This window comes from Treponema ruminis (genome assembly GCF_014201975.1).
In the GTDB taxonomy this organism is placed as follows: Bacteria; Spirochaetota; Spirochaetia; order Treponematales; family Treponemataceae; genus Treponema_D; species Treponema_D ruminis.
Genome location: NZ_JACHFQ010000003.1, coordinates 1 through 57,671, shown reverse-complemented (window position 1 = coordinate 57,671; position 57,671 = coordinate 1). Strand labels below are relative to the sequence as shown.

Below are 57,671 nucleotides of genomic sequence, written 5' to 3'. Positions count from 1 at the left end.
AGGTCTCAGGGCTTTTATAAAGAATTCAACAGGCTCAAGGAAGTGAACGGTCATTCTCCAATGGAAGCTTTTGTCGGAAGCCTTTTGGGATTTTTCATCGGAATTGCCTTTTGTGTTTTATAAACCTGGTTATTGACTAATGAAGTTTGATTTAAAAAAGATTATTCCATTTGCGGTCGTTCTCACGGTATTTTTCACCCTGCTTAATTTTAGGAGCGTTCCTGTAAGTCAGTTCTGGAAGGGCTGGCGCATGCTTTACGTTTACAGCCAGGATTTGACCGAAAATGACATTCTCGCCGTCCTCGAAAAAAACGGCTGTTCATCTGTAATTTCATATGGAAATCAGCGTCTCCCGGTTTTTTCTCAGCTTGCTCCGGTTCAGGTTCAGTCTCCTGATTCATATCTTTACAGGCGGGCTGACTTTTTCATGGACAAAATGCACCGGGCCAAGGTTTTTTATATTCCAGAAAATCAATTGTCCCAGCTTGAAAGCGGAATCCGGGAACTTTCTGCCTTTCAGGGCACTTCTGCCGGCAGCGACGGTAAATCTTCCTTTCCCTGGCTGTCACCCTTAATTGCTCTTTTTTTCTTTGGCCTCTTGCTTTATTTTTCACGGAATAAAGTTCTTTTTGCCTGCGGAAGTCTTTTCTTCCTTATATTTGCCTTTTGCCGGCCTCTTTTTACGGTTTCAGCCGCTGTTTCCCTCTATCTTTTTGCCTTCTTTCTTTTCCACAGAATCTGGGGCCGCAAGAATTTTATCAAGACTACCTTGAATTCGCCCTTTATCCTGCTCATGGCTCTTTCTCCCGTTCTCGTGATGCTGATTTCTTCGCCGGTCAATTCAATTTTTTATATTGCCTCATTTCTGGCTTCCGCTGCGCTTGTTCAGATTTATCACCTGCGCGAAGACAATAAAAATGCCGCGTATTCTTTTCAGCCGGTCTATATTCGCTCTTCAAGGATGATTCCTCTTGTCGGTCGTCTCGGCATCCGTCTTCTCGGCGGTCTTTTGCTTTCATTGCTCTTGATTCTTCTTGCCTTTAAGCTTTCCGGCAACGTCTCTGATTTTTCCGCATCCGCTTCAATGCCGTCTCTTCCAGCTCCCGTAAATTCTTCTGACTCAGAACTGGTTCAAATGAAGGATTTCGTCAACTGGAGCTGGAACACGGTTACTTTTCCATACCGCAAAATCGGAGAAAAGGTCTCTGAGCTTCCAAACGAAGGTGATGCTGTTTTAATTACTGATTATCAGAACGTGGACGGTAAAATTCAGAGCGTAGAAAATCCGGCTTTTGTCTTCAACAGCGATTTCCGCGAATCAGTCTATAAGGCCGTCGACAGCCTCGATTATCCTGCCCTTGAAAAAATGATGCTTAAGCAGGGTAAAAATGCGAATTTCGGTTATGCAAAGGGAGCCTCGTCATCTTCTTCGGAACGATTTGGAATACTTTTGCTTTTGATTTTTATTGCAATTCCTTTTTCACTGGGAATCTATTATATTTTAGGAAGAAAACGCTATGGTCTCAGCATCTAATTTTATATCTGTAGATAAAAACATGATTTCCTCAGCTGTAAACGGCTTCTTGCCTAAAGTTGCCGTTATTCCTATTGCCGAAGATGATAGTGATATGGCTGAAATCCTTGTTCTTGAAGGAAGCAGGGTGAGGGAGGGTGATGTAATCGCAAAATCCCGCGGACTTTACATTCACTCATCAGTTCCGGGAATCGTCACTAAAATTGCCCAGACTCAGTACAGCAACGGAAAGCAGGGCCTGAGTGCTTTTGTCAATTTGGACGGCGCTTTTTCATTTCTCGGCAAAAAACTCATTCCCCAGGAATGGAAGTCATACGATGCGGCTACCCTCAATTATCTTATCCGCGAAGCTGGCGTCATCAATACATTTGCAAAGCCAACTCCCGTCTATACTCAGATAAAAGAAATTTATACGCCCAAAAGCAGCATTGCGGTTTTAAGGCTTTTCGACTCGGAGCCAAGCTGCATTACAGAGTCTTTCTTGTCAAAAAAATATCTTACAAATATTCTTGAGGGAGCTGCGATCCTTGCTCATGCATTCCGTGTTTCAAGCCTCGTCCTTGCATATTCCTCAACCGACGCTGACAATTTAAAAAGCGACATTGATTCGATCCTCAATTCAGAAAAAAAGGCCCGGATTTTTGATTCAGACCTCGAAGTTTTTGCAGTTGGAATTGATACCCGAAAATATCCGGCCGGAACAATGCACGACATCACAAGAAGCGTCAAAAAAACTTATAAAAGCGACTTTTTCTCAAAGCTGGGCAAAAAGGACCTCTTTTTTGACAGCGTAACGGCCCTAAACGTTTACAATGCAATCGTCCTCAGAAAGCCAGTCGTAAGCAATTTCGTTCATGTCACAGGGGACTGCCTCAATTCAGCAGCCCTGCTCAATGTGCGGATTGGTACTCCCCTGCGCAATATCGTTGAACAGTGCGGCGGCTTCAAGAGAAAACTTTCTAAAATCATCATAAACGGAATTGTTTCTGGAAGAGCCGTTTCCAGTCTTGATATTCCGGTCAGCCGCTGGGTAAAATCAATAGAATTTGTTCCGGTCGGCCAGATTCATACCCAGACAGCTGACAATTGCGTCCGCTGCGGAAACTGCCGTAAAATCTGTCCTGTTCACTTGTGGCCGGGCAATCTTTACAGGGTAGCCCACTTGCAGAGCCTTGAAACTGCCTGTGCCAGCGACAAGGATGCCTATAAGTCAGCCGTCCTTTGCACGGAATGCGGTTTGTGCAATGCTGTTTGTACGTCGCGTCTTCCGCTCAGTCAGACAATCTCAATTTTGAAGGATTCATACCATGAAGAATAAAGAAAGCTTGTATAAATCAATTTTTCTGGGGCCTTTCACTTATCTTCGTCCCTCGGTGCGGACTGAGGCCTATATTGTTCTTTCTCTCCTGCTTTGCCAGGTAGCCATGCTTTTTGTAACGAAAAGTTTTGACTCCCTTCTTATTCTTCTGGCTTCTCTTCTGGCATCTTATGCGGCAGAATTCCTCAATAAAAATCAGAATTACAAGAATCTTTTCGTGATTATTGCAAGTACAATCCGCGGCCTTGTAATTGGTCTTTTATTGCCCGCTAATTTTCCGCCCCTTGCAGTCTTTTTCATCGCTTTTTTCGTTTTGTTCATCAACAAGCATACACTCGGCGGATTTGCCAATTCATGGATTAATCCCGCTGCAATTACGGCCGCAATCTGCTGGATTATCGGCGTAAGATTTTTCCCAGCCATTGAGCTTCCGGGAACAGCTTTCCAGTCAAAGAACATTGCCCTTATTTTGATTCAGAACGGCACTTTCCCCCTCAATTCTTTTGACGTAACCGTTACCAATTTCTTGAACAGGCGGCTTTTCAGTCTCTTCGGCGTTTCAATTCCAGAAGGATATTTTTCACTTCTCTGGGATTCTCATGCAAGCATTCCGGCCTTCAGGTTCAATCTTCTGACCATAGTTTCTTCAATCATTCTCCTTGGAACAGACGTCCTCAATCCGATTATTCCGACTGTCTTTATTTTTACTTACGGAATTCTTGTTAAGGTTGCGGCTCCCTTCTTCTATGACGGAAGCATTTTCCAGGGAGACGTGATTCTTGCCCTGCTTTCGAGCGGAACCCTTTTCTGCACCTTCTTTTTGCTTCAGTGGCATGGAACGACGCCTTTTACAAACAGGGGAAAATTCCTCTACGGTCTTTTTGCCGGTATCCTGGCATTCTTCATCCTTGGAATCGGGCTTTCACCGGCGGGATTTGCCTTCATCATTCTTATTACAAACATTCTTTCCCTCTTCATTCAGAGCGTTGAGAATCACTTCCTGAAGGAGTTTACGAATTCTGTTCTCCTGCAGCAGGTAAAGGCAGTAAAGGAGGGTAACGATGCGTAAATTCCGGCTTGACAATGAAACAAAAAAAATACTTAAGCTTTTCTCGATTTTTTTCGGCATGATTTTCGGAATGTGCATGCTGCTGGTTTTGTTTACCCTGCTGGCAAGAAATTCCTGGAAGTCTGGGCTGGCACTTGAAGTTCAGAATGTCCTCGATTCATATCCTGAAGCCCAGTACACGGTCGGAAAGTATATCGAGCTTGATTCTACGCTTTCGACAAGCACTGCCGTCTATTCCCTGCTCAAAAAGGATGACCGCAAGAATCAAAAATATTACGGCATAATCGTCAGAATTCCTTCTATTCTGGGGCCTGTTCCTGCCGTTTTTGTTTACAATGAAAACACAGGCGTAAAATTTGCAGGCTATGCAGTGGACAACGGAAAGGCTTCCGACACGGTCGGCAAACAAATTTCAAACAGCGTGATGAATTATTGGGAAGACATGATTCCAAAAATCATCTCTAAAACTAATTCTAACTGAGGTAAAAATGTCTGAGCGCAAAAAAATATATTTTTACATAGCGACAAATCTCGCAATGCTGATTCCTGTTCCGGGAAGGTTTGCCTATGCAATAATCCTTATCCTTCTTTTCAATCTCCAGATGGCCGTCTCAACAATGATTTTCCATGCAATTCACCGCATGAATCTTTCAAATATGCGCAACGCCCTGCTTTCGCTTACAATCATTGCCCTCGGCATTTTGTACAAGCAGCTTCTTATAATTTTCTGCCCGATTGCGGCCCTCACTTTAAGCTATTGTATTTTCCTGCCTACATTGGCTTCGGTCATAATCGAATTTTTCTTCCTCAATTATGAGCAAGGAGTAAAGGCTCACATTGCTGCAACAATGAAAAAATCCTGCGTGATGTCACTTTTTTTACTTTTCTTTTTCTTTATCCGTGACATTTTAGGCTATGCCACAATCACTTTCCCGGGCTGGAAAAAGATTGTGGTAATTCAGCTGCCTTACAATCCTTCCGGAACTGGGGCCGGCGTTTTCCTTGCGACAATTCCTGGCAGTCTTTGCTTTATGGCACTTCTTTTGGCCCTCTACATTTTTGTTGCCAAAAAAATCAATATTTTCTTGAACTCTCCCGTAAAACAGGAGGTAAAGTAAATGCTTTCCCTGATAATTTATTATCTTCTTTCAGCTTCTGCCGTTCTTTTTTACGGAATCGGCCTCAATAAGTCAATTTCTCATTCTGACAATTTTTCTTCGTCTTCTTTGACCTGCGTAAAGTCTCTTTTTTCTGCCACTTCGACTACGGCCGTATCATTTCTTCTTGTAAACTGGCTTTTGGTTCCCGTTCAGCTCACGGAAATTTATCCTTTTATCGCGACTTTGCTTTTCATCCTTTTTTCGACTTTTATCGAAATCTTCATCGGAATCGGAATCCGTCAGTCGCCAGTTGATTTTTCAATTCCTCTTTTGAGCGTATTTTTGGGACTGAGCGAGGGCAATTCCTTGGGAGCTGCCGTCGTTATTTCTGGTCTCTGTATTATTTCCTTCTACTTTATGGTAATTATTTTCCACTGTGTAAGGCAGAGGGTAAGTTTTTATACCGTTGAAGGCGGACTCAAGACCTACTGCGTCCTTTTGGTTTGCCTTGCATTCATTATGATTGCCATCTGCGGCTTCAATGTCTCATGGTTTAATCTCTATCTTGATGGGGGAGCAAAATGATCCTTTCTTTATTTTTCCTTTTTCTGATGCTTCTTATCATCACGGCCGTTATTTTTTACATTTTCTGCTTCTTCATTCCTGCCCTGAGGGTCAAATACGAAGGAATTACAGATTCCCTTGCCTCAGAACTTCAGTTTTCTGATGAAGATATTTATGATTTCGTTAAGCCGGATTTTACAAAGAAGGCTGTTGTTGAAAAAATTACCCACACAGAAGATCAGAGGCGCATGATTTATAAGGGCGAAAAAAACTGCCGACTTTTCCATGATGCCTACAGTTCAGAGTACAAGAATCCAAAAATCTGCATAGGATTTGGTGACTGCGTAAAGGTTTGTCCACAGGAAGCCATTTCTATTCAGGATGGATGCGCAAAAATATCGGATATGTGCAACGGCTGCGGTAAATGCATTGATTTTTGTCCGGAAAACATCATTTCTCTGGTTGAATATGAAAAAAAATCCGAAGAATCCTTAACAAAAGGCTTTAAATTTTGGGCAGCATGTTATAGACTTATACTTAGGGTGCGGGGATAATATTTAAATATTAGCCATATGAAAATTTTAAATGTCTGTTTTTATGTAACTGGGGCCGCATCCGCCTTGTCTCAAAATGAAGAATTTGAGAAAAAGTACCAGGATTATTACAAAAATATTGTTTCTTTTTTACTTGAAAGGCAGAAGAGCCGTTTTTCCGTTTATCTTTCCGGTCCTTTAGTTTCATGGATTGACCGCGAACACTCTGAATTTACCCAGCTCCTTTCCAAGCTGACAAGCCGCAAGCAGGCCGAAGTTTTGGGCGGCGGCTATTATAATCCTGTTTTTCCCTTGCTTTTTCCCCAGGACAGAACGGGCCAAATCGATTTAATGACTAGTGAGCTCAGAAGTAGCATTGGAAAACGCCCACGCGGCATGACTGTTTTCAATTCAATCTGGGACAATTCCCTTATTCCCTGCATTCAGTCCTGCGGAATGGAATATGTGCTCCTTGACAGCTCCCTGATTCCCAAAGAAAAGCACTTTTACCTTCCATTAATTGTGACGGAGCAGGGCAAAAGCCTCAATGTTCTTTCTGTTAACCGCGAATTCATTCCGAATACCCTTATTGCTCCTCGTGAGTATCTGCGCAATCTCTTTGATACAGTCAATTACCTCACAAAAGACGACGCATATTCTTCCTTTACTGATGAACGCGTTGTCGCTATAAAAATTGATGAAAATCAATTCAAAAGGCTTTACGATACAAAGTGGCTGGACAAGTTGTTTTCTACCGCCGAAGAATTTTTTGCTGATTCAATAAAAATCACAATTCCATCAGAGTATCTTCACCGCGAGCAGACAAGAATTCCTTCCTATATTCCTGCAGGAATTCAGTCTGATGTTGCCAAATGGGCAAAAAAGGCCTATGAAGAGGTGAGTGTTTCCAATTCTTCTCAGCCTACGATTTTTGATTTCCTTCTCACTTACAAGCAGAACAAGGCCCTTTATAACCGGATGCTTTACATCTCCCTGCTCATAAATCAGTGCAAGGGGGACAAGGCCCGCAAAAAGATTGCCCGTGAAAAGCTTTGGATTGCCCAGAATGGCGAAGGCTATGTCTGCGACCCTGACGGTGTTTTTGCAAACAACGCAATGAGGCAGCACGCCTACCGGAACCTTACCGAGGCCGAAAAACTTGTCCGTGAGGCTGTAAAGGACGGATTTAAGGAATCTGTTTCAAATTATGACTACAACGGCGACGGCTTCAACGAGTATATCTGTGCCATGAAGCAGTACACGGCCTGCCTTTCACTAAAAGGGGCCCAGCTCACGGAACTTGACATAATCCACAACACAGGAAACTATGCCGACTCCCCAAGGCGAATCAAGCAGTTCGACAAATTCGAAGATAAATACCACCGCGGACTGTTTGTAGACCATCTTTTCTCAGTTGATGAATTTTCTGATTACAAAAAGGGCACCCCTACAGGCAGCGGAATCTTCTCCCAGACTTTATTCAGGCAGCTGGATTTTGACGCCCACCGCCACGAAATCAAGCTTTCAGGCTCAGGCAAATTCTCACCGATTCAGGCCTGCGTCACTCTGGTCAAAAAATATATAGCCAACTCAAACGGCTTTGCGATTCAGTATATTCTTAAAAATGAAAGTCCCTTTGACATTAAGGGAGTGTTTGTCACCGAGTCCAATTATGCCCAGACGGATTTTTCTTCGGTCAAGGCAAATTCCTACAAGGTTGAAGTCATTGCAAACGAAGAAAAAAGTGAAATTGATGCCAGGGATTCTGCCCGTTCTGCCAAAAAAGTCTCTTATGTTCAGATAACGGACACTTCAAACGATATTTCCTTTGTCTATGAGCCCAATGAAATGTGCGATATGGTCTGCATGCCAATTATTTTCCGCCGTCCGTCATCATCAAGCGATGCACCGACAATTTCCGGCAACGCATTCGTAGCCTCACTCTGCTGGAACGTAGAGCTTGAAGCCGGCAAGGAAATTGAAAAAACTATAAATTATTCGATTATCGTTCCAAAAAAGAACAGAAGAAAGAAGTCCTAAAGATAAAAGAAATCTGATAAATCCGCCGAATGGAGGCCTGGGCCTAAGCCTCAAGACCGCCCTGTGAAAGCTGCAGGTACATCTGATCTGCAAGGCCGAATCCCGCATTTTTCGTCATCATTGTTGCGTATTCGTCGTAGAGCATGTCCTCGTACATGTCTTTTGCGTAGTTTGACTGGGAATCTGCCTTCATGACTGTCTTTCTCATTGAAGAAAGCATCATTTTGACGACGTAAGATTCCATTTCAAGTGATTTTTCGTAGAGTTTTGAAGTGCGGTCGATTTCTTTTGGCTGAACGTGAGGATTTGCCTGATTTGCGGCTGCTCCCTGAGGAAGGGCATGCTTGTCGCTTTCTGCCATGAAGCTGCCAGAAAATCCTGAAGTCCAGTCACCGTTAATGCGGCCGTCATAAGAAACCTGTGAGGAAGAAAGATTTTTACCGACACCGGCGTTTTCATTCTTAGCGAGAGATTTTGCCTCGTTTACAAGAGCATCAAATTTTCCCTTTTCAGAAGAAATCTTTGCGCTGAGAGAAGCACCTTCGCCTTTAGTAATTGCTGAAATACCGCCGATTGTCATAAAAATCCCCTAATTCCTATCGTTTCAAGTTAACTGCTGTTGAAAGCATTGAGTCTGTTGTCTGGATTGCCTTTGAGTTGAACTCGTATGCGCGCTGAGCGACAATCATCTGAACCATTTCGTTTACAACAGAAACATTCGACATTTCGACGAACTTGTGCTTTGTAACGCCGAATCCCTCGAAGCCCGGTCGGCCTGCAATTGCCTCGCCTGAAGCGTTTGTGACTTTGTAAAGGTTGTCACCGACTGCCTCAAGACCTGCATTGTTAGGAAAGCGGTAAAGCTCAAGCTGGGCAACGTCAACAGGATCGTCCTGACCGAAAATCTTTACTGAAACGCGGCCTGTGTCATCGATTGCAAGAGTGTGGATGTCATATCCTTCCGGCATGATGACTTCCGGCTGAACGCGCAGTCCGTTTGAATTTACGAGCTGGCCGTTCATGTCGATTTTGAATGAGCCGTCGCGTGTATATGCGTAGCTTCCGTCGTACTGCATTACGCGGAAGAATCCGTCACCGACGACTGCAACATCAGTGTCAACGCCTGTAGCCTGAAGGGAGCCCTGTGTGAAGATGCGCTGTGTTGCCGCAACTTTAGTACCTGCACCCTGCTGGATTCCTACCGGGGTGACTGTATCTTCTGTTGCAGGTGTTCCTGCCAGCTTCACGTTCTGATAGATAAGATCTTCGAACTCAACACGCTGCTGTTTGAATCCAGTTGTGTTTACATTCGAGAGGTTGTTTGAAATCGTGTCGAGATTCTGCTGCTGACCGTTCATGCCTGTAGCTGCTGTCCAAAGACTTCTTACCATATTTTTACTCCATTGTTTGGCGTTGTACGCTTTTTTATCTGATACTTAATTATCGGAATTCAAAATAAAAATTTAATGGTGTTTTTTTTGAAATTGCATAAAATTCGATGAAACCTTTTTCCTTGCAATGGTTTTAATTATTTGGTAAAGTAACTGATAAAATTTTAGATTGGGGTTTTGTTCTCTTATGGAAGAAAATACACAAATTCAGGAAGAAGACGAAATTTCTTTGATTGATTTGTTTGCCGTGCTTCTCCATTATAAATGGATGATTATCATAATCTCTTTGCTGGCGGCTATTGGTTCTGTAATTTTTGCAGTTTTATCTATAAAAATGGACCCGGAAAAATCACCCCTGCCGAATGTTTATACTCCAAAGGCAGAAATGCTTATAAAAGAAAGTTCTTCTGGTGGCGGCGGTCTTTCTGCGGCCCTGTCATCTTCAGGTCTTGGCGGAATGGCCAGCCTTATGGGTGTGAGCGTTGGCGGTGGAGCTACAAATTCAAACCTTGCCAATTATCTTATTACTTCTGATGCCCTTCTTGATGCCGTTACTGATGAATTCAAACTTATCGAAAAATATAAAATTGAAGAGCATGTTCGTGCAAGCAGCCGTAAAGCCTTAAAGCAGGTCCTCAAGGCCAGCTCTGATACCGACAGCGGAGTCTTTACGGTTTCATTTACTGACATTGACCCGGTTTTTGCCCAGTCAGTCGTAAATTTCGTAGTGGACTGGATGAGCAAAAAATTTGATGAACTTGGCCTGGACAATAATAAAATCCAAAAGGAAAATCTCGAGCGAAATATCCAGTCAAGCTACAATGAAATCCTGCGTATTGAGCGTGAGGTTAAAAAACTTGGCGCCAGTGTAGGCTATGGAAGCAGCGCATGGGATATTCCTTCGATTACTACCGGTTCTGCAAAGCTGCAGCTTGAGCTTGATGCACAAAAGCAGGTTTATACCCAGTTAAAGACTCAGTACGAGCTTCTGAAGGTTCAGATGCAGAGCGAGACTCCTGTTTTCCAGATTCTTGCCCGTCCTGAAGTTCCTGACATGAAGTCTGGCCCAAGCCGGGGTAAACTCTGTATCATCATTACTTTTGCCGCTTTCTTTATGTCTGTCTTCCTGGCATTTGCCTTGAACGCATGGAAAAACATAAAAAATGACCCTGAGGCCGTTGAAAAACTTCAGCTTAAAAGAAAAAATAAATAGGTTAATAGAGATTTATGATGAAAATATTAAAGGCGATTTTTGTTTCTTTGTGGATGTCTGCATCTTTAAATGCGCTTTTTGCTCAAAGTCAGAATGTAACTGAAAGTATGGAAAAACAGACTGGTTCTGGAAAGGTTGCCAGTGATGTTACAAAACTCCCTGATGCGCAGCTTGCCATGTCGGTTTCATACTATCCTGTTACAGCCGGTGATGTTTATACACTTGCCTTTGCAATGGGGTCAGCTGCTGTCAAATACACGATTCCAGTTGATTCTACTTATAAAATTCGTGTAGCAAATATGGGTGTCATCAATTGTACAGGTCTTACATATTTGCAGTTGAAATCTCAGGTTGAGGCTCTTGTCCTTCGCAATTATCCGATGGGCGGTGTTCAGTTCGTTCTTTCTTCACCTTCGACTTTCTTGGTCAGCATTACAGGTGAGGTTAATTCCACGGTAGAGCGCAACGCATGGGCTTTGACAAGGCTTTCTACGTTTATAACAAGTAGTTTTACAGCATATTCTTCAAACCGTGCTATTACAATCGAAGGGGCGGATGGGAAAACGAATACCTATGATTTGTTCCTTGCAATGAGAAAAGGAGACTTGTCTCAGGATCCTTTTTTGCGTCCTGGCGATAAAATCATTATAAATCGTGCGAAAAGAGTCGTTAGCATAAATGGAGCTGTAGAGCGTCCTGGAACTTATGAGCTTTTGGACGGGGAGAACCTCAAGACACTTATAGAATTTTATGGAAACGGTCTTGCTCCTCTTGCTGATACGTCACGAATAGAATTGTACCGTTCTCTTACAGGTGAAAAAAACTCTGGACATAAATCTTATCTTAATGAGAAAAGCATCCTTGATGATTATGAATTGCTTTGTTATGACAGTGTATTGATTTCAAGCTATTCAGAATTGACTCCTGTTGTATTTCTTGAGGGTGCAGTAAATGTTCGTGGTAACAAGTCTGGTGATTTAGAAAAATCTCTTGATTCTTCACAACGCATTCCTGTTCCTTTTGTTGTTGGCGAAGATTATGCTTTTTTTGTCAGAAGAAACAGAGGTGTGTTTAATGCTGTTTCTGATTTGTCTGCGGCTTATATTATACGTGGTGGAGAGGTTATTCCTTTGAATCTTTCTCCTATGCTGTATGATTCTTCTTATAATGCCAACATGGAGATTAAACCTGATGATACGCTCGTAATTCCTTTTAAGCAGTACTTTATTTCTGTAGCAGGTGCTGTCTTAAAGCCTGGACGATATCCTTTTATTCCTGACCGAACATGGGAGTATTATATAGGTTTGGCTGGAGGTTTTAATGAAGACGTAAATTCTGGATCTGCTATCGTTATTCGTGATATAAACGGCAAAAAGCTTTCAAAGAATGACGTTATTACTCCGGAATGTACTATTACTGCAAAATCAAACAGCTTCTTATATTATTATGGTAAATATACGACTCCGTTTGCAACAACTTTGTCAATCGTGCTTTCTGCTTTGGCAATTATGACTTATGTAAAATAATTTTGCTTTTGCAATTTTTTCTTGACATCGGATTCTCATTTAATGAGAGCCCCGATGTTACAAATAAAAATCCCCGCCTTTCAAAGTGCACTAATGAAGGGCGGGGATTTTTATTTAATTTCAAATTATGGATTTATCAAGCTTCCTTGATAATTTATATTATTTGAAATCTTTTGGTCGTCTCTCTGTACGCTTGCATTTCTGACATTCAGCGTAGTTCTTGAGTCTGCCGTTTTCAAGCTTTGTTTTCATTTCAACTTCGCCACCACATGTGCAAGTGAATTTCTGTGTTGCAACTGTAGTACGAGAGTTCTTTGATGCACCAGCCATTACTAGCCTCCCTATAAGAATAATCGATTATTTTGTTATTTTATATAAAGTACGGAAGTATGTCAATAGAATAGAAATCTTTTATTTTGTCTTAAAATTTCCGCTTGCAATCTGTCAAAAGTAGTTTATAATAAAAGAATCTTTATAATATAGAGAGGTTTGCATGGACATCCAGGTACAGGATTTAATCGAAAAGATTAAAAAAGACGGTGTCGCAGCTGCCGAAAAATCTGCTTCCGAAGTAAAGGCTCAGGCTCAGGCTGAGGCTGAGAAAATCATCGCTAATGCGAAAGAAGAGGCAGAAAAAATAATCAAAGCAGCAAAAGATGAAACAGCGCGAATGGAGAAGGCTAGTGAGGACGCAATCCGTCAGGCAAGCCGAAACCTTGTGCTTTCATTCCGTGACAGCATCACAAAGGAGCTTTCAGCTCTTATCAACGCGGAGTCAGAAAAAGCATATTCTTCTGATTTGCTCGCAAAACTTATCCCAGAGGCAGTCAAGGCGTGGGTCTCAAAATCTGAGGCAAGCGAAGTTTCTGTTCTCCTCAACGAAAAAGATTTGAAGTCTCTCGAATCTAATCTTAACGCAGCTCTCAAAGCCGAAATTTCTAAAGGTCTCACGCTCAAGGTTGATAATTCAATCAATGCAGGTTTCCGTGTCGGAGTAAAGGACGGTGCTGCATTCTACGACTACTCAAGCGAGGCTGTTGCTGAACTTTTCAGTGCATATCTCAATCCAAGAGTTGCCGCAATCATGAAAGAGGCTGCAAAAGACTAACAGGGGGTGAATATGAGTAATCAATACTACCTTGTATCGCAGCTTCCCGGTTTTTCTGTAAGCGACGATAAAACGGTATTGCCAATTACTTATGAATATTATTACGACCTCTGTTCACGCTTTCTTAGCAAAAAGGAAATGAAGATTCTTGACGGACTTTCGCTTGAACCTCCTCTTGAAGATTCAAAAACCGGCTCTGCCTTTGTAGATGAATGGAATCACAAAGAAAAGAGTCTCCGTCTGGCCCTGGCTCAGATTCGTGCACTCCGCATGAAAAAGAAGTTCAGCGCCGGCAATGAGTCAATCGCCCCTGATGCAGTTCAGGCGGCTCGTACGGCAAGCGGTATGGACAGTCCTCTGGCTGCCGAACAGTACCTCAATCAGTACAGGCTCAGTGTTATAGAAAGTATGCGTCCAACAGACGGCTTTTCACTTGATGCCGTGTTCAGTTACGGTCTCAAGCTGCGCCTTGCTTCACGAATGAAAAAGTTCGACGAGGCTAAAGGTATGGCTTCTTACAAGAAGATTTACACAAGGATTCTTGAAGATCAATAATTTAATGGAGAATTAAATGACGGATACAAAAGGAAAGGTAGTCGGAGTTAATGGAAACATGGTTTCTGTCGAATTTGACGGAACAGTTTCTATGAACGAAGTTGCCTATGTTAAAGTAGAAGATTCTAGCCTGAAAAGCGAAGTTATCCGTATCCGCGGAAATGTAGCACAGCTTCAGGTCTACGAAATGACAAAAGGAATCAAGGCGGGGGATGTCGTTGAGTTCACTGGCGACCTTCTTTCTGCTGAGCTTGGACCAGGCCTTTTGGGTCAGGTTTACGACGGCTTGCAGAACCCTCTTCCTTTGCTTGCAGAAAAGGCAGGCTGGTTCCTTGAGAAGGGTATCTATGTTGACCCTCTCGACAAGGAAAAACAGTGGGAATTCACACCGACTGCAAAACCGGGTGACGTTCTCAAAGCGGGCGAATATGTTGGAACTGTTCCGGAAGGACCTTTCACACACAAAATCTTCGTTCCGTTCTATCTGCTCGGCTCATACACTGTAAAAGACATTGCGCCACAGGGCTCATACACACTCAAAGATACAATCGCAACTTTGACTGATGAAAAGGGCAACGACGTTAAGATCGGTCTTTCATTCAAATGGCCGGTTAAACGCGCAGTCAACTGCTATGCGGAGCGCCTTGCTCCAACTGAGACAATGGTCACAAAGGTTCGCCTTATCGACACATTCTTCCCGGTTGCACGCGGCGGTACATACTGTATTCCAGGACCATTCGGTGCTGGTAAAACCGTTTTGCAGCACACCACATCAAAATACGCTGACGTTGACATCGTAATCATCGCGGCTTGTGGTGAACGAGCTGGTGAGGTCGTTGAGACTTTGACTGAGTTCCCTGAACTCAAAGACCCGAAAACAGGCAAATCATTGATGGAGCGAACAATCATCATCTGTAACACTTCTTCAATGCCTGTAGCTTCACGAGAAGCTTCGGTTTATACATCAGTTACTTTGGCTGAATACTATCGTCAGATGGGCTTGAACGTCCTTCTTCTTGCTGACTCAACATCACGCTGGGCACAGGCTTTGCGAGAAATGTCAGGACGATTGGAAGAGATTCCGGGCGAGGAAGCATTCCCGGCTTACATGGAATCATACATCGCAGCATTCTACGAGCGTGCAGGTCAGGTTCGCCTTTCAGACGGAAGCAAAGGTTCTGTCACCATCGGCGGTACAGTATCTCCTGCGGGCGGTAACTTCGAGGAACCTGTTACTCAGGCAACCCTTAAAGTCGTCGGTGCATTCCACGGTCTTTCACGCGCACGTTCCGATGCTCGTAAATACCCTGCAATCGACCCGATTCAGTCATGGTCAAAATATCATGGCGTAATCCCTGAGAAAAAGGTCACATACTGCTTCAACATCCTCAAGAAGGGCGTTGACGTAGGCTCTATGATGAAGGTCGTCGGTGAGGAAGGTACTTCCCTCGATGATTACCTGGTCTACCTCAAGGAAGAAATGCTTGATGCCGTTTACTTCCAGCAGAACTCTTTCGACGCAATCGATGCAAACGCTACGGTTGAGCGACAGAAATATGATCTGGACAAGCTCATCAAGATTCTCGGTTCTGATTTCACGCTTTCTGACAAGGATGAGGCACGAACTTACTTCAACCAGCTCCGTCAGAAATTCATCGACTGGAACTACACTGAGTTTGAGGGCGATGACTTCAAGAAAATCGAAAAAGAAATCGATGATTTGTATGCTTCAAAATCAGGCAAGCTGACAGCCGAAGCAGAAAATCTTCTTAAAGCATAGGGGACGGTGAATAGATATGAATAAGGTATACAATAAAATCGAATCTATTACAGGTTCCGTAATTACAGTAAAAGCTGAGGGCGTTAAATACAACGAACTTGCAGAAATCACCACACGATTCGGTAAGTCTCTTGCCGAGGTCAACAAAATCGACGGTGACACAGTTTCATTGCAGGTTTTCGCAGGCGGCCGAGGTGTTTCAACCGGTGACCAGATCCGCTTCCTCGGAAACGAAATGCGCGTATCTTTCGGCGACGATTTGATGGGACGTATCTTCAACGGTTCTGGTGAGCCTCGCGATAACGGTCCGTCTCTTACTGAGAACATGAAGCCAATCGGCGGTCCTTCAGTAAACCCTTCAAAACGTATCCTTGCTGAGCGAATGATGCGTACGAACATTCCTATGATTGATATGTTCAACACGCTCGTCGTTTCTCAGAAGCTCCCGATTTTCTCTATTTCGGGTGAACCTTACAACCAGCTCCTTGCACGCATCGCCATGCAGGCAGAAGCTGACGTAATCGTTTTGGGCGGCATGGGTCTTAAATACGACGACTTCCTTTACTTCAAAAAGACTTTGGAAGACGGCGGTTCTTTGAGCAAGACTGTAATGTTCATTCATACAGCTGCTGACCCAACAGTAGAATGTATCAAGATCCCTGATATGTCACTGGCTGTAGCGGAGCAGTTCGCTTTGCAGAACAAGGACGTTCTCGTTCTTCTTACAGACATGACTTCTTATGCAGACGCAATGAAGGAAATCGCCATCACTCAGGAGCAGGTTCCTTCAAACCGTGGTTACCCTGGTGACTTGTACTCACAGCTGGCTGCCCGCTACGAAAAGGCAGTTGACTTCAAGGGAAGCGGTTCTGTAACAGTTCTTGCCGTCACGACAATGCCTGGCGACGACGTTACTCACCCGGTTCCAGATAACACCGGTTACATCACTGAAGGTCAGTATTATCTTAAGGGCGGTCGTATCGAGCCTTTCGGTTCTCTTTCTCGATTGAAGCAGAACGTAAACGGCAAGACACGAAAAGACCACCGTGCCCTCATGGATGCTATGATTCGTCTTTATTCTTCTTACAAAGACACTCTCGAAAAGAAGTCAATGGGCTTCATGATGAGTAAGTGGGACGAAAAGCTCCTTAAATACGGTGAAATGTTCGAGAAGGAAATGATGGACTTGTCAGTCAACATTTCCCTCGAAGGTGCTCTTGACTTGGGCTGGAAGATTCTTGCCGACTGTTTCGACAAGGATGAGACAGGTATCAAGTCTGAGTTGATTGGTGAATTCTGGCCAAACAAATAGTTTTGCAGGACTTTAATTTCAGGAGCTGTTAATGGCAAAAATTAAGCTGACTAAAAATGAACAGAAAGCTCAGAAAGACGCGCTGAAAATGTACCAGCGTTATCTTCCTACGCTTACGCTCAAAAAGCAGCAGCTTCAGTCTGAAATCAGAACTATCGAGCAGAAGGCAAACGAAGTCCGAGCCCAGAGAGTCGCGCTTGAAAAGGAATTTCAGGTGTGGATTTCTGTATTCGGTGAAGAAGAAGCCTTCAAGCCCGGCATGGTTACTGTCCGCAACATAAAGAAGGGAGTCGGCAATATCGCCGGCGTTACGATTCCTGTGTATGAGGGAGCCGAATTCGGCCGCGGTGACTACGATCTGTACGAAACACCGCTCTGGATTGACCTGGCTGCTGACCGCATGGAAAAGGCACTTTCTTTGGATTTGGAAGCCAGTGTTCTTGATGAGCAGGTAAGGCTGCTTTCTCAGGAACTGCGCACTACAAGCCAGCGCGTGAATCTTTTTGAAAAGGTCAAGATTCCTGAGGCAAAGGCAAACATTAAGAAGATTTCGGTTTATCTGGGCGACCAGCAGGTTAGTGCGGTTGTAATTTCTAAGGTCTCTAAAAAGAAGATTGACCAGCGAAATGCCGCCGCTGCAGCTGCCAAGAAGGCTGAAGAAGCAAAGGGGGCTGAAAAATGATAGTCCCAATGAAAAAAATCTCCCTTGTCGTTCTTGAAAATGAGCGCAAAGGAGCATTAAAAGATTTGAGAAAGCTGGGTCTCCTTCATGTCGAGGAAGTTCAGGGTTCAAGCGAGGAATTGTCTGCGTTCAAGGATCAGAACTCTAAGATTGAAAAGGCTCTTGCAATTCTCACAGAAATCAAACTCGGCAAAAAAGACAGCCTTAAGCCTACTGTAATCGGTAAGGAAGCTGCCTTTGACGTTGCAAAGAATGTTCTTTCCCTCACTGATGAGAAGAAGAGCTGCTACGACAGAATCACAAACGATTCGGTTGAGCTTGAGCGTTTTGCAAAATGGGGCGGAGTAGATCCAGCTGATTTCGCAGAACTCGGTGAAAAGAACCTTCATCTTGCAATGTACGAAATCCCGTCGGACAAATATGCTCTTGTCGGGGACGAAGCAAAAACTGTCGTTGTCGGAAAGGACAAGTCACAGACAAGATTTATTCTTGTAAGTGAAAAGCCTCTTGCCGTAAACGAGCGTCCGGAAGGAATCCCGGCAGAAGCCTATCAGGTTCCTCTCCCTCGCATTTCGACAGCTGCTTTGAAAAAAGAAATTGCAGATTCAAAGGACCGCATTGCACAAATCGAGTCTGAATTAAAATCTGCCGTTCAGTACAAGGATTCGCTCAAAGATTCCATCAAGGGAATCGCAAAAGACATTGAGCTTGAAAACTTGTATTCGGGCATGGGAGTTGAGGAAAAGCTTTCTTGGATTACAGGTTTCGTGCCTGTTGATTCAATGGCTAAATTCGAATCGTTCGCAAAGGAAAAACAGTGGGCTTTTGCCGCAAGTGATCCTAGCGACGACGACAATGTTCCTACAAAACTTAAGAACAACAAGCTCGTGAGCCTGATTTATCCGCTCACGGACTTCCTTGGAACTGTTCCTGGCTATCACGAATATGATATTTCCGGATGGTTCCTTGCTTTCTTTACCATCTTCTTCGGAATGATTTTCGGAGACGGCGGATACGGAGCTTTGGTCACTGCAGTAGCATTGATTTTCATCTTGAAATCTGCCTGCACTGGCAAAAAGGTTCCGCCTATGCTGGGGCTTGTACTGCTTTTAGGTATAGCCACAATGGTTTGGGGAGCGGTCACCTGTACATGGTTCGGCCTTACACCGGAGCAGCTTCCTGACTGGATTATTGCCCTGTCTGTTCCGCCGATTTCAAATGCCTATGCAGACGTTCAGTGGCTTCCTTTCTGGACTACGGATTCTTCTGCCGGCACTCTGGGAACCGCACAGAACCTTCAGATTTTCTGTTTCACGCTTGCCCTTATCCAGCTCTGCGTGGCACATTTGAAGGGAATGGCCCGTTACATCAGGGACAAGCAGCACAGGCTCAAGTTCCTCGGTGAATTCGGCTCGTTCGTGCAGCTCATCGGTATGTACTGGGTAGTTCTTTCAATGGTTGTTGACGGTAATGTATTCCCTCTTATGGGCGGAGACGTTTACGGACTTCCTTGGGGAACAATCTCAATCGTTCTTGTAGGCGGCGGCTTTGCATTCAGCTTCATCTTCGCAAATTACGAGGGAAGCATCGGCAAGTCAATCCTTGAGAGCGTAAAGAACATCATTTCCGTACTTTTGGGTGTAGTCAATGTCTTCTCGGACATCGTTTCTTACATCCGATTGTGGGCTGTCGGTCTTGCCGGAGCTGCTATTTCGGGAACGGTGAACACATTCGCAGGTCCTCTCGTAGGTCATGCGGCATTGTTCATTGTGCTTATCGTACTGCTTGTTTTTGGTCATGGCTTGAACATGATTTTGAACTTGCTTTCGGTTATTGTTCATGGCGTGCGTTTGAATACGCTCGAATTCTCAAATCACTTGGGAATGTCATGGGCAGGATTCAAATATGAACCGCTCAGTGAGTAAGTCGCTGGCGTTTATATAACATTCGGGGAAATCCCGAGCAAAATGAAAACTTATCTAAAGGAGATAAAATTATGAATTTTGGAATGATTGGTGCAGGTCTTGTAATGGGTATTGCAGCTATTGGTTCTGCAATTGGTATCGGTATCGCTGGACAGGGAGCAATCGGCGCTTGGAAACGCTGTTTCATGGCTAATAAGCCGGCTCCATTCATCCTCACTGTATTTGCTGGTGCTCCACTTACACAGACAATCTACGGCTTCCTTCTCATGCAGCAGATGGCAGCATCTTCAAAAATCACTGAGAATCCGCTCTTTTTCCTCGGTTTGGGAATTGCAGCTGGTTTGGCTATGTGTTTCTCTGCTATCGCTCAGGGAAAAGCTGGTGCAGCAGGTTCTGATGCTCTTGGTGAGACAGGAAAAGGCTTCTCTAACTACATCATGGTAGTAGGTCTTTGTGAAACTGTTGCCTTGTTCGCGATGGTATTCGGAATGATTCAGTGTTAAATTAACTGGATAAACTAAAAAAAGGTGGTCTCACGTCGAGAACCTGTCAAAAATGTCGCGGTGAACAAGTTCAAGCGACATTTTGCCAGAACCTCGACTCCGACCACCTTTTTTTTGCTTCTGAGCTTTACTTAGCTCTTTACATGAAGCTTGGTTTTCTATATAATATTATTACATTTTTACTTTACGCCCGGGTGGCGGAATTGGCAGACGCGCTAGGTTCAGGTCCTAGTGAGGGCAACTTCATAGGGGTTCAAGTCCCCTTCCGGGCAAAAAATTAAGCTTCCTTTCGGGAAGCTTTTTTTATTGATTCTTTCTTTCTTTTACGAAATTTCTAGATATTTCATGGCGCAGCAGACGAAAAGCACTAAAATTCCTACGATTGCAAAAAATGACCATACTGGTAGAGAACCGTCGGCTGTTTTGCTGCGGGCTGCGGCTGGATTTCTTGAATTGATTGCGTTTAATAGGGCTTTTTTTGATCTGCGGCTTGCTTTCGTTTCTTTTTGGCTTGGCGCGTCGATTTTGTGGCCGTTGCCGACGGCATAACCGCAGGTAGGGCAGCCGTTTGCGAATTTGCTTGGCATTCCCGTTGTTCCACAAACAGGACATCGTACTGATGAGAAGAATTTTCCGCAATGTCTGCATACTCTTGCGTTTTGCGGTACTTCAGCACCGCAGTTCTCACAAAAGAATTTAGCTGATTGTTTTTTCATTTTTTAACTTATTTTCTTAATCGCAAGTGCGAGTTTTTTTGCATCGTTTGACATTACTTCGGCAAAAACATTTTCGATTTTGTCGTCAATTTTCATTGAAGCAATGTCGATTTTTGTTCCCGGAGAAAGATTCATTATGAAATTTGGAATATCAGGTGTGAATTCAAGAACAAGGCCGTTATAATTTCGTGCTACTCCAGAGACCATGGCAAGGGTGATTGGATTTGTGAACACGAAAGAGACTGAAGTGGCTCCTGTATCAAGCTTGAGTGCTTCCGCCTTTTCTTTTTGGTCAGCTTTGTTTGCGTTCATTATAGCTGCCAGTTTTTCATCAATGCTCTGTTCATCTGCCATATCATTTTCTCCATCTTGAAGTTGAGAAGTTTCGGCTTCTAAAGAATTTTCTTCTTCTGAAAGCTCTTCCGATTTACTATCTTCTTCAATTATATCATTGTTTGGCGATTCTTCAAAGTTATTTTCTTCAAGAAGTTGCTTCAATTCCTCAATACCTGGAAGGGAGGTGGATTCCGACTCATCGTAAGGTTCGTTGATTATATCAGTGACAGTTGGTATGTCGTCATTTTCGTTGATTTCTTCGAGTTTGTCTGCGGCTTTTTCATCAGCGACAATTTCCTCGAGTTTATCGGCTGCCAATTCATCTCCGGTAATTTCTTCCAGACGGTCTGCGGCACGCTCGTCATTTTCCATCTCTTCCAAGCGGTTTGCGGCGTCCTCATCGGCAAGGGCTTCTTCTTCAGCTTCCTGGATTTCTTCTAAAGTTGGCTCGTTATTTTCGATTTGATTTTCGTCATTTGTTTCTTCAACTTTGCAAGCGAGGTTTTCGAAAGAGTCGTCCTCGGTTTCTTCGACCGGTTCGTCTTCTGGTACGTCCTCAATTTCTTCGGGGGATTCTTCTACTGGTGTTTCGAGAATCTCTTCGTCTCTGACTTCTTCAATCGGTTTATCCTCAATTTCTTCAATTAATTCTTCTTCTGGACTTTCTTGAATTTCTTCGTTTTCGACTTCTTCAATCGAGTCTTCCTCGATTATTTCGGCCGGAGTTTCATCTTCAATTTCAGCTTCTGGGACAGAGATTTCTGAAGCGGTTTCGATTTCGTCGACAGGTTCTTCGTTTGGAGAGGCCTCTATTTCCTCAACCAATTCTTCTTCTGGAACATCCCGAATCTCTTCTGTTTCGATTTCTTCTATAGCTTCTTCTTCTAGAGCAGCCGTAATCTCTTCAGCTTCAGTCTCTTCTATGGGGGCTTCTTCCTGAATTTCTTCGATTTCGGCTTCTACGAACTTATTTGCGTTGGGAACCAGGTCGTCAACGCTTATTTCTGACTGTTCTTCTTCTGTAAGATAGCCTGAGAAAATATCATCTGCTTTTTTAAGGATTTCGCGGAGTTTGTCCAGACCGTCTACTGTTACCGAGTCAAAAGTTCCGCGCACATGGAGGGCTTCTGCCTTTTTATTTTCTTCTTCGCTGAAATTTTCGTCAGTGTAGAGAATAATCTGAGGTTTGTAGTCACCGAATCCTGCCGTTGCATATTGAGCGAGCGTCTTCCAATGGCGGGGATAGTCACCTGTGCTTACGATAATCAGGTGGGGGGCTATTTCTTCGATATTGTCGAGCGCTTTCAAAAGCCAAGTGTAGACAATCGTGTCATAGCCTGCCGCTTTGAGAACTTCAGAAATATTATTGATTGCCTTTTCGTCGTCGGCTACAAGAAGCGCCTTCATTTATCAAACTCCGTTTTTTAATTACTCTGTGCCAAGATTTGTTACTGAATAGTCGTAGATCTGCCAGATTCCGTCACGCTGACGAACTTTGTAGATGTAGCGTTTTTTCTCACTGAAATTCGGATACTTGAACCATTCGAGAACTGAAACTGTACCCTCAGTCTGTGAGTAAGATGTGTTTTCAATCTGGAAACGCTCCGGTACGCCTACGATGTCATAGTCGATTTTGTTCTGCATGAGGTCAGCCTTGTAAGCCTGCAGCATTCGGTTTCTCTCGTCAGCTGCGGCATTTTTGTACTTGCGGTTGACTTCGCTGTTTCGGACCATCATCTGCTCGATGTCCATGTAGAGGAAATACTGATCCCAGAGTGATTTCTGTCTTGCGATGATTGTCTGCTCAACAACTTTGTCCGGAGAAATTGCTTCCGGCTTCAAGAGGGAAGTAGTTTTGTTTTCAACCGGAAGAATGCTTGATGATGAAGCTGATGGTGCCGGCCGGATGTCAAGTGAAAGTCTGTTTGATGCGATTTCAATGATTTTTGATTTATAAAGCTCAGGATAGAAGCGCATTTCGAGGTAGTAAATCGAAGGCTCATCAATCTGAATGTAGTCCTTTACGTTTTCAACGAAGGAATATGTCTCACCAGGCTCAATTGCAAGCTCACGGAAGTAGACTGTCTGGTTTGTCGAGCGCTTGATTACCAGGTCTTTTGTGCTTGGAAGAGTTGTGTTCTTGATTGTGTAAGCAAAAAAGTCCAGAGAGAACATGCGGTCATCTGCGAGCTTGAAGCGGAGTGTGTCCGTTCCCTTGTTTGTGATTGCAACATCGACGTAAATCGGATTGTCTTCCTTGCTGCCAGGATAATACATCGTTCTGTCATAGAATCTGATTGAAACCGATGCCTTTGAATAGTCCTGATTGTTTATTGAGTTTGCTTTCTGTCCAAAAGCGAACTGTGCAAAGAGTGTAAAACTTGCTATAATGGTAAAAAGAATGCGTTTCAACTGCTTCTCCTTATTTTAAAGATATTCAATTATATTATCGGAATGTTTTCATGAAATCATTATTAACAAATTATCTTCTTTCTGTGACAAACGGATGGAATGACTTTCTTTCTGATGTAAAAAATCTCGCTTCCGGGCAATATTTCCCTGCTGAAATAGAGGGTGTGTCTCTTACTTCTTCGAATTTTCTTACAGCCCACTATATTGATTTCCTTCGTTCCAGAATTCTTTCTTCCCTTCAGTATAATGCAACCGGCCGCTATTCTCAGTCCCAGCAGGCGGATGGTCTTTCAGCTCTTTCGGCTTCATCCCTTGATTTTGTAGTCGTAGTTCCAACCGAAAAAGAAGCCCTTGATTTGACTCAGGATTTTGAAACGGCTTTTGGTGAATCTGTAGAAATTTTTACTCTTCCTTGGTGGGGACTGGTTCCTTATCGGGCCAGCGCAGTCGGTTCGGCTGTTTTTGGCCAGCGTTCCGGAGTTCTTTCCCGCCTTGCCTATCAGGCCCGCTCCCTCAATGCAAATACAAAGCCCCGGATTTTTATAATTACCCAGCGTTCCTTGCAGACGCCACTTCCTTCGCCTCAGTATATACGCTCGCTTGTTTTCAATTTACACAAGGGACTGCAGAATGATCCTGCTGATTTGGCAGAAAAACTTGCGGCTTTGGGCTATATCCGTGTTCCGAAAGTCAGTCTTCCAGGCGAATTTACCCTTCGTGGCGAGGTCCTCGATATTTTTACTCCTGGTGAAGAAAATCCAACGCGAATTCTTTTTGATTTTGATGAAATTTCTTCTATTAAATCCTTCGATGTTGAAAGCCAGTCAACTAAAGAGCTGCGTGACAATCTTTTGATTTATCCGATGAAGGAAGTAATCTGGAATGATGAGCTTGTCGGCCGCCTTGAAAGTCTTTTTGAAAAATTCGGGAAAAATCCTGATTCTGATGAGCTTGATTCTGCTCAGAATGAGGGCGAAAAACAGACGATTTTCCTTGCCCTTACCGAAGAAGCCGAGCTTGCCAAAAGGAAGCTGCTTGAAGAACTCAGGGCTGGAAAAGAAAGTGAAGGCGAGGAACTTTTTTACGGCGTTCTCTGGGATAAAAAATACACTATTTTTGACTATATTTCACCGAATACGACAGTCTTTTTCTATGACTATGACCGTCTTAACAACATGCAGGAAAATTTTGACCGTGAGTATGCGGGAATGTACCGGACTGCCCGCCAGAAATTTCCTGTTCTGCCGCCAAGTGAAATGTTCATTCCTTTTGAAGTCGTTTCAAAAATGCACGAAAACCGGGTTTCCTTCAGGACTTTGCATACCGAGACCGACGAAGAGGAAAATTCAAATCAGGACGTTAATTTTTTCAAGATTGAATGTGAACCCCCGAAAAGTTTCTTTGGAAACATCAATTATTTAAAGGAGCAGCTTGAAGATTTACAGGGCGAGGGCTGGAAGATTTATGTCTTTGCCGACAACGAAAATCAGTCGCTCCGAATCAAGGAAATCCTCAAAAACTTCATAGACAAGCCGGCTGAGGGCGAATATCTTGACCGCCTCAACAAAAACGCGAAAAAAGGCATTCCTTATTTTCCGCTCACGGTTTATCCAAAGGCGATTACGGCAGGATTCGGAATTTCCGAGACAAAAACGCTTGTAATTCAGGAAAATGAGATTTTCGGCCGCCGCAAGCATGTTCCAAAGTCAATCCGAAGCGCAAAATCTCAGGCTATTGATACTTTCGTCGAGCTTAACGAGGGCGATTTTGTAGTTCATGTAAATTACGGAATCGGAATCTTCCGCGGAATCCAGCGCGTAAAGGCAATGGGTAACGAGAGGGACTACATAAAGCTTGAATATGCTGACGAAGAATTTGCCTTTGTTCCGATTGAGCAGGTAAATCTTGTCCAGCGTTACATCGGAAACGAGGGCGACAACCCCCGACTTGACCGAATAGGCTCAAAATCATGGGAAAACCGCAAGAATAAGGCCAAAAAAGCCGTCGAGGACCTGGCAGAAAAACTCATCGCCCTCTATTCAAGGCGAAAGGCAAGCCGGGGCTATCCTTTCCCCAAGGACGGCGAGTGGCAGACAGCCTTTGAGGCAGCCTTCCCATATGAGGACACACCCGACCAGTTCAATGTCTCAAAGGAAATCAAGGCGGACATGGAAAAGCCGGTTCCGATGGACAGGCTCGTCTGCGGCGACGTAGGCTATGGAAAGACCGAAATTGCAATGCGGGCGGCTTTCAAGGCTGTAATGGGCGGAAAACAGGTCGCTTTCCTTGCTCCAACAACAATTCTTGCCGAGCAGCATTATGAAACTTGTGTCGAGCGTTTTGCAAATTTCCCGGTTACGGTTGCCCAGCTTTCCCGCTTCGTAAGCCCTGCTGAACAGAAGAAAATCATTGCAAAAGTTGCGGCTGGTGAAGTCGATATTTTGGTCGGAACCCACCGAATCATCCAGAAGGACGTTATTTTTAAGGATCTGGGACTCATGATCATCGACGAGGAACAGAGGTTCGGCGTAAAGGACAAGGAAAAACTCAAGACCATGAAGGCCAACATCGACTCCCTTGCCATGAGCGCAACTCCGATTCCGCGAACCCTTCACATGAGCCTCTTGAAAATCCGCGACATGTCCCTTCTTACAACGCCGCCTCAGACCCGTAAGCCGATTGAGACGATTGTTGACGCCTACACAGAAGAGCGGGTCGCAAAGGCAATCCGTCAGGAAGTCGAGCGGGGCGGTCAGGTATTCTATCTTCACAACCGGGTTGAGACTCTTGAAGACGTCCGCCGCAAGCTTCAGCAGATTGTTCCTGAGATGATGATTGACGTTGCCCACGGACAGATGACTGCCGAGGAACTGGACGACATTTTCCGCCGTTTCAAGATGGGCGGCTTCCATATTCTGATTGCAACTACGATTATCGAAAACGGAATCGACATTCCGAACGTAAACACGATTATCATTGACCGTGCCGACATGTACGGTGTAAGCCAGCTTTATCAGCTGCGTGGCCGGGTCGGACGAAGCGACAGAAAGGCATACGCATATCTTTTGTATCCTGAAAACAAGGTTCTTTCAGAAGTTGCGATGAAACGTCTTCAGGTCATTTCTGACTTTACCGAGCTTGGTTCGGGCTTTAAGATTGCGATGAAGGACATGGAAATCCGCGGTGCAGGCAATCTTTTGGGACGGGACCAGAGCGGCGAAGTTTATTCAGTCGGTTTCGATTTGTACGTCAAGCTTTTGAACGAGGCCGTCGAGCGCCTCATGAACTCAGAAACTTACGAGGCTCAGAACGAAGTCCTTATGGAACTCGAATATTCAGGCTTCATTCCTGATACTTATATTCCAAACCTGCAGACCAAGATGGAAGTTTACAAGAAAATCGCTGGAGTTCAGTCAAAAGACGAGCTTGAAGGAATGTATCTTGAGCTTGAAGACCGTTTTGGCCCGATTCCTGATGAGGTTTACAGTCTTTTGAGTCTTGCGGAAGTGCGTGTAATAGCCAAAAAGCTTTATATTTCTTCAATAAAAGAAAAGCAGGGAACCCTGCAGATTGAATTCAGCAAGGTCAGCGACATAAAAATAGACCGGGTTCTCAAACTCATCAAAGAAAGTGCCGGCAAGGTTAAGCTTGACCCAAGCAAGCCGAACATGATCCTTATGCAGGCCGGAAAAATCGGTCTTAAGGAAAAAAGCGAATTTATACGCGAAAAACTTGAGGCACTGGTCTAATATTTGAGGCCGTGCTTTAAGAGCAGTTTTTCCAGCTCGCCGCTTTTTATAAGATTTTTGATGACCTCATTGACCTGTTTTGTAACAGCCGAATTGTCTTTTTTGATTGCGACTGCATACATCATTTCGTCATAGTGTTCTGGCAAAATTGTAACGGAATCATCGAGGTAGCCGTGCAAAATTGAATTGTCGATTGCAAATGCGTCGATTTCACCGTGGTTGAGGGCGTCTTTTAGCGTCTGATTTGAAGGATAGGTGATGCAGTTGAGGAAGACTCCTTCTTTGATGGCGGCATTTTTGATTGTGGTAATTGTCATTGAGCCTTGTGTGACGCCGACTTTTTTGTTCTCCAGATTTTTGAATGCCGTGATTCCAGATGACTTTTTGACCATGAGGCCTACTGAATCAGTATAATAAATGTCCGAAAAATCGTAGTTTTGCTTGCGCTCTTCGGTGACTGTAAATGTTGCGATAACCATGTCAACCTTGTCCTGATTGAGGAAAGCGCTGCGGTTTTTGGCATTTACCGGGACAAAGGCGACTTTTGACTCGGAGCCGAGAATTTGCTTTGCGACGGCTTTTGCAATGTCGATTTCAAGACCTTCGTATGCTTTTGTCTTGGGATTGAGGAAGCCAAAGCCCGGAACATCTTCCTTTACACCAACTGTGAGGACTCCGGCGTGTTTGATTTTGTCGATTCCATTTTGCTTAGCCCAAAGCAAACCCAAACTTGTTGTTAAAAATGCAAGTGCGAGAAAAGTTTTAATTGTGAGTTTCATTTTTTCTCCAAGTCTTTTTTTGAAATACATCTTTATTTTAATCTATAAGTTTTTTTTAAGCAAATTCTTTTTGAGTTTTTTTATCAGATGTGCTATATTTTTGCTATTTCTGAAAATAAAGAAGAAAAATACATCCGTCCGACCTGGGACGAATATTTTATGGAAGTTGCCCGCACAGTTGCAAAGCGTGCGACTTGTGACCGTGGAAGAAGCGGCTGCGTAATTGCCCGCGACAACCAGATTCTCGTTACCGGCTATGTCGGAAGCCCTGCCGGTCTGCCACATTGTGACGAAGTTGGCCATTTGATGAAGAAAATGCTCCACTCAGACGGCACAATCAGCCAGCATTGCGTGCGAACAGTCCATGCCGAGCAGAACGCAATCTGTCAGGCCGCAAAACGCGGAATTTCAATCGACGGAGCCACTGTTTACTGCAAGATGACTCCCTGCCGCACCTGTGCCATGCTCATAATCAACTGCGGAATCAAGCGGGTAGTCTGCGAAAAGCACTATCACGACGAAGCCGACAGCCTGGAAATGTTCAGGGAAGTAGGAATTAAAATCGAACACCTGGAAGATGATGTTCAAAAATACGCTGAGATGTAGGAAAAAGAAAAGGGGATGTTTTTATAGCCGGATAATTCAAAAAATGCGTAGGTGAGGTTATGACACGAATCCACTTTGTGCGGGCGAGCGTAGCGAGTCCAATTTCAAAATACGCACAACCGTGGATTCTAGTGGCATGTTCTCACCGGGAGCATTTTTTGCTTTAGCCAATTAGCTTAAACATGCCGTTTGATTTTACAAATTTGCCAAAAGCCATGCTTTGAACTGCTCGTAGTTGTTTTCCATTGGAATGGCTTTGTCTTCGAGCTTCATTACCTTTTCGAGGCGGTCCGGGATGATTGGAGATGAGCCTGTTGCCTTCTGTACTGTAGCACCGAATTTTGCAGGATGTGCTGTCTCCAGAATGATGCCGACTGCTTCCTTGTTGATGACCTTGTCTGCCCAAGAAGGAAGATTTGGTGTAAGGCCTGGTTTTGTGAAGTCATTTTTTGTGCCGTTTTTGAGGGCTTCCATGCCACCCTTGCGGATGTCACTCCAAGCCTTCCAGCCGACAGCGCCATGAGGATCGATTGTATAGCCAGTCTTTTCGTAGCAGTTTTTGATTGAATCGATGATGCCGTCGTTATCAAGCCAGTATGATGCGAAGAGTGAGCGAACCTGCTCCAAAGAATACATTGCCTGAATGCGCTCGTAGTTTGAAGGAGCACCTACGTCCATTGCGTTTGCGTATGTCTCAACTGAAGGGCGGGCATTGTAGTCGCCGGTTGCAATCCAGTCTGGAATTGTGCGGTTTGAGTTTGTTGCTGCAACGAAACCTGTGATTGGTGCACCCATTTCGCGGGCAATCAAGCCAGATGTGAGGTTTCCGAAGTTTCCGCTTGGAACGACACAGATGATTGCAGGATTTTCGATTTTGTTGTCACCCCAGCTGCGTGCGCGAACGGCAAGGCTTGAGTACATATAGTAGAAACTCTGCGGCAAAAGACGTGAAATGTTGATTGAGTTTGCAGAAGAAAGGCGGAGTTTTGCGCGCAATTCGTTGTCTGTGAAAGCTGTTTTCACGAGCTTCTGGCAGTCATCGAAAGTTCCCTTTACCTTGAGGGCGCGGACGTTTCCATCGAAAGTTGAGAGCTGTTTTTCCTGCAAAGGAGAGATTTTTCCCTCCGGATACAGGATTGTGACGTCAAGGCCTGGAACATTGTGGAAAGCTGAACCAACTGCTGAGCCTGTGTCACCGGATGTTGCAACGAGGATATGAAGCGGAGTAGATTCGTTTCGGTTGAAATAAGACATTACGCGAGCCATGAAACGTGCACCGAAATCTTTGAAAGCACAGGTCGGACCGTGGAAAAGCTCAAGAACATAAGAAACTTTGTCTACTGGAACAACAGGTGCTGTAAAAGGATAAGCGTCCTGAATGATAGCCTGCAAGTCCTTGTCCGGAATTTCTCCTGCAACATAAGGCTTTGCCATTTCGAATGCGATGTCGCGGAAAGATGGCTCCGGTGTTTTGTTGATGAAGCTTGAAGGCAATTTTGGGAACTCGACAGGGATATACAATCCGCCTGTTTTTTCGTTCATGCCGCTCATTACTGCTGTTTTCAAGTCAGTTTTTACTGATTTGTCGCGTGTGTCTGTGTAAATCATTTTCTTCCTCTATAATCCGTATTTAATTTCGTTTGCGATTTCATCTGCAAGTTGCTTACGTGCGTTTGCAAGTGCAGTCCAGTCATTTTTATCAGTGACTGAAATTGTTTTTTCGATGGCGAAAGTGATTTCACCGGTCTTTGAGTCCATTGCTTTGACTGAACCTGTGAGACTGTATGTTGTTCCGTCATCGTTTTTTTCACATGAATCAATTTTAACAGTGCCGAAAACTATAAAGCTTGGAGCAATTGCTTTTGCACGTGCGAAAACTTTTTCTTCATTCTCCTGAATCACGGCGTCAGAAACATCCTGAGGGGCATTTCCGATTCTTGTAAAGCCGAGCTTCATCAATGTCATGAGAAGGTTTGAAGAAGATACTGGATTTGAAATGATTGCCTTGCCGTTCTGATTGAAATCAACGATGGCGAGAGTGCCGCCTGCTGATTTAAGGTTTGTCTGAACTTTATAAGGCGCTTTGATTGTGTGTTCTGCGGCGATTTTTGCAATTTCCGCATCGCTCATATCACCTTTTGGGAAGAAAGAAATTTCTGAATTGAAAGAAAACTCCGGTGCGTCCGGCAGGAATGAGGCTTTTCCCTCTGAATCAGAAGTAATTGCTGTTTCTGAGAATTCGATCTGGCCGTTTTTGCGTGCAGAAGGATAAAGGACTGAAAGTTCAAAAGATTCGACCGGTTCGCCATCTGAATTTTTGACTTCGATTAAATATGGCTCTGTGAAGATTTTGCCTTTTGTTGTCTGTTTTGGGGCTGAAAGAAGAGTGAAGTGAAAGCCTTCGATTTTTTTTGAGTAAAGTTCTGCAGGACTTGGAAGAGCAATGGCTTCCGGGGAATTGGACTTTTCTTCTTTTATAATGGATGTGTTATTTTCTGATGATTTAGGGGTTGATGCGCAAGAGAAAGCAAGCGTTGTCGCAAGAGTAAGAAAAATTCCCTTGTGAACAATTGATTTCATAAAACTTCTCCTATTTGGACCTTAAATTGATTTTGATCCATAACTTTTTTGTTTCTCTATAAAGTATTTTTTATGACAAATTATTATATAGAAAAGATAAATATTTAACAAGATAAAAATCTTAGTTGCACAAAAAATCTTGCTTCTATAGAATATATTTATGAGACCTACAATTGCTAAAATCTACATGGAAAATCTGCGGCATAATTTAAAAGTTATTCGCTCAAAAATAAATCCTTCTTCAAAAATGTGCGTGGCCATCAAGGCTGATGCTTACGGTCACGGAGCCGTTGAGTGCGCCAAGGCTGCCATTGAATGCGGCACTGACTATTTTGCCGTTGCCGCCATCAGCGAGGGAATTCAGCTTCGAGAGGCAGGAATTACTTGCCCGATTCTGGTCCTCAGTCTTTGCTCGCCTGACGAAATGGACGACCTCGTTCAGAACGATTTGACTCCGCTTGCCTTTGACGAGGAATACATCACCGGAATCGCAGTCTCATGCCTGCGTATGGGTAAAAAAGATTTTCCGGTTCATCTTGCCGTTGACACCGGAATGGGGCGGATCGGCTGCCTTCCAGAAGAAGCTCCTTTTTTTGCAAAGATGATCGAGGACACCAAAGTCCTTAAGCTTGGCGGCATGTGCACTCATTTTTCTGTGGGCGATTCTCTGGATGCCGATGACATCGAATATACAAAAAAACAGTTCGAGCGCTTTAATTTTGCCTGCGAGCAGGTGAAAAAGCTTGGAATTGATCCGGGAATCCGTCATTGTGCCAACTCAGCCCTCACCCTCAACAACCCTGAAATGCACCTGGACATGTGCAGGCCTGGAATCATCTGCTACGGCTATTACCCAGGGGATTTGACCAAAGATTATTTTGAAAAGAAGGGAGAAAGCATTGAGCTTAAGCCCGTGATGGCCCTTGTCTCAAAAGTCGTCGCAATCAGAAAATTCGGCGTGGGTCATTCAATTTCCTACGGCCGCACCTGGACAAGTTCCCGTGAGACTGACATCGGTGTCCTTCCCATCGGATATGACGACGGTCTTTTCCGGCGCTTCAACCAGACCAATGAGGGCAGGGAAGGAGGCGGACTCAAAGTTGCGATTGGCGGAAAGCCCTATCCAGTCCGCGGCAGGATCTGCATGGACCAGTGCATGATTGACCTGGGAAAGGAAAGCGATGTAAAGCGCTGGGACGAGGCCGTGATTTTCGGTCCTGAAGAAAGCGGTGCCCTCCAGAGTGCCGAAGAAATTGCCCGCGCTACCAACACGATTTCCTACGAGATTACCTGCGGAATTTCAAAAAGGGTTCCTCGAGTGTACATTGCATCCGTGTAATCAGGAATTTCTTAACTTCCGCAATCAGGTAGAAGGAACCTGTCACTAAAAGAATTGACTTACTGGCGTTCGCTTTGTCGAACGCTTTTTTTATCTGCGCTTCAAAATCTTCGTTGAGCTCGTAAGGAATTTCTGCATCGCTGAAAGCCTTTGCAAGCGTTTCCAGATCCGACTGCTTTACGTTTCCGGGCTTGGTCAGGAAAACCGAATCAAAGTGATTTTTGAAAAGCGGGGCAATGTCCTTTGCATCCTTGTCGGCCGCACATGCAAAAAGAAGAATCCGTTTTCCTTCTGCTTCCGAACCTTCGTTTGTCTTTTCTCCAAAAACTTGAGTCATTGTCTCCATTGTAAAGCGGGCGCTGTTTACCGTGTGAGCTCCGTCCATCACGAGATATGGAATATTTTCAAAGCCTTTTGGCTTCTGAATGATTTCAAAGCGGGCTGGGAGTTTTGCTTTGGCAATGCCCCTTTCAATCACTTCCTCACTAATGTTCGGTAGGACAGTTTTTACGGCAAGGGCAGCAAGAGCCGCATTCTCAGCCTGATACCTACCGACCAATAGTGCATCTGTTTGTATAGGTCTTTTGAAGATTTTTGAAGAAAAACTAACATTCATTAGGGAAATATTATAATTTTCTTGTGAAGGTGTATTATTTTTTATACTATCTGCTCTGGAAATTGCGCTTTTTACATCTTTATTTGTATTATTTTTTATACAGTCTGGTATATTTTTTATCTTAAATTTCAAATCCTGAATTACATCTTCCACGAAAATCGCCTGAGCATGCTTTTCCTCTGCAATTTTTTCAAAAACTTTACGAACTTCCGGTCCTTGCCTTGCAATCACCACGGGCGTATTTTCCTTAATGATTCCGCCTTTTTCGAAGGCTATTTTCTCCAGAGTGTCGCCTAAAAATTCCGTATGCTCCAGTTCAATCGGCGTGATAACCGAAACCTTTGGGTTTACGACATTCGTTGAGTCCAGGCGGCCGCCTAAGCCGACTTCGAAAACTGAGTAGTCGACTTTTGCCTGCCTGAAAACGAGAAATGAAAAGAGCGTGACAAGCTCAAACCAGGTGATCGGTCTTTGCCCCGGAAGTTCTTCGGTCGGAATTGACTTTACTCCGCTCATGATTTCTTCGACGGCCTTGTCATAGGCTTCTTCTTCAAAAACTCCGCTTGGGCTTGAGACCCGTTCGATAAAATCAAGAATGTGGGGGGAGGTGTAAAGGCCTGTCTTGTAGCCCGCCTCGTCTAAAATTGAGGCGATGAACATTGATACAGAACCCTTTCCCTTGCTTCCCGCGACGTGAAAACAGGGGGCAAAATCCTGGGGCTGACCGAATTTTTCGCAGAAGAATTTCATCGTGTCGAGCCAGAAGATGTTCTTTTTCGGTGTCTTTTCAAAATTTAAATATGAATCAATCCATGATTCAAGGCTGGCGATTGAGTCGAGTTTTTTCATGAGAGTCTCTTTTTAATGATTTATTTTTAATATCTGTCTGGATTTGTCTTTTCGTAATCTTCAAATAGCTTGAGGCATTTTTCGCGCTCAAATTCCTGGGCTATGGACTGCCTGTTTGAGAAAATTTTGTAGAATTTGTTGTCCCGGAAGCCTATTTTGTCCGTGTCTTCTATGGTGCAGCCGTAGTAAACTTTGCTGATGTTTGCCCAGAGAATTGCGCCCAGGCACATGGGGCAGGGCTCGGCCGTGGTGTAGAGTTCGGCTCCGCTCAGGTCGTGGCTGCCGGTCTTTTTGCATGCGTCGCGGATTGCCTCGATTTCGCCGTGGCAGGTCGGGTCATGATTTAAAAGGACCTTGTTGTGGCCCCTTCCGATGATTTTGCCGTCCTTTACGATTACGGAAGCGAAAGGTCCTCCGTGTTTTTTTTCAATGCCTTCGTATGCTTCTTTCAGCGCTTCGTCCATGTAGTCCATGCTTTCATTCTAGCATATTGGCGAAAGTAATTCATGTTTTTTTATAGATAAATCTCCGTATTTTTGATAAAATATCAGCATTCTAAAAAAGATTCCGAAAGTGGAGAATTTATGTCAGAAGAATTAGAAACAAATGCAGATAAAATCCTGGCTGAAGCCATGAGAATGAGCGAAAAAATTGAGGCTGATATTGCCCAGAATCCTAAAAAATACCGTGTTTTGACCGGTGACCGCCCGACTGGCCGCCTTCATATCGGTCACTATTTCGGCTCGCTCAAAAACCGCGTCCGCCTTTCAAAGCTCGGCGTACCGACTATGATTTTGATTGCCGACTATCAGGTCCTCACAGACCATGACGCTTTCGATAAAATCAGCGAGAACACAAAAGAGCTCGTAATCGACTATCTTGCAGCCGGAATTGAACCGGGCGAGAATGTCTGCATCTATCCTCACAGCCATGTTCCTGAGGCAAACCAGCTCATGGTTCCTTTCCTCACGCTTGTAACAAAGAGTGACCTTGACCGAAACCCGACCGTTAAGGACGAAATGGCAAAGTCTTCAATCCCTCTCAATGCGGGCATGTACACTTATCCTGTTCATCAGGCCGTTGACATCCTTTTCTGCAAGGGGAATGTAGTTCCTGTCGGAAAGGACCAGCTTCCGCACCTTGAAATTGCGCGTCAGATTGCCCGAAGGTTCAACAACAAATTCTGCAAGGGCATCGATCCGATTTTCCCTGAGCCGCACGCCCTTCTTTCAAAGACTCCGATGATCATGGGCCTGGACGGAAGCGCAAAAATGTCAAAATCGCTGGGAAACACAATCATGCTTTCTGCAAGCGACGACGAGACTGCAAAGGCTATCAAAAAGGCAAAGACTGACCAGGACAGGCACATCACTTACGATCCTGTAAACCGTCCTGAAGTCGCAAACCTCCTTCGAATCATTTCCCTCTGTACCGACGAAACTCCGGAAGCTATTGCCGAGAGAATCGGTGACGGTGGCGGCGGAATGCTCAAAAATACGCTCACAGAGGCTTTGAACGAGCATCTTCGTCCTCTCCGCACAAAGCGGGCTGAGCTTGAGCAGCAGCCTGAGCTTATCAAGAAGGTCTTGAACGAGGGTGTTGAAAAAGCGCGTGAAATTGCAAGCAAGACTTTGCTTGAAGTGCGCCATGTAATGAACATGGAGATTTAGTATGAACAGCATGACAGGTTACGGGTTTAAGGAATCCGTCGTTGGCGACACTCAGATCAGTGTTGAAATCAAGTCCGTCAACAACCGTTTTCTTGACCTTAATGTAAATCTTCCGTATTTTCTCAATCCGCTTGAGCAGAAGGTGCGCAAGCTTGTCTCGGAGAAAATCGTCCGCGGCAAGGTTGACGTAACAATCCGCGTCAAGGACATGTCTTCCACGGCAAAGGTTACGGCTGACCCTCAGGCGGCAAAAATGTACGCCGAGGCTATCGGCCAGATTGCGCTTGCGCTTGGAAAAAGTGCTTCTGACCTTCCGCTCAGCCTCATCGTAAATCAGGAAGGTGTGCTTAACATCACTCATGAATACGATGCAGATTCTTACTGGGAAAAGATTGAGGGCGTTTTCAATGAGGTTTTTGAGCAGTTTGTCTCTGACCGCAAGCGGGAAGGTGAAAACCTTAAGAAAGACCTGCTTGCAAAACTTGACGTGCTTGATTCCTGCGCGGCCTTCTTCAAGGAATGGCAGCCCAAGATGGAGCAGAAGTTCAAGGAACAGATTACAAGCCGCTTCAACGAGCTTCTCGGTGACAATGTTGACGAAAACCGCATCATGACTGAGGTCGCCGCGATGATGGTCCGCTACACGATTAACGAGGAAATCATCCGCCTGCACAGCCATCTGGCTGCCCTGCGCAAGGAATTCTCGGAAAATCCTGTTCCTGGCAAGCGAATTGACTTCATCTGTCAGGAAGCAAACCGTGAAATCAACACGATCGGAAGCAAAAATCAGTTTACGGAAGTGGGGGCCATGGTCGTAAATGCCAAGGATGCCCTTGAAAATATCCGCGAACAGTCTAAGAACGTTGAGTAAAGAATTAGAAATTGAGGAGATTTTATGTCTGAGTATAAACTGACGAATGGGAGAAAACTTCGGATCGCTATTTCGGGCAAATCGGGCTGCGGTAACACGACTGTCTCGACTATGCTTGCCGAAAAACTTGGAATTAAGCTGATTAACTACACTTTCCGCCAGCTTGCGGCTGAAAAGGGGCTTACCCTTGCCCAGGTTATCGAGAATGCAAAAAACGATGACAGCTATGATGTCTATGTTGATACTCATCAGGTTGAGCTTGCCAGGGCTGAGTCCTGCGTTTTGGGAAGCCGTCTCGCAATCTGGATGCTCAAAGAGGCTGACGTTAAAGTTTACCTCATCGCCAGCGACGACACCCGTGCAAAACGCATCCTCAACCGTGAGGGCGGGGACTTGCAGCAGATTAAGGACTTTACGGCCATGCGTGACCGTGAGGATTCTGCCCGCTATATGAAGCTTTATCAGATTGACAACGGCGAGTATGAGTTTGCAGACCTTAAGATTGATACTGCTACCCGTACTCCAGAAATGATTGTTGAGATGATTCTTGATTATCTTGAGAAGAAAGGCTTTATCGAAAAAGACTAGTCTGTCTTTTCTCTTTTAATTCCCCTTGTGAAGCCTGTTTTATGGCTTTATGAGGGGATTTTTTTTACCAGAGCTCTTTCCTGAGCTCTTTTCCCGTCTTGTTTGGCACGAATACTACATTTGTGCAGTCTACGGCTTTTTTGATGTAATCCATGGTCGGAATCATTTTTCCTTCGTGCAGAAGGGGCCTCATGAGCCAGCCGCCTGCAAGGTATATTTTTCCGTCTTTTCCCCTCGTTATGTAAAGGTTTGACTCCAGTTCGTCTATGTTTTTTTGAATGATTTTATTGACGAGAACTTCTTTGGGAAAAGGAAGCTGGGCGCCTTTTGAGACGATTTCCTGATCCACGTTTGCACTGATCGTGGCTTCCAGGGCTGAGTACATTGCAAATTCAATGTCGTTTTCGAGAGAGTCAAGTTCCATATCTATAGTTTCGACTAACTTTTATTAGAAAATTATAAGATATAAAGATTAATTTAACAAGAAAAGAATTTTTTTTACGGGAATAAAAAAAAACTCCCAGCGTTTACTGGGAGTTTTAAGCGGCAGAAGGGAGTCGAACCCTCGTCATCAGCTTGGAAGGCTGAGATAATGAGCCGTTATATGACTGCCGCATTGAGTGCCAGCGATTGGAATCGGACCAACGACAGGCAGATTTTCAGTCTGCTGCTCTACCAACTGAGCTACACCGGCTTGTTGTCTCGCGACGTTGACTAATATATACCTTAGCAAAAAAAATGTCAACAGCTTTACAAAAAAAATTGCAAAATTTTTTAATTTTTTTTATCAGGTATTTTTGGCCGCGATATTTCCTGCTACTGTAAGGAGTTTTTCCTTTTCGTTCATTTCAGGATCGTCGAGAACGCACTGAAAAAGTTCGTTGAGGATGAAGCCTAATTTTTTTCCGGCCGGAATTCCAGCCTTAATCAGGTCGTTTCCGTTTACCGCAAGGTCTTTGAGGGAGAGGGCGGTCTGCTTGGACTGGATTTTCTTGATTCGCTCGCGGAGGATAAAAATCTTCTGGACTCCGTCGTTCATGGGGTCGACTTTGCATCTGTGCATTCCGTAGATGTCGGCTATGCGGAGGGCGAAGAGGTCCTCGACGCATTCAGGCTTGACCCTTACCAGGAATCTTCTTACGGCGGCGTCGCTCCAGTTTTCCTCAAAGAAGAACATGTGCTGCTCGATCAGGTGGGTGACCTGGCTTATTACCGCATTTGGAAATTTTAAGCGGGTGAGGATTTCTTTTGTTTTTTCTGAGGAATAGTGCTCGTGACCGTGAAAGTGAATCTGCTCGACGAAAGAACCTGAGCCTTTGGGATATTCGATTTTTTCTATGACTTTTGCGTCTTTTTTGCCTATGTCGTGGAAGAGGGCCGAGAGCCTTACGATTTGATTTTCGCGCGGAGCTCCGTCGCAGGCATAGAGGTTGTGGTCGAGTACGTCGAATTCGTGAAAGCCCCTCATGTCGGCCTGCTGGCAGTTCCGGCAGTCAGCGAGCTCAGGTATGAAGGCTTTTAAGATTCCGCAGTCTTCCATTCGGTGCAGAGCTGAGGATGGTTCTTCTGAGCGTAAAATTTTTTCAAATTCGTCACGGAAGCGCTCCATGGAAATCGATTTTATCTTTTCCTGAACTTCCGTTAGTTTGATTGTCTCGTAAGTTTCTTTTTCGATTTCAAAATTAAGCTGGCCGGAGAAGCGGATTGCCCTGATTGGTCTCAGTCCGTCTTCGAGAAATCGGTCCCTGGCATTTCCGACCGTTCGTATGATTTTTGATTTTATATCTTTTTGGCCTTCGAAGGGGTCGATTATTGAGCCGTCGGCCAGAGATGCTGCGATTGCGTTCATCGTAAAGTCGCGGCGGGAAAGGTCGTCTTCGAGAGTGGCGTCAAAAGTTACCTGATCCGGGTGTCTTCCGTCTGAGTAGCCTGATTCGCTTCGGAATGTGGTGGCTTCAATTTCGCTGCCCATAAAATGAATGGTGACCGTTCCGTGGGCAATCCCGGTTGGAATTACGCGGTGAAAGATTTTCATCATCTGCTCGGGCCTTGCGTTTGTCGTTATGTCCCAGTCGCTGGCTTTTTTGCCCAAAAGCACGTCCCGGACGGCTCCGCCGACAAGATAGGCCTCAAATCCGTTTTTTGCGAATATTTCGTTGAGTTTTCTGAGTGTTTCCGGAATTTTTATGGATTTCATGAAAAATATTATATCAGAAAGAAATGCCTTCTGAAAGAAGATTTATCGTGAGTGAGAATACTGAAATTGTGATTGCGGCTGTCAGTACGAGTATGTAGACGATGAAGTGAAGGAGCATTCGCAGGCTTTTGTTTTTTACCAGATAGAAGATGCATTCAAGGCTTGAGATTCCTGAGAAAAAACTGAGGGCAATCGCGTTGAATGTGATGATCTGGAGAATCAGCTTGAGGTTTGAGTCGAGGAAGGCCTGCTGGTTACCGGTGAGGAAAAAGATGATTGTTGCGATAAGGGTGAGAGAAAGAAAGACCGTGGTTCTGCGGCAGAGCCTGAGGAGCGGGGGAAGCCTTCGAGTTTTTTTTGCTGGCTTTTCCAGGCTTGGCTCCGGCAGGGCTTCCAGTTCTTCAATTTCTTCGGTTTTTACCTCTTCCTTCATGTTTTCTTGAATCGCCTTCCGTAAAAAGATATAATCTCGGATATTTTACCAAAAAAATCATTCATAAAAAAGGCATTGCCGCTTTATGAAGGGAGAAAATATGTCACAGAGACTTTTTGCGATTCGCGGTGCTACTGGCGCAGAGAATAATGCCGAATCAATCACTAAAAATGTTTGCGAAATGTGCCTCAAACTTTTTGCCGACAACAAGCTTGCCCAGAAGGACTTCGTTTCGATTCAGTTTACTATTACTGATGACCTGGACGTCATGAATCCGGCCATGGCCCTTCGAAAAGGTCAGAATGAATTTGACGTGTCTCAGATTCCGCTCTTCAGCTCTCAGGAACCTAAAATCATAGGTTCTCCGGAAAAGATGGTCCGGGTGCTTGTTACGGCCTATATGGACGAGAATGCAAAGCCTCTTCCGGTTTATATCAACGGCGGCGAAAAACTCCGTCCGGATTTTGCCAGAAAATAGGGCAGAAAAAAAGTGAAAAAAAATTGCAGAAAATTGTGTTTTCCCTATTGACACTTTTTCTGCAGTTATATAATATAAACTCATTCCGAAACGACAAGGTTCGGTACTAAAAAAAAGATGCTGCTTTAGCTCAGTTGGTAGAGCACGTGATTTGTAATCTCGGGGTCGTGGGTCCAAGTCCTACAAGCAGCTTAGCCGAAAGGCAAAAATGGGGAGTTCGCATAGCGGCAATTGCGGCGGACTGTAAATCCGCTCCCTTTCGGGTTCGGGGGTCCGAGTCCCTCACTCCCCACTAAACGGTCTTGATTAACTTCAAGACCGTTTTTTTTTCGTTTAAAATCTCTTTTTTCTCCAATTTTGCAGGTTTCAGTTATTTTTACTTTTTTTAAGTTTGTATTAGTCTTTGACAAAGGTGGCTTATCGGATTATAATTCTATAGTATTGTTCTTCTTTGTAAGAACGTATGGAGTCATCGGTGAATATACAATTTTGGGGAGTGAGAGGGTCGATACCGACTCCATTATCAACTCAGCAGGTCAGAACGAAACTTATTGCGGCTTTGCAGCGCATAAAGCCTGAGGACATTGCGTCTGATGAGGCAAAAGAAAAATTCATTGATGATTTGCCCTGGTGGATTTCCGGCACTGTTGGAGGCAACACGCCTTGTGTAGAAGCCACTTTAAAAGACGGCAAAAAGCTTATTTTTGATGCAGGTTCTGGCATGCGCGTTATGGGCAAATTTTCTGAGCCTCCTGCCGACAAGCATTATCATCTTTTCATGTCTCATTTCCACTGGGATCATATTCAGGGCCTTCCTTTTTTTGACAGTTCCTACAATCCCACTATAGTTTTTGATGTTTATTCACCTTTTGCGGACATGAAGGAATATCTTGCAAAACAGATGGTTGCTCCATTTTATCCTGTAGATTTTTCTTTAATCGAAAAGCATTTTCATTTCCATGTGATTGAGCCTGGTCAGGTTTTAAACATCGGTAATGCCGAAGTTACCTGCGTAAAAATGTCTCATCCTGGAGATTCTTATTCTTATTCGGTTGTTGAGGACGGTCAGAAGTTCGTCTATGCTACCGATATCGAGCTCGGTTCAAAAGACTTTGCCCACACAGAGGATCGTGCAAAAATTTTCGAGAATGCTGACGTCATGCTCATTGATTCTCAGTACACTGTCGAAGAGGCTCTGCGCAAGGTAAACTGGGGGCACTCGGCTTTCTGCTATGCCATCGATTTTGCCGCCGCCTGGAAGGTTAAAAAAATGTTTATGTTCCATCATGAGCCAACTTATGATGACCGTAAGCTCAATACTATTCTTGAATCTGCAAAATGGTATGCAAATTACGTCTCTGGTGATTCCCTTGAGATTGATATTGCCCGCGAAGGAACAGTGCTGGATATATGACAGACGATTCACTTCTCAACGAAAGCCCGGCCTTTTTTGACTATCATTTTACGGAGCGTGAGGTTCGTGTCCTTGCGCGTTTTCTCAGGAAGAATCAGGAGCAGATTCCGGACGAACTGCTTGATTTTTCTGCCAAAATCGAGAGGGTTATGTATAATTCCATGTCCATTGATGAGGCAGAGGCTTTCTATTCATGAAAAAAAATAAATCTAAAAAAAATAAATTTTTCTCTTTTGTAATTTCTTGTTTTGCCTGCGTGATTCTTGCTTTTTTGGCCTGTTCCCTGGCTTTCAGGCTGTCGCTTACGGCTCCTGATTCAAAGGCGAACGCAAAGGAGGTTAGGGTTGAAATTCCTTCTGGCGCCAGCATTTCAAGAATTTCTGAGATTCTCGTTGATAACGGTTTGATCCGCTCTGACAGGGCCTTTTATCTTGCAGCCCGATTTCCCTTCCTTTCATTCCGAAAAACCGTGCCGGTGATGAAGTCAGGATATTATAATCTTGATTCGTCCATGGGTGCCCTTTTGATTATGACTGTGCTTGAGTCCGGCGTTCAGGATTACACCAGGGTTATCGTTCCTGAGGGACTGACCTTGCGGAAAATCGCTTCAATCCTTGAAAATAACGGAATCTGCTCTGCTGATGCTTTTGTTGAGGCGGCCTGTGATCCAGACCTTCTTAAAAAATATTTTATTCCTGCTGAAACTTTTGAGGGCTTCCTCTTTCCTGACACATATTTCTTTGCTCCCGACATGAAGGCCAGGGATGTTCTTGAAATCATGGTCCAGGCTTTTTTCAATAAGGTTTCAGAAATTCCTTGTTACTCAGAAAAATCTCCGTCCGCTTTCTATGAGACTCTGGTTCTGGCTTCCATCGTTGAGAGGGAATACCGGATTGCCAGCGAGGCTCCGCTTATTGCCAGCGTTTTTAAAAACAGGATTGATGCAGGGGTTGGCCTTTATTCCTGCGCCACAATCGAATACATAATCACTGAGATCCAGGGTAAGCCTCATCCTGACGTGATTACTTATGATGACCTTAAGATTGACAGCCCTTACAACACCTACAAGTGGGCTGCTCTTCCCCCAACGCCAATCTCAAATCCTGGCCTTATTGCCTTGCGTGCGGCGGCTGAGCCTGCAAAAACTGATTATTTCTATTTCACGCTTACGGATTCTTCCGCCGGAAAACATACTTTCTCAAAATCTTTTAATGCTCATGTCAAGGCGGGAACTCAGTTCAAGACCAAAAAAACTGGAAGCAATTAACTGATGGAAGGAATTATTTCTCAGGAGACAATAGACGCCGTAAATTCTCAATCGGACATAGTTGCAGTTGTTGGTGATTATGTTCAGCTCGAAAATCGTGGAAATCAGTGGTGGGGCTGTTGTCCCTTTCATCACGAAAAAACGCCGTCCTTCTGCGTTACCCCGGAAAAGAAAATGTATTACTGCTTTGGCTGTCATGCCGGCGGAAATGCGATAACCTTTGTAAAGGAAATGGAGAAGGTTAACTTTCCTGAAGCGGTAAAAATCTTGGCCAAGAAATTTAACATTGAAATCAAATATTCCAGCACTTTTGCTCCTTCTGCTCAAAAGACGGATAATTCAAAGGAGCTTTACATAGACCTTTACAGCCGCGTAGCGGATATGTTTCATTACGGTCTTTTAAAGACTGATGCGGGAAAATTTGCCCTTGAATACATTACCAAGCGCGGAATTACGATGGAGACGATTGAAAAATTTAAGCTGGGCTATTCCCCGGCTGACAGAAGCTGGCTCAAGCGTTTCCTTAAATCCAAAAATTTCAGCGACGAATTCCTTGCAAAATCGGGTCTTTTCAGCAAGAAATACCCCGACGTAGCTTTTTTCTCAGACCGCCTCATGTTTCCGATTTTTGACAGGCGGGGGCAGACTCTTGCCTTTGGCGGCCGCTTTTTGCGCGGAGATCCGGAAAAATCGCCGAAATATCTCAATTCCGGCGATTTGATTCAGTATCAGAAGGGTGAGACCCTTTACGCCTTTAACTTTGCCAAGAATTCAATCCGCGAAAATAAAAAAGTGATTTTCTGCGAGGGCTACATGGACTGCATTGCCTACCACCAGTGCGGAATCACTTATGCGGTCGCTCCCTTGGGAACTGCCCTCACTGATGACCAGATAAAAATCGTGCGCGGTTTTGCTGATACAATCCTCCTTTCCTTTGACTCAGACGGAGCCGGTCAGAAGGCAACCTGGCGTGCAATCTTGATGTGCCGGCGGCAGGGGCTTACGGTTAAGATAATCCGCCTCCACAACGCAAAAGATCCTGCGGAAATTATGCTGAATTTTGGTGCGGATACCTTGACGAATGAAGTAAATTCCGCTATATTAGATAGTGATTATCTGTTGAGTTTTCTGTCGCAAAAGTACCAGAAAGATACTCCGGAGGGAAAGGCTAAGTTCGCGCTTGAATTTTTCCCTTACATTGATGCGTTACAGACCGATATACAGAAGGAATCAAGTCTGGAGCTCTTGGGGCGGACTCTAAACATCTCCCTTGAGGCGGTAAAAAGGGATTTTAATAATCGTGAAGATGTAAAAAAACGAACTCTAAGCGTAAATACGGAAGGTCAAAAGCCGGTTTCGAATGGCGTCGTCGTCAATTCGGAGTTCAGGGCTCTTCTGGCCGTCTTGTCCGATACAAATCAGTTTGAACTGATGCAGAGTCGTTTAACCGAAGATGATTTTGAAAACCCTTCCGCGAGAACTTTGTTTTCCGTTCTTAAGGAGTGTTACGAGTCGGGGGATTTGTCTTTTGTTTCCGTGCTAAATCATTGCAATCATGACGGCATTAAACAGAAAATTACTGAGTCTGTTTCCAGGGGGGAATTTTCTCAGTGTACGGCCCAGTCTGTTGCGGAAAGCGTGGAACGGCTGCAGATTAACAGCCTCAAGCGAAAGCGAAAAGAAATCCTTCAGCAAATGAACTCCCTGCAGGGGCAGCTCAGCATTCCTGCCAATCAAGAATTGATGACAAGGCTCTTCGAGCAGAAAAAGCTTATTGACGAAAAAATTAATAATAAAGGACTGGAATATGGATCAGGAACTGGATCCTAAAGTTGAAAAACTTTTAGAGTATGCTAAGGATAAGCAGATCGTTTCTTGGGACGAGATTAATGAGATTCTTGGTCAGGATTTTGTTAATTCACCCAAAATGGAAGATGTGCTTCAACTTTTAACCCAGAACAACATTCAGGTCATGGAAGAAGTTACCGACCTGGACGAAGAAGCCGATGCAGATGACGATGATTTGCTCGACGATGAGGATGCGGACGAGGTTGGTGCTACCGATGACGAGCTGGCTGCGGCCAGGCTTGTAAACGGTGACAAGGATTCTAACGTTGACGACCCAATCCGCCTTTATCTGCGTGAAATCGGTAAAGAAAAGCTTCTTACTGCAGAGCAGGAAGTTACATATTCCAAGCAGATGGAAGAAGGTGAGAACATCATTAAGGATGTAATCAAAAGATCCGGCATGATGATTCCAGAGTTCTTCGCAATCTGTCAGAAGGCATTTGCCAAAATTGATCCTCATGAACCTGGAAAGGCCCGTAAGGAAATCAATGAGGCTCAGGCTGAAAAACGACGTCTTAAGAGCTATTACGGTGAAAACCTCAAGGCCTGCAAAGAGAACATGAAGATTTACATGAACCTCAAAAAACAGCTTTTTGAGGCAAACCAGTCTCGTGAAATCTTTGACAACGAGCAGATTCTTGAGTTGCGTACAAAAATCCTGCCTGAATTGCAGAAAATCGACATTCAGTCAGAGGAAATTGATAAATTCAGTGCCAAATTTGTTGAGGCAACCCAGAAAATCAGTGAATTCCGCCACAAGCAGGAACACAAAATGAAGGAGCTGCGCATTTCAAATCCTGCAGAGCTCCGAAGTCTTGGCCGCCGCCTTGCAATCCATTCTGAAGCCCTCAAGCTTGAGAATGAGCTTGGCCTTAAAAGTGACGAAATCCGCGATATTTATACTCAGATTCAGAAGATTGACCGCAAGCTCCGTCGCATGGAGTACGATTTTGAGAACAATGTTGAGGAAATCCTCACAATGGCTGATGAAATCGAGCGCGGCCGCAAGATGCTTGAAAAGGCAAAGAACAAGCTGATTAACGCCAACCTCCGTCTTGTTGTTTCTATTGCAAAGAAATATACAAACCGCGGACTTCAGTTCTTTGATTTGGTTCAGGAAGGAAACATCGGTCTTATCAAGGCTGTCGAGAAGTTTGAGTACCGCAAGGGCTACAAATTCTCAACATATGCTACATGGTGGATCCGTCAGGCAATCACCCGCTCAATTTCTGACCAGGCCCGGACAATCCGAGTTCCTGTTCACATGATTGAGCAGATCAACAAGGTTGTACGCGAAGGCCGTCAGCTCATGCAGAAGCTTGGCCGTGAACCAACCGACGAAGAGATCGCACAGCAGCTTGGCTGGCCTGTTACAAGGGTCAAGCAGGTTAAAAACGTTGCCCGTGAGCCTATTTCTTTGGAAACTCCGATCGGTGAGGAAGAGGATTCGCAGTTGGGAGATTTCATCGAGGATAAGGATGTTGAAAATCCAGCAAACCAGACTGCTTACACGCTTTTGCAGGAGCAGCTCAGGTCGGTTCTCAATACCTTGCCGTCGAGGGAGCAGGAAGTCCTCAAGATGCGCTTTGGTCTTGATGACGGATACAGCCTTACTTTGGAAGAAGTCGGCTTGTATTTCAATGTAACCCGAGAACGAATCCGACAGATTGAGGCTAAGGCTTTGCGCCGGCTCCGACATCCGCGCCGGGCAAGTGGTCTTAGGGACTATATCGAGATGTGACAGATTGTGTAAATCTTGTTATAAATTAAGTATAAACAGCCGTTTGTGATAGACATAAACGGCTATTTTTTATATACTTTTGTGATAAATTAACAGAAATTTCTAATTTTTAGAATTCTGAGTTTTGAGGTCTTTTAACATGGAAATGACAGAAGTTTTCGACAAACTTAAATCTCTTCAGGATGTTTTGGTAGAAAAATACGATCTTGAAAAAAAGATTGATGCTTCCCCAAAACAGCTTGACTCTCAGGACGAGCTCCTTGCACGTCTCAAAAAAGAATATATCGAAAAAAATAAGAGCTACGAAGAAGTTCGTGCTGTTGTAGAGCACCTTAAACGCGAGCTTTCAGAGGCTGAGGCTTCACGCGAATCTGGTGAGAAGAGCATGGATTCAATCACATCTCATCGTGAATACGAAGCTCTCGACAAGCAGATTTCTGAGGCTACAGAAAAAGAAGCTGCTGTCCGCAAAGACCTGCTCCGCGAGGAGAAAAAGCTTGCTGAGCTTAACGAGTCTCTCAAGGCTGACGAGGCAATGATTAAGGCTCAGGAAGATGACCTTAATTCTAGCAAAGACGCTCTTTCACAGCAGATTCAGGATTACAAGAATCAGCTCGAAGATTTGAATAAACAGGAGCAGGAGCTCACACCTGGTCTCAATCAGGAAATCGTTTATAAATTCCAGCGTATCATTCAGCGCAACTCTCAGGGTATCGTTGCCGTTCGCAACGGTGTCTGCACTGGCTGTCAGATGATTCTTCCTGGCCAGTTTGCAAATGAAGTTCGTGACGGTGAGAAGATTCTCTTCTGTCCTTACTGCTCTCGAATTCTCTTCTACCAGGAAGTTGAAGAGGGAGAGGTTGAGGATTATTCAACACTTGAAGAGACTGGCAGCCTCGCTGATTTCGAAGATGAATTCGCTGATGAGCGCGATGAAGACGAAGTTGAGGAAGGCGATAACGAGAACAATCTCGATGACGAAAAGTCAATGGCTTTTGATGACTAGTCTTTAATATTAAAGCGAAAATTTCAGAAAAGATATAACCGTGCCTGACCCGCTTATGACAGCGGGCTTGGGTGAGGAAAGTCCGGGCTCCACCGGAAAAAACGCCGGGTAATTACCGGGCAGAAAGAGGAACTTGCATGGCTCGCCCTGCATAAGCCTTTTTTCTGACAGACAGTGCCACAGAGAATATACCGCCTTCGGGTAAGGGTGAAAAGGTGAGGTAAGAGCTCACCGCAGTTCTGGCAACAGGGCTGGCATGGTAAACCTCGTTTGGAGCAAGGCCAAGTAGCAGTCAGGTTTTCCGGACTATTGGCTGCGGGTAGGCTGCTAAAGGCTTTTGGCAACAAAAGTTTCGGATAGATGGTTATGCGGGCTTTTCTTTTTTTGAAAAGTTCAGGACAGAACCCGGCTTATTGTCTTTTCTGTTTTTTTATTTTTGGGTGGACGGGGATAATGAAATTAAAGGCTTTACAGACAAGAGAAATCTTCAAAAAAAAGAGCCATTTCTTAAAAAAACTCCTGATTTGTATTTTTTTTGCCGTCTCTGTCACCGTTGGAGTCTTTTTTGCCTACCGGGCAATTGATTCAAAAATCAACAAGGGAAATTCAATCATAAACTTAAAGTCAAAATGGAAGGTTTATGATTATCAGCAGGTTTACGACATAAGTTCTGCAATTCTTTATAAATCACCTTTTAATATAACAGCCCGCACTTATAACGGTTATGCGGCTTTCTTTCTTGCAGTTTCCAGCTCGGATGTCGTTCAGTCTCTTTCTTATCTCGATGAAGCTATAAATTCACTCAGAATTGCCTTGCAGGGGGCAAAATTCGGGGCTGTATCGCAGATTGAGTACATGCTGGGAAAGGCTTATTTTTACAAGGATTTTCATTCTTCTTACTATTACTACGCTGATCTGGCAGTTTACTATCTTCTTAAAGCCAAAAAAGACGGCTATAAGGCTGATGATATTCCTGAGCTGCTGGGCTTGAGCTATGCGGCCCTGGGTATGACCATGGAAAGCATTTCAGCCTTTACCGAGGCCCTTCTGGTCCGGGAGTCGGATATTCTTCTTCTTTCAATTGCCGAGCAGTATCACAATGTCGGTCAGGATAATGCGGCTGAGCAGTACCTCTTCCGAATCTCTCAGAACTGCAAGGATGAGCAGATTATTCTGAAAAGTCACCTTTTAATGGGAAATATAGCCCTTCAAAGGGAGAACTTTGAGGATGCGGAAAAAGAATTTAATTTTATTTTGGAAAAAAATGAAAATTCTGCTGACGCTTTATACGGATTGGGTGTAATATATGAGAAGCAGGGTGATATGGTCAAGGCCCGCTCTGAATGGAGAAAAGCCTTGAGAATCCAGAATAATCATCCGCTCGCATTGAAAAAAATGTCGGAAATAAAGTAAAATATATTAATATAAAAAGTTTGGGAGGACTTTTTCATGGGTTTCTTTGACCGGTTTTCAACTGATATTGGTATTGATTTAGGTACATGTAATACATTGATTTACGTGCGGGGTAAGGGCATCGTCGTTGATGAGCCTTCCGTTGTTGCCGTAGAGAAGGGCACAAAGCACGTTTGGGCTGTAGGCGCTGAGGCTAAGCGCATGCTCTGGAAAACTCCGGGCAACATTGACGCAATCCGTCCTCTGGCAGACGGTGTCATCGCTGATATCGACAGCTGCGAAAAAATGATTAAATATTTCATTTCAAAGGTAATTTCGCGCCATCAGCTTTTCAAATCTACACGAATGAAAATCGGCATTCCTTCATGCATTACTCAGGTAGAGCGCCGTGCTGTAATCGAAACAGCACTTAAGGCTGGCGCAAAGGAAGTTGACGTTATCGAAGAGTCACTTGCTGCTGCAATCGGTGCTCAGATTCCAATCAACGAGCCGGCCGGTCACATGATCTGTGATATCGGCGGCGGTACAACAGAAGTTTCAGTAATTTCTTTGGGCGGCATGGTCGTTACAAAGGCTATCCGCGTTGGTGGTGATAAATTCGATGAGGCAATCATGAAGTATGTCCTCAACGTTCACAACCTCCGCATTGGTCAGCAGACTGCAGAGCGCCTCAAGATTCAGATTGGAAACGCTTTGCAGGACAAGGACAAGGCCATCGAAAAGATGGAAGTCCGCGGTAACGATGCAATCACAGGTCTTCCTCGCCGTCTTGAAATCGACAGTGTTGAGGTTCGCGAGGCCCTTAAATCAACAGTCAATGAAATCGTCGAGCTCATCAAAGTCACATTGGGTGAAACTCCTTCTGAGCTTGCCGCAGATATCGTTGAGCGCGGTATCGTAATGAGCGGTGGCGGAAGTATGCTTAAAGGCTTGCCAAAGCTCATTTCAAAGGAAACTGGCGTTCCTGTTATTTTGGTCGAAAAACCACTCGAATGTGTTGCCCTTGGTGCCGGTCAGGCATTTGACCTCTTCAAGGATATGTCTTCTGACAGGGCTATCTACGACAACCTTAACGACTAGTTTTTAGATTCAGAATGGCTTCGAAACATTCGTTCAAATTCGGCTTATCAGAATTTCTTCTCATCGGATTCGTGGTCTTTTCCGGCATCATGCTGGCTTTTCACTCAGGCGGATTTGTCGTCAACTTTCAGCAGGTTGGATTCACGGCTCTTTCTTCAATGCAGAAGGGCGTGAGTGCAGTCGCTTCTGGAATAGGGGACACATTCAATGCCGTAAAGGAACTTGCCCGCCTGCGCGAAGAAAACAAGGAACTCACTGAACGACTCAAAAATTACGAGATTCTTCAGCGCAGCAATACCGACATCAAAAAAGAAAACGAAAGGCTTAAGGAGCAGCTGGGCTTTTCACTCTCCCTTCAAGAAAAGAATTATCCGGCTCAGATTATTTCCCGAAATCCTGACAGTCTTTACTCAGCCTTTACAATCAATAAAGGTAGCCGCCACGGAATCCGCAAGAACATGCCTGTTCTTGCCATTCAGGGTGGAATTGTCGGCTTGGTCGGCAAGGTAGTTACAGTCGGTGCCCTTACAAGTCTTGTAATGCCGATTTATGACTCAAAATGTTCTGTTTCGGCCCGAATTCAAAATACCCGTGATATAGGTCTTGTCACAGGCGATGGAAGCGTGGATTCTCCGCTCAACATGACCTATATCAAAAAACGAGTTCTCGATGAACTCCAGGTTGGTGACTTGATTGTTACCAGCGGTGAAAGCGGCAATTTTATGGGCGATATCCCGATCGGTTCAATTTCGGACATTAAGGTCCTTGATTATGATTCTTCTTTGTCAATAAAGGTTATGCCGGTTATTGATTTTTCGCGTATTGAAATGGTCATTGTCTCTGATTTGCATGAGATGAATGTCAAATAAGAGGAGAGAAAATGTTAAAATCTTTTTCAGTTTCAGCTTTGATTCTTCTCTGTTTTGTAATATTTGAGACTGCAATCCTTTCAAATATGCTTTTCCTTCCGGCCGTTCCGGATTTTCTTCTTATCATAACCCTTTATCTTTCTGTCAATAATGGAAGGTTTTTTGGTGTTTCTTCCGGCTTTGTTTCCGGTCTTTTTCTTGATTTTCTCAGTGCTTCTCCTTTTGGCCTTCACAGTCTTTTGAGGACTGTAATCGGTTATGTTGCGGGAATTTTCAATAAAACCCTTAATATGGCCGGTATTTTCCTGCCTGTAATGATTGGTTTCTTTGCAACTTTGATGAAAGCAGTCCTTATTTTCGTAATTTCAGTTTTCTTTGCTGATTCCGTAGTGCCGTATTCCCTCTTTTCAAAGGCATTTTTGTTTGAGCTTGCCGCAAATTCAATACTGACGCCGATTGTCTTCAAGTTCCTGAATGTTTTCAGTGATTTGATTTTACTTGATCCTGAGAAGGTTTCGTAAATGCAGGATTATTTTAACACAGAGAATGGTTCGGTTGAACAGAATGCAAAAGTTGTAATCTTCGCTTTTATCATCATGGCGATTTTTGCATTATATGTGCTCAAACTTTTTTCCCTGCAGGTTATTGAAGGCGCCCAGTATCGAAAGCAGTCGCAGACAATCTCAAGCCAGGTTAAGACAATTGATGCCCAGCGCGGTGAAATCTTTGACCGTAACGCTTCCATGCCTATGGTCATCAATACGGATTCTTTCGCTGTGGATTTGACTCCTGCTGAAATTCCTGCTGGTCATTACGATTCTGTTACTTCAAGACTGGCAGTTTTTCTGGGAATCTCTAAAAACGAAATTGACCGCAAGATTGAGCCAGCTCTCCGCCGCTCATATACGGCTGTTGAAGTCCGTTCCAACGTCACTTTCAGCACAATCTCAAATATCGCAGAAAACATTACGGATTTGCCTGGGGTTTCATGGCGAAGCAAGCCTGTCCGAAATTATGTTGAGACCGGCTCTATTTCTCATGTCGTCGGCTATGTAGGTGACATCACTAAAGAAGAAGTTAAAGTTATGTATAACATAACGGACAAGGATAAGCGCCGTGTCTATACAAATAAATCCATCATCGGAAAAACCGGCGTTGAAAAACAGTATGATCTGCTTCTTCAGGGACGCCAGGGGCGAGAAAGCCGTACCGTCGACGTCCGAGGCCACATTCTTTCTGACACTCCGATTGTAGAGCCGCCTCAGATGGGCAAAAATCTTGTGCTTACAATTGACATGCGGATTCAGGAGCTTGCAGAAAAGGCTCTTGGTGAGCGGGTAGGGGCTGCAGTAGTCCTGCGGCCCAGTAACGGTGAGGTTCTGGCCATGGTTTCATATCCTTTTTATGACCAGAATCTTTTTAATGACGACAATGCTTCGACCCAGTATAACAAACTTGCTACCAGTCCCAACAAGCCTCTTTTGAACCGGGCTGTAAATGCGGCCTATCCTCCGGCTTCGACATTCAAAATCATTATGTCTACGGCTATGCTTGCGGAAAAAGCTTTTTCTTCTGCAAAGGATATAGATTGTTCCGGACGTGTTGATTACGGTAACCGAATCTTCCACTGTCACCAGAAGTGGGGTCATGGCAAGCTCAACATGAAGGAAGCCCTTGCCCAGTCCTGCGACGTTTACTATTGGATTGTCGGCCGCGATTTTCTGGGCGTAGACAAGATTTCTTCCTATGCAAAGGAATTCGGCTTCGGTGAAAGCCTTGATATTGACCTGCCAGCCCAGCAGTCTGGCTTCGTTCCTACAGCTCCATGGAAGGAGCGCCGTTTCCACCAGAAATGGCTGGGCGGTGATACAATGAACATGTCAATCGGTCAGGGATATACCCTGGTTACGCCACTTCACATTGCTAATATGGTTGCCATGGTTGCAAATGAGGGTAAAATCTATCGTCCTCATCTTTTGAAGGAAGTCCGTGATCCGGCCACAAACGATGTAATTGAGGAAGTAAAACCCCAGATTCTTCATGAGTCAAATATCGATGAAGCCGTATGGCGGGAAGTTCAGAATGCCATGCGCTATACAATCACAGACGGAACCCCGGCCTTTCCTCTTAACAATAAGGTCGTTCAGATTGCCGGAAAAACCGGTACTGCTGAGGTCGGCTCCCTTGACCACTGGCATTCATGGATGGCTTGCTATGCTCCTTTCAATGCTCCGGTCGAGGAACAGGTTGTTGTCGTTGTTCTTGTTGAGGCTGCAAATGAATGGGAATGGTGGGCTCCATATGCCACGAACATAATTTTCCAGGGAATCTTTGCAAATCAGACTTATGATGAGGCTGTCCAGGCTCTTCCTGCAAATGTCCGTGATGTAATTCGTTCCAGAAAGCATTCAAGCGTCCGTCAGGAGTAAGGAGGATAATATGAAATTGAATTTGAAATTCCTGCAATTTTTTGATTTTATTCTCTTTTTCTGTGTTGCGGCCCTGGTCACTTTCGGAATCCTTTTTATTTATTCTTCCGGTATAAACTCAGACGGCGAGAATGTTTCTTCTGAGTATGTAAAGCAGATTATCTGGGGCGGTTCAGGCATGCTTATGATGCTGGGTGTCTCTCTGCTTGATTACAGGCGCTTCAACCGTTATATTCCTCAAATTTTTGCCGCAGCCTGTGCAGTCCTTATTTTTACGAAGTTTTTCGGCCGCTATGTCAATGGTGCGCGAAGCTGGCTCGGCATCGGTCCTTTTGGCATTCAGCCGTCAGAATTTACGAAAGTCGTTTTCATCCTTTTCCTTGCCTGGTATCTGGATAAAACGAAGAAAACCCAGGATCAGAGAAAGCGTTTTATAATCTCCCTTTTTATCATGTTCATCCCTATGGGACTTATTCTCGCTCAGCCTGACCTTGGAACTTCCCTCGTATATTTCCCGATTTTCCTTGCGATGACTTTTATCGCGGGAATTCCTGTGCGTTACATTCTTTTTATCTTCCTTGGCGGAATGATGACGATTACATTTACTGTCCTTCCGATTTGGGAAAGCCAGATTGCCCATCATTCGGTGATTTTCATCCGCGTGCTTACAAACACGACTTTGCGCCTTATCCTTATTTTTGCGACAGGTTCAATCGGCGTTCTTTCCATGCTGGGAATGTTCTTCTACCGCCACAACAAGTATTTCTATTGGATTTCCTATTTTGCGGCAATTTTCTGCGGTGCCTTGATTTTTTCTTATTTTGCCGGAAAAGTCCTCAAGGAATACCAGGTTATGCGCCTTATCGTATTCATTGACCCTTACGCTGACCCTCGTGGAGCGGGCTGGAACATTATTCAGTCAAAAACCGCTATCGGTTCAGGAAACCTTTTGGGCCGCGGATATTTGCAGGGAACTCAGAGTCACTACCGCTTTTTGCCTGAGCAGAGCACGGACTTTATCTTCAGCATCCTTTCTGAGGAACTTGGCTTTGTCGGCTGCATGGCGGTTTTTGCCCTTTACTTTTTGATTTTTATGCGTACGATTTTCATCATCAAGAACGCTTCCAATACATTCGGACTTATGATTGCCTCTGGCGTTTTGGGAATGTTCGTCTTCCATTTCCTTGTAAATGTCGGAATGGTAATGGGAATCATGCCTATTACGGGAATCCCCCTCCTGTTTTTGAGCTACGGCGGCTCATCTTTGTGGACGGCCATGATTTGCGTCGGCCTTTTGATGAGCGTATCGTCTAGAAAATTCGGTTTTTAATTTGCCTTATTCTTGTCTAAACAAAGGAATATTATGAATCTTATCAAACCTATTGAACTTTTTGGAAATGAACTCTGTTCTGTGCAGAATCCGTCAAGCTATACTGGCGGTGAATTCGGTCAGATTGTAAAAAAACATGCTGATTCTGACTCTCTCTTCAATTTCTGTGTGGCTTTTCCTGATGTCTACACAATCGGAATGGCAAATCAGGCGATAAAAATCATTTACAACGGCCTCAACAAAATGAAAGACGTTCGCTGTGAGCGTGTTTTTGCGGTTGAGACTGACTTTGAGGACCTGCTTAAAAAATATAATGCTCCTTTGTATACCCTTGAAACCGGAATGCCCTTGAATGAGCTTGACATGATCGGTTTTTCAATCGGCTACGAGCTTGGAATCACCGGCGCCCTTTCAATCCTTGACCTGGGACGGATTCCGCTTTTAAAGAAGGACAGGGGAGAGGACGACCCGATTGTTATTGCTGGCGGCTGCGGTTCCACAAATCCGGCTCCTTTCTCGGACTTTTTTGACGCGGTTTTCATCGGTGAGGCCGAGGGCGGAATGTTCGACCTTATCGAAGAATGTGCACAAATGAAAAAAGAGGGAGCTTTACGTTCAGAAATCCTTGCTCATTTTGCCGGTCACCCCAGTGTCTGGACGGAGGACATGAGCGAGGAAAAATGCGGCCACAGCATTGCGCGAAGGGCTGTCTGGTCTGATTTCGGCAAGGTTCCATCGGTTGAGTCCTTCATGCCGCTTCCAAACGTTAAGCCTGTTCAGGATCACGGTGTTGTCGAGATTATGCGGGGCTGTCCGAACGGCTGCCGTTTCTGTCATGCGGGTGTTTATTACCGTCCCCAGCGTGCCAAGGAAAAGCAGCTGATTTTTGATGATGTAGACAAGCTGGTTAATATCGCAGGCTATCGTGAAATTTCACTTACTTCGCTTTCGAGCGCGGATTATCCTGACATTGAGAACCTTCTTGATGATTTGAACGCAAAATACAAGAGTCAGAATGTCTCTTTCCAGCTTCCATCGCTTAAAGTAAACAGTTTTTCCCTTCCTTTGCTCGAAAAACTATCGGAAGTTCGTAAATCTGGCCTTACTTTTGCCGTTGAAACCCCGGAAGAAGCCTGGCAGCTGCGCTTGAACAAGGAAGTTTACGCCCAGCATCTGGTTGACGTAATTCTTGATGCAAAAAAACGCGGTTGGAACAAGGCCAAGTTCTATTTTATGGTCGGTCTTCCTTTCCCGGAGACAGACGAACTCACCGAAGAAAAAGCCATCGTTGATTTTCTGATTGATTTGCAGAACCGAACGAGAATCCAGTGCAATGTCAATGTTGGAACCTTTATTCCAAAGCCTCACACAGCCTACCAGTGGGTAAGGCAGATTTCTCCTGAAGAGAGTGACCGAAAGCTTTCCTATATCCGAGAGCATCTTCCAAGGGGCAAATTTCATGTCGGAACTCACGATATTAACACGAGTTATCTTGAAGGACTCCTTTCGCGGGGAGACAAGCGGGCAGGGCAGGTCATTCTTTCGGCTTACAAAAAGGGCGCAAGGCTTGATGCCTGGGAAAATCACCTGAAGGAAAACCTAAAGCATTGGGAATCTGCCTTTGCAGAAGCTGATTATGATGTAAAGGAATCGATTCTGCGGGAGAGAAGCAAGGATGAGCCTTTGCCCTGGGATTCAGTTTCCCTTGGTGTCGCAAAGAATTTTTACAAAAAAGAATGGGATAAAAACGAGCGGGAAGAGCTGACTCCAAAATGCGCGCCAAACTGCGACCACAGATGCGGTGTCTGCAACAATAAAACCTGCGTAAATATTGATAATAAACCTCAGAATGTACAGAAAAGTGAACAGATTGTTGGTAATTCTGTCTACCCGGAATGGAATATTCCTGTAATGTACCGCGTGATTTTCGAATTTACCAAGAAAAACGGCGGAGAATATATTTCCCATCTGTCTCAGGTGGAATTTTTCAACCGGGCCTTCATTAAATGCAATCTTCCGGTCATCTATACGACAGGTTTTAATCCGCTTCCACGCCTTGAATTCGCCTCAACCTTGTCTCTTGGCATTTCTTCTGATGCTGAAATCGCCTCAACTGTACTTTACGAGGATACAAGCGAAAAAGATTTCATCGAGGCCTTGAACCGCCATCTTCCTCAGTCAATTCAGATTCAAAAAGCCTTTATTTTCCCGGTTACAAACCAGAGGCGGCGTGAGTCACTGAGCACTGGCCTGTGGGGAAATATCTATGAATACAGTTTTAAGTGCGCCCCAGAAGAAGTGAAGGGCTTTCTGGCTTCGAATCTTGCCAAGCCATTCCTGGAAGAAGATTCTCTCTGTGACTTTAAACTTGATGAGAATGACGGACGTAAACTTATCGCAAAACTTTTGTTCCAGAAAGACCGTCCTTTCCGCAATGCGCTTGAGGAATACTTCGGCAAAAAAATCTGGGAAATCGTTACGATTCATAAAATCAAAACGCTTGCAAAACCTGACATTACAGGCTGGACCAGCGAGATAAATGCCGCATATCAGTCTTCTCTTGAGGCGATGAAAAAGCATTCCGAGATGATTGCAATCAACGCCCGCTTCAAGGAAAAGATTTTGAGTCCGGAAGAAAACATGAATTCCGCAAGTGACAACGCGATTTCTTATTTTGAACTGTATGATAAAATCGCATTGATTAACCGTCAGCTCATCGAACAGCGTGACAGCCTCATGGCAAAAAAAACTGAGAAAAGCAAAAAGTAAGCAGGCGGATGGAAATTTCACCAAAATGGCATTTATAGTGACATGAACCCCTAATAGGTGACGTTTTTTTGCTGATTTCAATAATCCTAAAAATAGTTGTTTAGGTCAACCCTTATTCTTTTCCTAGTGGATA

52 protein-coding genes, 5 tRNA genes and 1 other RNA gene (1 of these 58 running past the window's edge) are annotated in these 57,671 nt (G+C 44.4%); 42 read left to right on the top strand and 16 right to left on the bottom strand.

The window, feature by feature from the left end:
- The 9 genes in view from HNP76_RS04855 to HNP76_RS04815 are tightly spaced (at most 18 nt apart) and all read left to right on the top strand, a layout consistent with a single transcriptional unit that may run on beyond the window.
- Positions 1-123, top strand: the 3' end of a protein-coding gene (locus HNP76_RS04855) for a divergent PAP2 family protein (RefSeq protein ID WP_184658059.1). 360 nt of this gene lie to the left of the window's left edge; 123 of the gene's 483 nt are visible here — the last part of the coding sequence; the start codon falls outside the window, past its left edge; it ends in the stop codon at positions 121-123.
- Between the two features lie 16 nt (positions 124-139).
- Positions 140-1,534 (top strand): hypothetical protein, encoded by a 1,395-nt coding sequence (locus tag HNP76_RS04850; protein ID WP_184658057.1) that lies wholly within the window; start codon positions 140-142, stop codon positions 1,532-1,534.
- Positions 1,518-2,852, top strand: coding sequence for a 4Fe-4S dicluster domain-containing protein (locus HNP76_RS04845; RefSeq protein WP_184658055.1), 1,335 nt, complete (start codon positions 1,518-1,520; stop codon positions 2,850-2,852). The genes HNP76_RS04850 and HNP76_RS04845 overlap by 17 nt, the downstream gene beginning before the upstream one ends.
- Entirely contained in the window at positions 2,842-3,921 is a 1,080-nt protein-coding gene (locus HNP76_RS04840; RefSeq protein ID WP_184658053.1) for an RnfABCDGE type electron transport complex subunit D, read from the top strand. The genes HNP76_RS04845 and HNP76_RS04840 overlap by 11 nt, the downstream gene beginning before the upstream one ends.
- Complete coding sequence (locus HNP76_RS04835; protein WP_184658051.1) at positions 3,914-4,402, top strand: hypothetical protein; 489 nt, start codon at positions 3,914-3,916, stop codon at positions 4,400-4,402. Before HNP76_RS04840 ends, HNP76_RS04835 begins: the two co-directional genes overlap by 8 nt.
- A gap of 7 nt (positions 4,403-4,409) precedes the next feature.
- Positions 4,410-5,039 (top strand): hypothetical protein, encoded by a 630-nt coding sequence (locus HNP76_RS04830; protein WP_184658049.1) that lies wholly within the window; start codon positions 4,410-4,412, stop codon positions 5,037-5,039.
- Entirely contained in the window at positions 5,040-5,606 is a 567-nt protein-coding gene (locus HNP76_RS04825) for a hypothetical protein (RefSeq protein WP_184658047.1), read from the top strand.
- On the top strand, positions 5,603-6,139 hold the full coding sequence (locus tag HNP76_RS04820; protein ID WP_184658045.1) for a 4Fe-4S binding protein: 537 nt from the start codon (positions 5,603-5,605) through the stop codon (positions 6,137-6,139). Before HNP76_RS04825 ends, HNP76_RS04820 begins: the two co-directional genes overlap by 4 nt.
- 18 nt (positions 6,140-6,157) lie before the next feature.
- A complete protein-coding gene (locus HNP76_RS04815; RefSeq protein WP_184658043.1) occupies positions 6,158-8,158 on the top strand; it encodes an alpha-amylase/4-alpha-glucanotransferase domain-containing protein in 2,001 nt (666 codons plus the stop codon).
- 43 nt (positions 8,159-8,201) lie between these two features.
- Here HNP76_RS04815 and HNP76_RS04810 read toward each other — a convergent pair whose 3' ends face one another.
- The gene (locus tag HNP76_RS04810) at positions 8,202-8,738 is read right to left on the bottom strand and encodes a rod-binding protein (RefSeq protein WP_184658041.1); all 537 of its coding nucleotides are present in this window, start codon (positions 8,736-8,738) and stop codon (positions 8,202-8,204) included.
- 16 nt (positions 8,739-8,754) lie between these two features.
- Complete coding sequence (gene flgG, locus HNP76_RS04805; protein WP_184658039.1) at positions 8,755-9,549, bottom strand: flagellar basal-body rod protein FlgG; 795 nt, start codon at positions 9,547-9,549, stop codon at positions 8,755-8,757.
- A gap of 187 nt (positions 9,550-9,736) precedes the next feature.
- Here flgG and HNP76_RS04800 point away from each other — a divergent pair, with 187 nt between their 5' ends.
- Together HNP76_RS04800 and HNP76_RS04795 are read left to right on the top strand one after the other, a co-directional pair.
- Complete coding sequence (locus HNP76_RS04800; RefSeq protein ID WP_184658037.1) at positions 9,737-10,762, top strand: GumC domain-containing protein; 1,026 nt, start codon at positions 9,737-9,739, stop codon at positions 10,760-10,762.
- Between the two features lie 14 nt (positions 10,763-10,776).
- Positions 10,777-12,288, top strand: a complete 1,512-nt coding sequence (locus HNP76_RS04795; protein ID WP_184658035.1) for an SLBB domain-containing protein — start codon at positions 10,777-10,779, stop codon at positions 12,286-12,288.
- Positions 12,289-12,447: 159 nt separating this feature from the next.
- Here the strand turns inward: HNP76_RS04795 and HNP76_RS04790 are convergent, their stop codons facing one another.
- Entirely contained in the window at positions 12,448-12,618 is a 171-nt protein-coding gene (locus HNP76_RS04790) for a hypothetical protein (protein WP_184658033.1), read from the bottom strand.
- Between the two features lie 163 nt (positions 12,619-12,781).
- Between HNP76_RS04790 and HNP76_RS04785 the strand changes: the two genes are divergently transcribed.
- From HNP76_RS04785 to HNP76_RS04750, 8 genes are all read left to right on the top strand, one after another.
- Positions 12,782-13,396 (top strand): V-type ATP synthase subunit E, encoded by a 615-nt coding sequence (locus tag HNP76_RS04785; RefSeq protein WP_184658031.1) that lies wholly within the window; start codon positions 12,782-12,784, stop codon positions 13,394-13,396.
- A gap of 12 nt (positions 13,397-13,408) precedes the next feature.
- Positions 13,409-13,951, top strand: coding sequence for a DUF2764 family protein (locus HNP76_RS04780; RefSeq protein WP_184658029.1), 543 nt, complete (start codon positions 13,409-13,411; stop codon positions 13,949-13,951).
- A 16-nt stretch (positions 13,952-13,967) separates the two neighbouring features.
- Positions 13,968-15,731 (top strand): V-type ATP synthase subunit A, encoded by a 1,764-nt coding sequence (locus tag HNP76_RS04775; protein WP_184658027.1) that lies wholly within the window; start codon positions 13,968-13,970, stop codon positions 15,729-15,731.
- Positions 15,732-15,747: 16 nt separating this feature from the next.
- Entirely contained in the window at positions 15,748-17,043 is a 1,296-nt protein-coding gene (locus HNP76_RS04770) for a V-type ATP synthase subunit B (RefSeq protein ID WP_184658025.1), read from the top strand.
- Positions 17,044-17,074: 31 nt separating this feature from the next.
- Positions 17,075-17,725, top strand: coding sequence for a V-type ATP synthase subunit D (locus tag HNP76_RS04765; RefSeq protein ID WP_184658023.1), 651 nt, complete (start codon positions 17,075-17,077; stop codon positions 17,723-17,725).
- The gene (locus tag HNP76_RS04760) at positions 17,722-19,650 is read left to right on the top strand and encodes a V-type ATP synthase subunit I (protein ID WP_184658020.1); all 1,929 of its coding nucleotides are present in this window, start codon (positions 17,722-17,724) and stop codon (positions 19,648-19,650) included. Before HNP76_RS04765 ends, HNP76_RS04760 begins: the two co-directional genes overlap by 4 nt.
- A gap of 71 nt (positions 19,651-19,721) precedes the next feature.
- A complete protein-coding gene (locus HNP76_RS04755) occupies positions 19,722-20,153 on the top strand; it encodes an ATP synthase subunit C-like protein (RefSeq protein WP_184658018.1) in 432 nt (143 codons plus the stop codon).
- A 188-nt stretch (positions 20,154-20,341) separates the two neighbouring features.
- Positions 20,342-20,425, top strand: a tRNA-Leu gene (locus tag HNP76_RS04750).
- A gap of 51 nt (positions 20,426-20,476) precedes the next feature.
- Here HNP76_RS04750 and HNP76_RS04745 read toward each other — a convergent pair.
- From HNP76_RS04745 to HNP76_RS04735, 3 genes are read right to left on the bottom strand one after another with little or no spacing between them, the layout of a single operon-like run.
- Entirely contained in the window at positions 20,477-20,869 is a 393-nt protein-coding gene (locus HNP76_RS04745) for a zinc ribbon domain-containing protein (RefSeq protein WP_184658016.1), read from the bottom strand.
- A 3-nt stretch (positions 20,870-20,872) separates the two neighbouring features.
- A complete protein-coding gene (locus HNP76_RS04740) occupies positions 20,873-22,612 on the bottom strand; it encodes a response regulator (protein ID WP_184658014.1) in 1,740 nt (579 codons plus the stop codon).
- A gap of 21 nt (positions 22,613-22,633) precedes the next feature.
- Positions 22,634-23,617 carry a hypothetical protein gene (locus tag HNP76_RS04735; RefSeq protein ID WP_184658012.1) on the bottom strand — a complete coding sequence of 328 codons (984 nt, stop codon included), beginning with the start codon at positions 23,615-23,617 and terminating at the stop codon, positions 22,634-22,636.
- A 50-nt stretch (positions 23,618-23,667) separates the two neighbouring features.
- On the opposite strand from HNP76_RS04735, the gene mfd reads away from it, so the two are divergent.
- Positions 23,668-27,366: a transcription-repair coupling factor gene (mfd, locus tag HNP76_RS04730; protein ID WP_184658009.1), complete on the top strand. Its 3,699-nt coding sequence runs from the start codon at positions 23,668-23,670 to the stop codon at positions 27,364-27,366.
- Here the strand turns inward: mfd and HNP76_RS04725 are convergent.
- On the bottom strand, positions 27,363-28,145 hold the full coding sequence (locus HNP76_RS04725) for a transporter substrate-binding domain-containing protein (protein ID WP_184658007.1): 783 nt from the start codon (positions 28,143-28,145) through the stop codon (positions 27,363-27,365). The genes mfd and HNP76_RS04725 overlap by 4 nt on opposite strands.
- 87 nt (positions 28,146-28,232) lie before the next feature.
- Between HNP76_RS04725 and HNP76_RS04720 the strand changes: the two genes are divergently transcribed.
- Positions 28,233-28,751 carry a deoxycytidylate deaminase gene (locus tag HNP76_RS04720; RefSeq protein ID WP_184658005.1) on the top strand — a complete coding sequence of 173 codons (519 nt, stop codon included), beginning with the start codon at positions 28,233-28,235 and terminating at the stop codon, positions 28,749-28,751.
- Positions 28,752-28,946: 195 nt separating this feature from the next.
- Here HNP76_RS04720 and thrC read toward each other — a convergent pair whose 3' ends face one another.
- Complete coding sequence (gene thrC / locus HNP76_RS04715; protein WP_184658003.1) at positions 28,947-30,359, bottom strand: threonine synthase; 1,413 nt, start codon at positions 30,357-30,359, stop codon at positions 28,947-28,949.
- Positions 30,360-30,368: 9 nt separating this feature from the next.
- The gene (locus tag HNP76_RS04710; protein ID WP_184658001.1) at positions 30,369-31,331 is read right to left on the bottom strand and encodes a hypothetical protein; all 963 of its coding nucleotides are present in this window, start codon (positions 31,329-31,331) and stop codon (positions 30,369-30,371) included.
- Between the two features lie 160 nt (positions 31,332-31,491).
- On the opposite strand from HNP76_RS04710, the gene alr reads away from it, so the two are divergent.
- Positions 31,492-32,670 carry an alanine racemase gene (alr, locus tag HNP76_RS04705; RefSeq protein WP_184657999.1) on the top strand — a complete coding sequence of 393 codons (1,179 nt, stop codon included), beginning with the start codon at positions 31,492-31,494 and terminating at the stop codon, positions 32,668-32,670.
- On the opposite strand, the gene HNP76_RS04700 is transcribed toward alr, so the two are convergent.
- Both HNP76_RS04700 and HNP76_RS04695 read right to left on the bottom strand, forming a co-directional pair.
- Complete coding sequence (locus HNP76_RS04700; RefSeq protein ID WP_184657997.1) at positions 32,618-34,135, bottom strand: bifunctional folylpolyglutamate synthase/dihydrofolate synthase; 1,518 nt, start codon at positions 34,133-34,135, stop codon at positions 32,618-32,620. The two genes, alr and HNP76_RS04700, sit on opposite strands and share 53 nt — an antisense overlap.
- Before the next feature lie 26 nt (positions 34,136-34,161).
- Entirely contained in the window at positions 34,162-34,608 is a 447-nt protein-coding gene (locus tag HNP76_RS04695) for a nucleoside deaminase (RefSeq protein ID WP_206173027.1), read from the bottom strand.
- A 111-nt stretch (positions 34,609-34,719) separates the two neighbouring features.
- On the opposite strand from HNP76_RS04695, the gene trpS reads away from it, so the two are divergent.
- From trpS to cmk, 3 genes are read left to right on the top strand one after another with little or no spacing between them, the layout of a single operon-like run.
- Positions 34,720-35,805, top strand: a complete 1,086-nt coding sequence (gene trpS, locus HNP76_RS04690) for a tryptophan--tRNA ligase (protein WP_184657995.1) — start codon at positions 34,720-34,722, stop codon at positions 35,803-35,805.
- A 1-nt stretch (position 35,806) separates the two neighbouring features.
- Positions 35,807-36,676: a YicC/YloC family endoribonuclease gene (locus HNP76_RS04685; RefSeq protein ID WP_184657993.1), complete on the top strand. Its 870-nt coding sequence runs from the start codon at positions 35,807-35,809 to the stop codon at positions 36,674-36,676.
- A 24-nt stretch (positions 36,677-36,700) separates the two neighbouring features.
- Complete coding sequence (gene cmk / locus HNP76_RS04680; protein ID WP_184657991.1) at positions 36,701-37,264, top strand: (d)CMP kinase; 564 nt, start codon at positions 36,701-36,703, stop codon at positions 37,262-37,264.
- A gap of 64 nt (positions 37,265-37,328) precedes the next feature.
- Here cmk and HNP76_RS04675 read toward each other — a convergent pair whose 3' ends face one another.
- The 5 genes from HNP76_RS04675 to HNP76_RS04655 all read right to left on the bottom strand — a co-directional run bounded on the left by HNP76_RS04675 (position 37,329) and on the right by HNP76_RS04655 (position 39,894).
- A complete protein-coding gene (locus tag HNP76_RS04675; RefSeq protein WP_184657989.1) occupies positions 37,329-37,688 on the bottom strand; it encodes a hypothetical protein in 360 nt (119 codons plus the stop codon).
- A gap of 118 nt (positions 37,689-37,806) precedes the next feature.
- Positions 37,807-37,879, bottom strand: a tRNA-Gly gene (locus tag HNP76_RS04670).
- A 6-nt stretch (positions 37,880-37,885) separates the two neighbouring features.
- Positions 37,886-37,958 (bottom strand) — tRNA-Phe (locus HNP76_RS04665).
- 93 nt (positions 37,959-38,051) lie between these two features.
- Positions 38,052-39,461, bottom strand: a complete 1,410-nt coding sequence (locus HNP76_RS04660; RefSeq protein ID WP_184657987.1) for a CCA tRNA nucleotidyltransferase — start codon at positions 39,459-39,461, stop codon at positions 38,052-38,054.
- 13 nt (positions 39,462-39,474) lie between these two features.
- Positions 39,475-39,894: a hypothetical protein gene (locus HNP76_RS04655; RefSeq protein ID WP_184657984.1), complete on the bottom strand. Its 420-nt coding sequence runs from the start codon at positions 39,892-39,894 to the stop codon at positions 39,475-39,477.
- Positions 39,895-39,994: 100 nt separating this feature from the next.
- Between HNP76_RS04655 and HNP76_RS04650 the strand changes: the two genes are divergently transcribed.
- The 17 genes from HNP76_RS04650 to HNP76_RS04570 all read left to right on the top strand — a co-directional run bounded on the left by HNP76_RS04650 (position 39,995) and on the right by HNP76_RS04570 (position 57,538).
- Positions 39,995-40,372: a chorismate mutase gene (locus HNP76_RS04650; protein ID WP_184657983.1), complete on the top strand. Its 378-nt coding sequence runs from the start codon at positions 39,995-39,997 to the stop codon at positions 40,370-40,372.
- A 119-nt stretch (positions 40,373-40,491) separates the two neighbouring features.
- Positions 40,492-40,564: transfer RNA gene (locus HNP76_RS04645), tRNA-Thr, on the top strand.
- A gap of 18 nt (positions 40,565-40,582) precedes the next feature.
- Positions 40,583-40,664, top strand: a tRNA-Tyr gene (locus HNP76_RS04640).
- Between the two features lie 204 nt (positions 40,665-40,868).
- Positions 40,869-41,786: an MBL fold metallo-hydrolase gene (locus HNP76_RS04635; protein WP_246462595.1), complete on the top strand. Its 918-nt coding sequence runs from the start codon at positions 40,869-40,871 to the stop codon at positions 41,784-41,786.
- Positions 41,783-41,983 (top strand): hypothetical protein, encoded by a 201-nt coding sequence (locus tag HNP76_RS04630; RefSeq protein WP_184657979.1) that lies wholly within the window; start codon positions 41,783-41,785, stop codon positions 41,981-41,983. Before HNP76_RS04635 ends, HNP76_RS04630 begins: the two co-directional genes overlap by 4 nt.
- Positions 41,980-43,053 carry an endolytic transglycosylase MltG gene (gene mltG / locus HNP76_RS04625; RefSeq protein ID WP_184657977.1) on the top strand — a complete coding sequence of 358 codons (1,074 nt, stop codon included), beginning with the start codon at positions 41,980-41,982 and terminating at the stop codon, positions 43,051-43,053. Before HNP76_RS04630 ends, mltG begins: the two co-directional genes overlap by 4 nt.
- A 3-nt stretch (positions 43,054-43,056) precedes the next feature.
- A complete protein-coding gene (gene dnaG / locus HNP76_RS04620; RefSeq protein ID WP_184657975.1) occupies positions 43,057-44,883 on the top strand; it encodes a DNA primase in 1,827 nt (608 codons plus the stop codon).
- On the top strand, positions 44,861-46,642 hold the full coding sequence (rpoD, locus tag HNP76_RS04615) for an RNA polymerase sigma factor RpoD (protein WP_184657973.1): 1,782 nt from the start codon (positions 44,861-44,863) through the stop codon (positions 46,640-46,642). The genes dnaG and rpoD overlap by 23 nt, the downstream gene beginning before the upstream one ends.
- A 139-nt stretch (positions 46,643-46,781) precedes the next feature.
- A complete protein-coding gene (locus HNP76_RS04610; protein ID WP_184657971.1) occupies positions 46,782-47,648 on the top strand; it encodes a zinc ribbon domain-containing protein in 867 nt (288 codons plus the stop codon).
- A 24-nt stretch (positions 47,649-47,672) separates the two neighbouring features.
- Positions 47,673-48,077: RNase P RNA component class A (rnpB, locus tag HNP76_RS04605), an RNA gene on the top strand.
- A gap of 24 nt (positions 48,078-48,101) precedes the next feature.
- Positions 48,102-49,061: a tetratricopeptide repeat protein gene (locus tag HNP76_RS04600; RefSeq protein ID WP_184657969.1), complete on the top strand. Its 960-nt coding sequence runs from the start codon at positions 48,102-48,104 to the stop codon at positions 49,059-49,061.
- 36 nt (positions 49,062-49,097) lie between these two features.
- Entirely contained in the window at positions 49,098-50,141 is a 1,044-nt protein-coding gene (locus HNP76_RS04595) for a rod shape-determining protein (RefSeq protein WP_184657967.1), read from the top strand.
- A 14-nt stretch (positions 50,142-50,155) separates the two neighbouring features.
- Positions 50,156-51,010 carry a rod shape-determining protein MreC gene (mreC, locus tag HNP76_RS04590; RefSeq protein ID WP_184657965.1) on the top strand — a complete coding sequence of 285 codons (855 nt, stop codon included), beginning with the start codon at positions 50,156-50,158 and terminating at the stop codon, positions 51,008-51,010.
- A gap of 11 nt (positions 51,011-51,021) precedes the next feature.
- Positions 51,022-51,531 (top strand): rod shape-determining protein MreD, encoded by a 510-nt coding sequence (mreD, locus tag HNP76_RS04585; protein WP_184657963.1) that lies wholly within the window; start codon positions 51,022-51,024, stop codon positions 51,529-51,531.
- Complete coding sequence (mrdA, locus tag HNP76_RS04580) at positions 51,532-53,439, top strand: penicillin-binding protein 2 (protein ID WP_184657961.1); 1,908 nt, start codon at positions 51,532-51,534, stop codon at positions 53,437-53,439.
- Between the two features lie 16 nt (positions 53,440-53,455).
- Entirely contained in the window at positions 53,456-54,769 is a 1,314-nt protein-coding gene (gene rodA / locus HNP76_RS04575) for a rod shape-determining protein RodA (RefSeq protein ID WP_184658555.1), read from the top strand.
- A gap of 33 nt (positions 54,770-54,802) precedes the next feature.
- On the top strand, positions 54,803-57,538 hold the full coding sequence (locus HNP76_RS04570; RefSeq protein ID WP_184657959.1) for a TIGR03960 family B12-binding radical SAM protein: 2,736 nt from the start codon (positions 54,803-54,805) through the stop codon (positions 57,536-57,538).
- Positions 57,539-57,671 lie beyond the last annotated feature (133 nt).

Excerpts from the sequence above, each read along its gene's own strand:
- HNP76_RS04850 (WP_184658057.1), top strand. The coding sequence starts at position 140 with ATGAAGTTTGATTTAAAAAAGATTATTCCATTTGCGGTCGTTCTCACG.
- HNP76_RS04845 (WP_184658055.1), top strand. The coding sequence starts at position 1,518 with ATGGTCTCAGCATCTAATTTTATATCTGTAGATAAAAACATGATTTCC.
- HNP76_RS04840 (WP_184658053.1), top strand. The coding sequence starts at position 2,842 with ATGAAGAATAAAGAAAGCTTGTATAAATCAATTTTTCTGGGGCCTTTC.
- HNP76_RS04835 (WP_184658051.1), top strand. The coding sequence starts at position 3,914 with ATGCGTAAATTCCGGCTTGACAATGAAACAAAAAAAATACTTAAGCTT.
- HNP76_RS04830 (WP_184658049.1), top strand. The coding sequence starts at position 4,410 with ATGTCTGAGCGCAAAAAAATATATTTTTACATAGCGACAAATCTCGCA.
- HNP76_RS04825 (WP_184658047.1), top strand. The coding sequence starts at position 5,040 with ATGCTTTCCCTGATAATTTATTATCTTCTTTCAGCTTCTGCCGTTCTT.
- HNP76_RS04820 (WP_184658045.1), top strand. The coding sequence starts at position 5,603 with ATGATCCTTTCTTTATTTTTCCTTTTTCTGATGCTTCTTATCATCACG.
- HNP76_RS04815 (WP_184658043.1), top strand. The coding sequence starts at position 6,158 with ATGAAAATTTTAAATGTCTGTTTTTATGTAACTGGGGCCGCATCCGCC.
- HNP76_RS04810 (WP_184658041.1), bottom strand. The coding sequence starts at position 8,738 with ATGACAATCGGCGGTATTTCAGCAATTACTAAAGGCGAAGGTGCTTCT.
- flgG (WP_184658039.1), bottom strand. The coding sequence starts at position 9,549 with ATGGTAAGAAGTCTTTGGACAGCAGCTACAGGCATGAACGGTCAGCAG.
- HNP76_RS04800 (WP_184658037.1), top strand. The coding sequence starts at position 9,737 with ATGGAAGAAAATACACAAATTCAGGAAGAAGACGAAATTTCTTTGATT.
- HNP76_RS04795 (WP_184658035.1), top strand. The coding sequence starts at position 10,777 with ATGATGAAAATATTAAAGGCGATTTTTGTTTCTTTGTGGATGTCTGCA.
- HNP76_RS04790 (WP_184658033.1), bottom strand. The coding sequence starts at position 12,618 with ATGGCTGGTGCATCAAAGAACTCTCGTACTACAGTTGCAACACAGAAA.
- HNP76_RS04785 (WP_184658031.1), top strand. The coding sequence starts at position 12,782 with ATGGACATCCAGGTACAGGATTTAATCGAAAAGATTAAAAAAGACGGT.
- HNP76_RS04780 (WP_184658029.1), top strand. The coding sequence starts at position 13,409 with ATGAGTAATCAATACTACCTTGTATCGCAGCTTCCCGGTTTTTCTGTA.
- HNP76_RS04775 (WP_184658027.1), top strand. The coding sequence starts at position 13,968 with ATGACGGATACAAAAGGAAAGGTAGTCGGAGTTAATGGAAACATGGTT.
- HNP76_RS04770 (WP_184658025.1), top strand. The coding sequence starts at position 15,748 with ATGAATAAGGTATACAATAAAATCGAATCTATTACAGGTTCCGTAATT.
- HNP76_RS04765 (WP_184658023.1), top strand. The coding sequence starts at position 17,075 with ATGGCAAAAATTAAGCTGACTAAAAATGAACAGAAAGCTCAGAAAGAC.
- HNP76_RS04760 (WP_184658020.1), top strand. The coding sequence starts at position 17,722 with ATGATAGTCCCAATGAAAAAAATCTCCCTTGTCGTTCTTGAAAATGAG.
- HNP76_RS04755 (WP_184658018.1), top strand. The coding sequence starts at position 19,722 with ATGAATTTTGGAATGATTGGTGCAGGTCTTGTAATGGGTATTGCAGCT.
- HNP76_RS04745 (WP_184658016.1), bottom strand. The coding sequence starts at position 20,869 with ATGAAAAAACAATCAGCTAAATTCTTTTGTGAGAACTGCGGTGCTGAA.
- HNP76_RS04740 (WP_184658014.1), bottom strand. The coding sequence starts at position 22,612 with ATGAAGGCGCTTCTTGTAGCCGACGACGAAAAGGCAATCAATAATATT.
- mfd (WP_184658009.1), top strand. The coding sequence starts at position 23,668 with ATGAAATCATTATTAACAAATTATCTTCTTTCTGTGACAAACGGATGG.
- HNP76_RS04725 (WP_184658007.1), bottom strand. The coding sequence starts at position 28,145 with ATGAAACTCACAATTAAAACTTTTCTCGCACTTGCATTTTTAACAACA.
- HNP76_RS04720 (WP_184658005.1), top strand. The coding sequence starts at position 28,233 with ATGTGCTATATTTTTGCTATTTCTGAAAATAAAGAAGAAAAATACATC.
- thrC (WP_184658003.1), bottom strand. The coding sequence starts at position 30,359 with ATGATTTACACAGACACACGCGACAAATCAGTAAAAACTGACTTGAAA.
- HNP76_RS04710 (WP_184658001.1), bottom strand. The coding sequence starts at position 31,331 with ATGAAATCAATTGTTCACAAGGGAATTTTTCTTACTCTTGCGACAACG.
- alr (WP_184657999.1), top strand. The coding sequence starts at position 31,492 with ATGAGACCTACAATTGCTAAAATCTACATGGAAAATCTGCGGCATAAT.
- HNP76_RS04700 (WP_184657997.1), bottom strand. The coding sequence starts at position 34,135 with ATGAAAAAACTCGACTCAATCGCCAGCCTTGAATCATGGATTGATTCA.
- HNP76_RS04695 (WP_206173027.1), bottom strand. The coding sequence starts at position 34,608 with ATGGACTACATGGACGAAGCGCTGAAAGAAGCATACGAAGGCATTGAA.
- trpS (WP_184657995.1), top strand. The coding sequence starts at position 34,720 with ATGTCAGAAGAATTAGAAACAAATGCAGATAAAATCCTGGCTGAAGCC.
- HNP76_RS04685 (WP_184657993.1), top strand. The coding sequence starts at position 35,807 with ATGAACAGCATGACAGGTTACGGGTTTAAGGAATCCGTCGTTGGCGAC.
- cmk (WP_184657991.1), top strand. The coding sequence starts at position 36,701 with ATGTCTGAGTATAAACTGACGAATGGGAGAAAACTTCGGATCGCTATT.
- HNP76_RS04675 (WP_184657989.1), bottom strand. The coding sequence starts at position 37,688 with ATGGAACTTGACTCTCTCGAAAACGACATTGAATTTGCAATGTACTCA.
- HNP76_RS04660 (WP_184657987.1), bottom strand. The coding sequence starts at position 39,461 with ATGAAATCCATAAAAATTCCGGAAACACTCAGAAAACTCAACGAAATA.
- HNP76_RS04655 (WP_184657984.1), bottom strand. The coding sequence starts at position 39,894 with ATGAAGGAAGAGGTAAAAACCGAAGAAATTGAAGAACTGGAAGCCCTG.
- HNP76_RS04650 (WP_184657983.1), top strand. The coding sequence starts at position 39,995 with ATGTCACAGAGACTTTTTGCGATTCGCGGTGCTACTGGCGCAGAGAAT.
- HNP76_RS04630 (WP_184657979.1), top strand. The coding sequence starts at position 41,783 with ATGACAGACGATTCACTTCTCAACGAAAGCCCGGCCTTTTTTGACTAT.
- mltG (WP_184657977.1), top strand. The coding sequence starts at position 41,980 with ATGAAAAAAAATAAATCTAAAAAAAATAAATTTTTCTCTTTTGTAATT.
- dnaG (WP_184657975.1), top strand. The coding sequence starts at position 43,057 with ATGGAAGGAATTATTTCTCAGGAGACAATAGACGCCGTAAATTCTCAA.
- rpoD (WP_184657973.1), top strand. The coding sequence starts at position 44,861 with ATGGATCAGGAACTGGATCCTAAAGTTGAAAAACTTTTAGAGTATGCT.
- HNP76_RS04610 (WP_184657971.1), top strand. The coding sequence starts at position 46,782 with ATGGAAATGACAGAAGTTTTCGACAAACTTAAATCTCTTCAGGATGTT.
- HNP76_RS04600 (WP_184657969.1), top strand. The coding sequence starts at position 48,102 with ATGAAATTAAAGGCTTTACAGACAAGAGAAATCTTCAAAAAAAAGAGC.
- HNP76_RS04595 (WP_184657967.1), top strand. The coding sequence starts at position 49,098 with ATGGGTTTCTTTGACCGGTTTTCAACTGATATTGGTATTGATTTAGGT.
- mreC (WP_184657965.1), top strand. The coding sequence starts at position 50,156 with ATGGCTTCGAAACATTCGTTCAAATTCGGCTTATCAGAATTTCTTCTC.
- mreD (WP_184657963.1), top strand. The coding sequence starts at position 51,022 with ATGTTAAAATCTTTTTCAGTTTCAGCTTTGATTCTTCTCTGTTTTGTA.
- mrdA (WP_184657961.1), top strand. The coding sequence starts at position 51,532 with ATGCAGGATTATTTTAACACAGAGAATGGTTCGGTTGAACAGAATGCA.
- HNP76_RS04570 (WP_184657959.1), top strand. The coding sequence starts at position 54,803 with ATGAATCTTATCAAACCTATTGAACTTTTTGGAAATGAACTCTGTTCT.